The organism is Holdemania filiformis, from assembly GCF_003459085.1.
Taxonomy (GTDB): Bacteria; Bacillota_I; Bacilli_A; order Erysipelotrichales; family Erysipelotrichaceae; genus Holdemania; species Holdemania filiformis.
In genome coordinates this window covers 113,969-160,537 of the sequence record NZ_QRUP01000007.1, presented here as the reverse complement: position 1 = coordinate 160,537, position 46,569 = coordinate 113,969, and the positions used below count along the sequence as shown (strand labels likewise).

Here is a 46,569-nt window from a genome sequence, read left to right as displayed (position 1 = left end):
ACGCGACAGCTTCTTCCCGCCAAAGCAGGTAAACCGCATTTTCTGATTCGCGGTATTGAGCTGTTGCTGCGTGCGATTCAATTTAAAGATCAATTGAGAGCGTTGATTCTTTAACTGTTTCCGGGTTGGCCGCAGCACTTGTACCTCCTCAAGATAATCTTCTTGGGTTTGTTTGCCTTGTTTTGTTTTCTGCTTAAGCTGAGCTAACTGCTTATCGAGCCGTTGGATTTCTTTCTCTGTTTTCCGAATTTTCTTCTCCACGCTTTTCACTCTTGGCTTTAACGACTTTTTCCACCGTTCATGGTTTTCAAAATCCGCTTTCAACTGATGCTGAGCCTCCCATTGCGCTGCACAAGGAAAATAATCATTTGTGTGATACCGTCGTTTCAATTCTTTCTGCAGCGATTCTTCAAATGGTAAGGGAATTCCCCGGGCTTTCAGAGTCAGATAACGATAAGTAGTATGAAGGATCGAATGATACAGAAGGATATCCTGGCGAAGAGCCTGAGCTTCTTCAGGAAGCAATTCATCGTAATAGATCCGGTCAGAACACGTTATTGTTTTCATGAAGAAGACCTCGCTTTCAGAGAACGCTCATCTTTCTATTGAGTTAATTATACAATTCATCCTTCTTCATTTCAACGCATTTGAGTTTGTTTCATTCTTTTCAATGAAACGTGGAAATTTGTCGACTGGCAAAACGAACTCGATCCCCTTCAAGTGTACTCAGCGCGGTTTCTTCGATCCAATGGAAATCGACATTGCGGAAGAAGTCTGCGACTTGGTTACCGTAAACGGTATTCTATGTTTTTCCGCTTATTGTATCCGTTGTGATTCTCTGATGCTTCCGGAAGATGTTCTCCAGAAAATTTCAAAAGCAGAATAAGCCTTTGTTCCTTCTATATTCTTTTCAGTGTGCGATGGAATTCCTCTTATTTTGTTGTTTATAACCCAAAAGAACATTATTGCTCTTTTGGGTTATTTTTGTTCTCTGCCCTCATCATTGCACTTTCCTAATAGAAGGAAAATTAAGCTGACACTTAATTCTTTTTTTAGGGCACTTTTTTTTCAAAGAAATTTGTTTGAATGTCAAATTCCTTTTTTTCCTCTGACGCATTGAAATTCTTAGAATATGAAAAAACGCCGCGGTTCTCCACGGTGCTTCAGCAGTATTTTAGAATGGATCAGCCCAGGCTTTCAGCGCATCGGCCCTAATTGGAGAATCTCTGCCAGAAGAAAGTGTGTCTGCCTCGTTAGTCATTCATCAAGTATTTTTAGAATCTTGGCACATTATTCTCTGGATAGAAGCTTTTCCCTCAACTTGCACCTCTGAGTAAAATGTTATTTAACACCCCATTGTCCCGTTTTTCGGCTGACAATACGTTCGATAATCCCTTTTTCTCTCAGTTCCTTTATTACTCGTCTTATCTGTCTGTCAGAACGGTTTAGTTTTTGAGAAAGTTGCGCCTGTGTTATATGAGGATTTTCTCTTATTACTGATAATACCATTTCCTCTAACAGGACATTTAATGGGTCATTTATTAGGACATTTTGATCATTTAAAACATTCTGCTGTCTTAAAGACACGAACTTTACCATTATATCTTCTAAATGAAGTGTATATTCCGGTACTGGAACACCATGTTCCTTACAAACCTCACATATTTTTTCTATCCCGCGTCCCCAGGTTTCCACATATCCCGCCCGGAAAAATCCATTAGCGATATTGGGATTATACGGTTGCGACCGATGCCGCTCCATTAAAGTTTCCACAGTCCATCCAACAGGGAAAGACACAGTCATTACTAATATAGACCGCATCCAATAAAACGCAATTTTGAGATTCAATTTTGAAAAAACACCGCGGTTCTCCACGGTGCTTCAGCAGTATTTTAGAATGAATCAGCCCAGGCTTTCAGCGCATCAGCCCCAATCGAGGAAGCGAAGCGCCGGCCTTCGTAAAGAACCGCGCCGGAACAGGAGCCCCGGAGTTCCGCGTTGGTATTGCCCATCCCGCTGGAACCGGAGGTCGCAAAAGGAATCACCTTTTTGCCGGTCAGATCATATTGTTCCAAAAAAGTATTGATGATCGTCGGCGCGACATACCACCAGATCGGGAATCCGACGAAGATTGTGTCATAGTCCTCCATCTTTTCCACCTTGTTTTTCACTTGAGGCCGGAAGGTTTTATCCTGCATTTCCACAGAACTGCGGGACTGCGGATCGTTCCAATTTAAATCGGCATCGGTATAGGGCGTAACCGGCTCAATCTGAAACAAATCGGCGTTGATTGCGGTAGCCAGGGTTTTGGCGACTTTCCCGGTTACTCCGCTGGCTGAAAAATAAGCGACTATTTTTTTACTCATTCCATTATTCTCCTTTTACTCCAAATAGGTCACGGTCTCGGCAAGCGGCTTGCGCTGACTGTGCGCCGGCAGTGCCTTAAAGCCTTCTGCCGCATACCCCAGATCGAGAATCATCAGCACTTCTTCATTCTCCGGCAGATTCAACAGCCTGGCCATTTCTTCCGGATTGAAGAAATTGACCCAGCAGCTGTCGACACCCGCGTTTTCCGCCGCCAGCAGCATGTGCGTCGCAACGATCGTCGCATCCTCGACGCCGGAATCGCGCTGTCCGCCCGGATAGGTAAACACGTTGTTCTTATCGAAGGCAACCACGATGACCGTGGACGCGTTATAACGGCATGGCGTGACCTGATCCAGTTTTTCCAGTATAGCCTCGGACTGGATGACGTAAATTCTCTGTTCCTGCAGATTCTTCGCTGTCGGAGCCAGCCTTCCGGCTTCTAAGATTGCTTCCAGCTTTGCCTTTTCCACAGGCTGGCCGTCGAATTTCTTACATGAGTAACGATTTTGTACAACTTGAGTGAATTCCATTTTTCATGCCTCCTTCCGTCTGTTCGTTCCGGTATTTTATGATTTCTCCGTCGAACCGCTTTGCGAGTCGATTCAAAAAGAAAAAATACCGAAGACGCTCAGATTTATCCTGATTCATCTTCAGTATAGTTCCAGATTTTACAAATGTAAAATGCTTATCTTCTCTGGTTTGCGATTCATTTTCCGCATACCGGATAAAGTGGCTGGCTTCCTTCCTGAAAAATTCAGCCGCCTGCCTGTGCCCGGTTTCGGATATTGCCGAAAGAAGGCTGTCCGGTTTTTGGTTCACCGCAGCGCGATTGTGATTTCATTATTATCCGATGTTGCTTCGCTGAGCATCGCCTCCAAATACTGACCGAAAAACAAGTCTTTTCCACTGTTTTGCCACAACTGCCAGGCTGGATCCTGTCGAATCCGCTCCGCGTTTTGCGCCAGCGTTCCATCAAAGATTTCATCATTCATCGCTACTGCCAGCTCAACCATCGCCGCCTTTTCCTGCGGACTCAGTTCCAGCGTCTCAAGCGCCCTTTGCGTCTGCCGTCGGGTTATCTGATCAAAACAAAGCTTCGCCTGACTTTGCAAGTCAGGATCAGCCAGCGATTCGATTTGATAATGCAGCGTGCGGTCTTCGTCCAGCGTGATCACACCGTAGTGCAGCGGTGTGACGGACAGCGAGGACGTCGCGATATCCGTGAGCCCATCCTGCTTCTGAATGTGCTGAATGTGCATGTGTCCGCTGAAATTCACGCGCACATCATAAGTGCTGAGCAGCGCTCGGACGGATTCGGCTCCCCGCGCAGTGAATCCAGAGGAAAACATCGCCGTGTGATCGGCCAGGTTCTGATGGCTGAGGGAGAATACAATTTGTTGATCAGCCTGCGCTTTTTCCAGCTGTGTCACGATCCAGCGCCGCGTTTCTTCGCTCACGGCGCCCGGGTCTTCCGGACGATTGGCGTCGATCAGCAGGAGCTGAACGTCTTCCGCTAACGGGACAAGGCAGCTCAGTGATTGAGGATCGCAGCTCAGCGCCGGATGACGGCTCAGATTCTGATAGATCGCGGCAAACTCCGCAGCGCTGACCGATTCGGTGGACCGGGCCTGAGCCTGACTGAAGGAAGCAGCCGAGGGGTTATTCAGATCATGATTGCCGGGAATTACCCACACGTCGATGCCGGCTTCCGTCAGAACCTGCAGCTTCTGCGCCAGCCGCTGATGACTAAGCTTTTCGCCGTTGAAAGTCAGATCGCCGCTCAGCAGGACGGCCTGCGGTTTCCTCTGCAGCATTTCCTGAACGAACTGATCGGCGAGGGCTTCGCTCTCTTCCGTCAGCTTGCCGTCGCTTTGCTCAATCAAACGTTGAAAGCGTTCGCCCTGATCATGCAGCTCAGGCGCTAAATAATGCAGATCCGTAGCGACGACGAGCGTCAGCGGCTCATTCTTCTTCGGCAGTGTACTCGCTTTGGCACACCCGCTTAACAACAGGGCGCTGACGGCGATCCCGATTTTCCATTTTCCCGTCATGGTCTTTCTCCTCTGCCGTTTCACTCGGTCCGGATTCCTGTCCGGGTGATCCAGCCGTTTTGCAGCCGGGCGTTCACTCGCTCGCCGGCAAACTCCACCGTGACGTTCAACGTCTGCGTTAACCGGACATGAACCTGATCCACTAACGCTTCCCGCGGCCGGATCGTCAGTCCCTTCGCCGTGCTTTCCACCGTGCAGTGAAACGCATCCCGCCGGCCGTCTTCCTCATGAACATAAGCACGGGTTAAAATGACTTCCTCCACGCATTTAAAAATCTCATGCACGTCGTTGTCGCAGCAGCCGCCCTGATCCGTCGTCACGTCCGGCCAGCTGCCGAGATAGCCGAACACCGCGGTATCTTTGGGCGCATGATACCAGCCGCTGATCATTCCGACGCGCTCCTCCGCGATCGTCCGCGCCTGAAACTTTCCGCGGCCGGGGTTTTCCGGATCCGGAACGAAGGTCATGACCTCGCGGTGCGGATCGGGCACAAACGCCCAGTTCAGCGTCTTGTTTTCCACATCCAGCAGACTGACGCAGCTCATCAGCGTATTCATCGCGTCGATCAGATATTCGCGCCGGCCGCTCAGCAGGTACAGATCCATCATGCCGTACACCTTCCAGGCGCTCCAGCCATGCGGAGAATTAATCATGTTGCCCATCGTCAGCACGTCGTACTGCGCCTCCCAGAACCGCAGCGTCGTCCCGCTGCAGCGGCTGTCCGCCACGACGGTCCGTTCCAGACAGCGGTGCTTGCGAACTAAGCATTCCGCCGCTTCGATATACGGCCGGCGGTCTTCCGGCTCCAGCATTTTCGCCAGCATCGTCAGCTGCGCGACGGAACATGTCAGCATCCCGTCCTCCAGCGTGGCCTGGCCTTCGGTTTCAATGTTATCGCGATGCAGCGCCAGCTCGTCAACCGCCCGCTTCGCCGTCTCAAAGTGCCGCTGGGCGCGCGCCTGCCAGGAAGCTTCCGGCTGCCGGCGTTCTTCCAGAACCAATTCAAGCAGGCTTTTCGCAATATAAATAACGCTTGTGTAGTGCTTTCCTTTGCCGTTGCAGAAAGCGCCGTCTTCCCGCTGACTGTGTTCGATCAGCCAGTCAGCCAGCTTCGCGCCCAGCTCCAGCGGTTCCGTGCTGTGCAGCGCGGCGCCGAGATCCGCCATCAAACCGATCATGCAGGCGGTGTTCTGAATTCGGCCGGGATGCACCGTCGGGCAGCCTTGTTCAACGTCGAAGCCCAGCGGCACCAGTTCGCGGACCTTCTCAAGATACGCCGCACGGTCAAAATCCAGATCATGAAGGATCGCCGCCGCGCCGGTAAACAAACCATACCAGCTTTCGCAATGCGTTCCCATTTTCTGCGGCTGACTCAGCGACTGACGCGCCGCTTCTTCTATAATCGTCCGCCATGGATGGATAAACTGCACCCAGGCTTCGCTCTGATGCTTCCCGTTCGAGACTGTCAGACGAAGTTCACGGGGCTGATCCGATTCCAGCCGCACTGTATACACGCCCGGCTTTTTCAGCAGACAAGGCACCGGCCGGCCTTCAGCCATCAGCGTCGGTTCGGTCCGGGACAACAGTTTAAATTCCAGCGCACTTCCGCATTCCGCGCTCCAGCGCTCACCCGCAAAAACCGGTACGCCCTTTTCCGCCAGCCACGATGGCACAGTTTGTTCCGGAGCCAGCTCCGCGATTTCAATCCGCCACCGGCGTGTTTCCCACGGCTTAAGCGGCTGCGATTGAGGATGCCGGTCCGGCAGCTTCCCGCTTTGCAGAAAGTCCAGACAGAACGTCATGATCCGATGTCCGCCGTCCGCGAAAAACCGGTTGTAGTCAAGATGCCAGCTGGCGATCGGGTCCGGGCTGTAAATCCCAAGCCGCCGGCCTAAAGGACTGGACAAAAAGCCCCAGAAATACGTTTTCTCACACCGCAACAGCGTCGGTGCGAACACCGTGTCCCATTGCGGATAGCTTTCCATGGCGCAGTCCAGCCCGATGCGCAGCCCCAGCTGATCCAGCGGCATTGTCTGCGAGCTTTGATTCTCCGCTTCCGCTTCGATGATCAGACTATCCCCTTCCGTCTGGAAACGATAGCGCAGCTCCACGCCGAAGAAGGCTTCCTTAAACCAGCCTTCCCGATAACGCGGCGCCGTTGACGTGCGCAGCTCTTCCCCTAACCGGCATTGCCAGGCCGGCCCGCCATAGTCATCCTGCCGGAAAGACACCGCTTCCTCATTAAATACACAATGTTTTATTTTTCCTGTTTCCGTCCATTCTAATTTCATTGGTTCCGCTCCTTTAAAAATGACCGCGAATTCACGCTGGATTCCGCGATCTTCCTGATGTTAGTTTCTATCAGATCTCCACAAGATTCAAGCTCTTTTGATTCCTCTTTTCGATTTTCGTCCGTTCTGACGCAAAAAGGCCGGTTCACCGACCTTCTTTCCTCCGTTATGAATGATCCTTTGTCCCTTACAGGGCATGGAAGACAGGCTGCATCTGATCAAACGTACAGAAGCTGTCGAAACCCAGCGATTTCAGAAGTTCCTTCGCTTCGCTGATCCCGGCTCCCAGATGTTCTGGTTTGTGACTGTCGCTGCCGATCGTCACAATCCGGCCGCCGCATTCCCGGTAACATTTCAAAATCTCGATGGAGGGCATTGTTTCCGTCAATCCGTAGCGCTTCGCCGACGTATTAATTTCAATCCCCTTCCCCTCCGCGACGACCACCTTCAAAATCTTCTCAATCCACGGTCTGACCCGCTCAAACGGATAAATTCCCGCAGGATCGTAGCGCTTGATCAAATCCAGATGTCCCAGTACGCTGTAATGCTTATATTTCTGAACGACCTCCAGCAATTCCTGATAGTAGCGTTCATTGTATTCCTGCTGCGATTTTCCGCGCTGGAAATCCTGCGTCCAGAATTCCTGATTTTCCACCTGGTGGATCGACAGAAGAATAAAATCCCAGGAATACCGCTTGAACAAGGCCTCAAACTGGTCGATCGTATGAACCTGAACACCAAACTCCAACCCGGTTTTGAGCGTGATCTGGCCGCCGTATTTCTGCTTCATCCGATCAATTTCGCGGATGTAGCGCGGCGTGTCGACATTCGCCAGCGGATCCTGCCCCCGATACACAATCGGCTTGCCGCTGTCCCAGTCTTCCTTAATTCCATAATCGACATGATCGGTAAAACAAAGCTCGTCCATTTTCATCCGGATTGCATCCTGAACAACACATTCCATCGGATAAACGGAATCGTCGCTGAATTCGGTATGGACATGATAATCCGCAAACATCGTGTTCCCCTCCTTGACTGATATCTCCAATCTATCCATAATTATAGAGTGAATTTTTTATCTTTTCTATTCTTATCCTGCGTATTTCTATAACAATCCTGCGAGGTGAATGATGAAAACACAAGTGGAGCTTAACGCTGACGCATCGGAAAAAATCCGCTACAACGATCCGGCCTATCCGATTTATCATTGTCCGGGCCGGCTCTCCGATTATCCCAATTATACCGCGCTGAATCATTGGCATGAGGATCTGGAGTTCATCGTCGTGCATTCGGGATCGATGAGCTACAATGTCAACGGCGAGATTTTAACGTTAAACAGCGGCGAGGGGCTCATCGTCAACGCCCGTCAGATGCACTATGGATTTTCCCCCGACCGAACAGAATGTACGTTTCTATGTCTGCTTCTGCATCCACAGCTGCTTTGTCCGCTGCCTTCATTCAAACGGAATCTTATTGATCCGCTGATCGAAAACACTGCGGCCCCCTTCGTTTTTTTGCGGCCGGAAATTCCGTGGCAGAAAGAAATCCGTGATCATATTCTGGCGATTGAAGCCGGAGCTGACACCCGTTCTGCCCCGCTTCAGGCCTTGTCCAGGATGGCTGCGATCGGAGCGCTGCTGGTAGAAAACCTTCCTCCTGCGGTTGTAACCGATGTAGAAAATCCGGATCTGCGTTGTTTAAAAGTCATGGTCGGAACCATTCATCTGCACTTTGCCCAAAAGTTAACGTTGGCTCAAATCGCCGCCAGCGGAGCGGTCGGACAAAGTAAATGCTGCAAATTGTTCATGCGCTTTCTGAATCAGACGCCGATGGCCTACGTCAATCAATACCGCCTTTATCAAAGCCTAGAGCTGCTGCGGGACACCGCCATGTCCGTAATGGAGATCGCGCTGGCCGTCGGCTTTGGCAGCGCCAGTTACTACGCGGAGACTTTCCGCAAAAACTTTGACCAAAGTCCGACGCAATACCGGAAGGAACATAACATGCTTCAGGATGCTTGAAATTCATGAGGTTCCAGCGTTTGATGAGCGTTAAAAATTGAGATCAAGTGATGTTAAATAGAACATCGCGAATATCCACGCTCAGACAGATTGATCTTTCCGCAATTTCTTCCGGCGCATAGACTTCACCGAGATTTAGGCAGGCATACATGGCCTGGGGATTTTGCGCCGTCCTCTGCCAGAAAGGGTATTTCATAATCCCTGGGAGGCTATGTTTATTGCTCACAATGAATAAAAATCCATAGAATCCATTCTCCTACATTTCTCATAGAAAAAAGGGAGCTATCTTCTCACAGACTCCCCACTTATACGTCTAAATTATAAATATAAGCCCTTATTTACAACCTATGTATTTCGTTTTCCAGATTTCTAATCAAATTCATAACCGTTTCAAAAGAAGGAATCTCACCATAAAGCATATTTTTCATAGCAGTATAATCCTCGCGCAGCGTTTCCATTCGGTATGCCGGAGGAAGCAGATTTAAAGTAGCAGGCACAGCCTCAAAATACCGAGCCCAGCCACGGGGATAGAACTTCATTTTGAAATCCACGACTCTTTGCAGCAAATCCAAACGTGAAAATGCTTTTGTCTTCACCGATGTTTGCGCCATGCAATACAAATCATAATAATGTCTGGAATACCGCCGGGGCATCGCCAAATGTTCCGGGCGATTCGCCTCGTGATGTAGGATTGTAGCTTTTTCCCAAAAGGTACGCTCCGGCGCGACTGTCAGCACAGATATATCTTTTTTCTTGAATAATTGCGGGTACTGTTCCGCCGCATAGGGCACGATATTTACCAGAACAGGCCGGAGTCCACGCAGCTAAAGCGCCAATCTCCAATCGAATCACCTGCAAGGTAGAAACGTCTGTAAACAAGTTTGGGTATGCGAAAATGACCGTTTGCTTATCTTCCTCGTCTATGTAAAGATTGACAGGCATACTCAACTCAATGGATAGACCTTCCTTAACCTGTGGGCAGAAAGTTTCCGCCAGAAAAACTTCAGCCCTCCTGTTTGCCTCTTTGTTGAAAGCATCTTGTTTGGTATTGGAGCGTGTTTCCCATGGCTCATTTTTATCAAACCCCAAAATACGCCAATCTAAAATCTGGTCAATATCCTCGGAAAAGCGGCTAATAAGATGATATCCTTTTGACAGACTGGTCCCGCCTTTAAATGTAATGGCCGACTTCCATGGGGAACGACGGAACAGATAGTCTAGAGTTAAGCAAACCCAAAAATCTTTTTCAATGATAGCGTCATGGAATCCTATTTTTGCCGCAGTATTATGAAATAATTCACGCCGGTCGTCTGCCGGCAATTTGGCAATCTCAATCATCCCCCCAGCTCTCCTTTACAAATTTCTTTTAGCCTAGTGTAAATCCAGTCCGTTACCTCGGTTCCTTCCCTCAACATGACCTTTTTTTCTTCCGGGTTCAATCTCCTGGAGAGGATGCGTATAGTTTTATCATCCACATTTTCCTTCCTCAATGTTTTTAAAGCCTGAACCACCAGAATTGTCATCGGGGAAAGCCCTGTGATTTCCTTATTTGTTCGGTGCTTAAATTCAATCGTTATCTTATCCCATTGATACGTTTTGTACGGTCCATCGCTGATATAAGACCAGACAGCGGTTACCTGCGTAGACAGTCCCAGCCTATTTAAAGCCGTGTCACCGCAAGGGGCAATTGTCCAATGATAGCATCTGGCAAGGGCTTGGGCAACCGCATCTGGATCCGCAGCCACATATTCCTTTAGGAGATTGCTGTATTTGGGTTTTTCAAACACTCCCCGGATAATGCGGCGCAGAATCCCATCACGAATTAAACGGTTTATACTCTGTTTGATGGTATTGGAATCCGCAATATCTGCGAAATCCGAATTGACAAACACAGTCCCAGCTGGAGTCTGCGCAATTCTGGCGCGCATTTTTTCTATATATCCATTGTTCATATGCCAGTCTCCTTTATGTAACCAATATTATATCTTATTAGTTACATCAACACAATAAATCTCCTCCTAATTCCATTCTAACCACATTCTACTCATTCTAACCAATTCATTGACAAGAATGGTTAGAATGAGTAGAAAGGAGTGAAAATGCATAGGAATTATCAAAAGACTTACATTTTATTGACTTTATAATACCCTCAGCGCTTCTCCAATATCACCCTGAATACAGATGGATCGTTCCACTATCTCACGAGGCGCCGCCACATCCTTCAGATTCAGACAAGCATAAACCGCATTCGGATTTTGCGCCGTCATCTGCCAGAAAGGGTATTTTATAATCCCCGGCGTATTCAGTCCCACTCCAAGCTCCAAAAACAATATTTTCTTGTGCGCATGCCGCCGGAGAAAATCGCCATAGCGCCGAGCCGCCGCATGCCAGCCTGGATCCTCGACAAAGGTAGCGTCAATCCGCAGATTCATGCTCATCGGTTTTCCGCAGCGGGGACAGCGGGGAATCAGCCGGGAGGGGATCTGAAGATTGGATTGCGACCGAACCATTTCATGCACAATCGCTTCATTGTCATAGGTTTTCTGGTGACACGGCACGCTGCATTGCCACAGTCCGTAATCGCCCTGCATGTAGAACAAGCGGTGATGATCGAATCCCGCCCGCTGGAACTGATGATCGACATTGGTCGTGATCACGAAGTAATCCTTCCCCTGAACGAGTTCCAGCAGCCGTTCATACACCGGATAGCGGGCGGGACTGTACCGGTTCAGCTCAATATACCGGCTCCAATAGGCCCAGTATTCCTCCAGTGTATCAAACGGGTAAAATCCGCCGGAATACATATCTTGAAATCCATACGCATCCGCGAAATCCTGGAAATGTTCATAAAACCGCGGACCAGACATCGAGAAGCCGGCGCTGATGGAGAGGCCGGCCCCCGCGCCGATCACGACGGCCTGCGCCTCCTTCAATGCTTTCCGCAAAGCCGCAATGGCCCCTTCCTGGGACTTGTCTTGTTTCTCTTGCATTGTCAATTCCTGCCTTTCGGATTGATAGAATAAAAGGAACTCTGTTTCAACCTGTTCCGGTTTCCCATAACAAACCAGATCACGGATCAGTCGCCGGAGTGTCCCAGCAGTGAGCGGTAAAGCTGAGCATCCTGATCGCGGAATACGTTAAATATAACCTTGAATGGATAGCCGCTACGGGCCAGAAATGTCCGGACTGTACGAATCGCTATCGGCGCCGCCGTCTGCGGAGGAAAGTGATACTCCCCTGTCGAGATGCAGCAAAAGACCAGCGTTTTCAGCTGATAATCAGCCGCTTTCTGCAAACACGCGGTATAACAGGAAGCCAGCTGTTCGCAATGCCGGGGTTTCAGGACACCCTGAATTTGCGGACCGACAGTATGCAAAACCCACGAAGCCGGCAGATTAAAACCCGACGTGATTTTAGCCTGACCGACTGGCTCCGGCATTTTCTGTTTTTCCATCAAGGTCTGGCAAGCCTGCCGCAGCTGGATCCCGGCCGCCGAGTGAATCGCGTTGTCAATACAGCCATGATTAGGAATAAAGCAGCCTAACAGCGCGTTGTTCGCGGCGTTGACGATCGCGTCCGCCTTAATTTTGGTGATGTCACCCTGCCACAGACTGATGCCCGGCTCCAGCTCAGGCAATTCGGTTGCATCGGGTATGACAGAAGAATTCAGCTCTGTTTGTAAATAATCGTCCTGAATCCGTAGCCATTCCGGATCCGCCGGCCAGGGCGGACGAACGTTCATCAGGCCGCGCAGCAAGCGTTGGCACTGGGGAAATTGATCGGGAATTTTTATTTGATCTTCCCATCTCTGTTCACGCAGAAGCTGACGGATCAGCCAGACGCAGCGCTCTTCCTGATTCATGGCTCGTGCACCACAGCCTGTCTAGGGCAATGCAGCTGGCACTGTCCGCAATGCAGACAATGTTCCTGACAGATGTGCGCCTGTTTGCCGGTCAGCTCAATACACTGCTGCGGACAAACACTCAAACAAACGCCGCAGCCGTCGCACTTCGCTGTGATCCCATACCGCATGCCTGCCGGTTCGACTTCGCCGATCGTAAAGCGCTGGCGATAAACCGGCCGCTGATTGAGATTGAAAATCTCACCCTGCCCTTCATAAAGCTCAAACATGACCAACGCCTGCCGGGTTGTTCCTGGATAAATCCTCTGCATATAAGGATTTCGTTCAAAGGCCAGATCCAGCAATCCCGGATCCGCCGGCCGCACTTGGCCTCGCAATGATACGGAAATCCCCTCCTTTACTCCCGACAGCGCGATAAACTTCTGCGTTGTCAGCTGATCGTAAAACGCTTTGCCGCGTGCCGTCAAAAAGATTGGTTTCCCGTCTTCGATCAACATGATGTCGATCGCCCGGGTCTGCGGATGTCCGTCTTCTCCCAAAGTCGCGGCGATGGTCGAATGAATATCTTCCTGCAAGATTCTTAAAATAGCTTCCTTTTCCATAACTTCTTCCCCCTTTCTCCGCTAAAAAGCGGCCGACCTCAACGGTCTGCCGGTTTGTCGGTTAGAGCGTGGTTGCCTGTGGTGGATTACCGGAGAAATCCGCGATCACAGCGTGCGCGTTTGCCAGATAGAAGACGACGAAGATCGGATTGTCCGGCGTCTGATACTGACCTTTGACAATCGGATTTTCAAGGCACATTTCCTTAACGGCACGGTTATCCTCAAAAACAACTTTTCCATTAAGGCGAATCCAGGCATAAGCCGGACTGGCTACGCTGAGCTCAACATTGGGATTCATCAACATATCCTGATAGACTTCCTTCGTGTTGTTCGTGCAGAACCACAGCTTGCCGTCTTTTTCACCGGCAAACATGAACGGACGGCACTTCGCCTTGCCATCGCGGCCAACCGTTGCCAGATATTGAACCGGATTTTCGTTTAAAAACTGAATTACTTCCTGCATTTTCTTTTCCTCCTTCAGGTTTTCCACAAAAGGACTTGTGTTTGTCCTTTGTCAGGATTAGAATAGCATCAAAGGGATCAAAACGAAAGTAAGCACTTAATTGTGCTCTAGGTTCCAAAAAGATACCAATGAGGAAAGAAGGGAGATTATGAGCGAAGTGATCCAGGAGAAGCGACTGCCAGCCTGTCCGGTGGAAGTCACTCTGACGCTTATCAGCAACAAATGGAAGGTTCTCATTCTGCGGGATTTACTGCCCGGAGCGAAACGCTTCGGTGAATTGAAGAAATCGATCGGTACGGTGACGCAGAAGGTCCTGACAGCGCAGTTAAGAGAAATGGAAGCCTCCGGCTTACTGACGCGCACCGTGTATGCCGAAGTGCCGCCGCGGGTGGAGTATGCGCTGACTGAACTGGGGTATAGTTTAAAGCCGGTGCTCGATGCGATGCAGGCGTGGGGTTCGGATTATCAGGCGAAGCATTAGCTCAGGGATAACGATTTCACTACAGATTTCCCCACAATCTAATCTTTGCCACTCTTTTTGAACGTAAAAACGACAGGGCGTCATCTGCATCCTGTCGTTTTTAAATAGATCAAATTTTACTTTCGTTGATCAATGCTTTAAGTCCGCAGACTTACAGCGCGCTGACTACCTTGCCCGCTTTGCGGCCCCAGTGAATCGCGCCCAGTAAAGCGGTTCCCGATCCCGGATAGAATGGACCTACCCAGCCGGCAGACGCCATCCCTGCGGCGTACAGTCCCGGAATCACTTCGCCTTGGGTGTTGACGACTTCACAGTTCAGAGTAATCTTCAGACCGCCGATCGAGCCCAGGTTCATGAACCCTTCTTCAAACGCGTAATACGGTCCTTCGATGACTTCCAATCCGGTCGCGCGGTCGAGCTGACGATCCTTCCCGGATTCTGTAATATCCTTGTTCCACTGATCCAGCGTGGCTTGCAGATTTTCGCCGTCGACGTCAATCTGCGCCGCCAGTTCCTGCATCGTCGCCCCCGTGAAGGCTTTGCCGGACGCGACCATTTCATCCAGCTTTTCTTTGGTCATAACAGCATTCGGACCGCAGATGGTGTAGCAGGCATGATTCGTCTTGGTCATCTCCCGCCACAGTTCGCGCGAAGTCAAAGCATACGTCGTATCTTCGCAGGCGAAACGACGGCCGTATTTATTTACGAAGAAACATGGCATCAGCGGCGTCTGGCGGTTAATGCCAGCGCTGGTCTTGCCCGTCAGGTCGATGACCCCGCCAAAATGCGTCAGCTGTCCGCCGATCGCCGCCGCCATCCGGATTCCGTCGCCGGTGTTGGTCGGCGCCGCCGCGCAAATCGAATTGGCGTTGTCATAATACTGATTCGGACTCAGCGCCTTGCTCATTTCCTGATTGTGATCAATGCTGGATGTCGCGATGATCACGCCCTTATTCGCCTTGATCGCGATGGTTTTGCCTTCTGATAACGCTTCCGCGCCAACAACCTTGCCGTTTTCAACGATCAGCTGGGTCGCTTCCGTGTTATACATAAATTCAACGCCGCTCTTCTCCGCCGCATCATGAACCGCCGTGAACATCCCGGAAGCGCCGACGGCTGTTCCATGAATCCGGTCGGCATAATTGCTCTCATCCGCCATCGGCACATGAGCGGAACCGGTGACGTTGGTGAATTCCAGCCCCAGACTTTCCAGCCATTCGATATGGCCCGCCGAACCAGCTGTCATGTCCTTAACCAGTTCCTCGTCCAGCGTGCCTTCGCCCTCTTCCAGGTAATACTGCGCATGTTTTTCCGCCGTATCCTCCTGATAGCTCGTCAATTTTTTCTGAGCCGCGGTGCCGGAAGCCTGGATAATCCCGCCGGAACGGATCGACGTGCCGCCGAAGCTTTCCGCTTTTTCCAGAATCAGTGCTTTCGCGCCGGCCTGGGTCGCTTCATAACCTGCGCACATACCCGCGCCGCCGGCGCCTAAGATCAGAACGTCAGTTTCCTTATCCCAAGTCCGCTGTTCTCCACCGCCTTGGTTTTCAGCTTTCGGCGCTTCATTGGTCGCGCATCCGGCTAACAATCCGCCAACAGCCAGTGTGGCCGCGGACGCTGCCATGCCTTTGATGAAATTTCTTCTTGAACACTCTTTCAAATTCTTTCCCTCCTTGAAAACAGATATCGTTCATCCATTCACAAGAAAAGTATAAACTGATGAACGATTCATCAGTCAAGCATTTTCAGAGGAATATCAACATAGACGTCGAAATATTCGTCGACCTGATTGTACTTACTGATCAACAGATAAATGACGAACTCCCGCTGCAGCCGCACACCCTGTTCTTCCATCGTCTGATATAAACTTTGCAAGGACGCCTGCAGCTGTATTTCAAACTCCGTTCCCCCGACGCGAAACGCGCAGAGGCAGCGCTGTTCCGCCGGATAAAAAATAGCCTGTTCCGGCAATGGGAGCTGAAATTCTTTGACCCACGCTTCTTTCAGCACCAGTCCCTGCGCCGACTGCGGCCGCAGCGTCACTTTGAAGTCCTGATCGCAGACTGCCGTGAACTCATTGCTGGGCAGCTGCTTATACAACGCCTTCAGCACTGGATCCTCCAGCGCTTCCCGTTTGATAAAATAATAAGGCTCCGTCATCAGCAGCACTGGATGATCACGATAGCTTTCATAGAATCGAAGCAGGTTCATGAAATTTTCCAGAAAGCGCTGCTTCAGCTGCAGCAGGCGGATCTGATCGTCAATCGTCTGCATTTCATTCTGGCAATATTGGAGCTTTTCCTCATTGTCCCACTGTCGTGTCAGCGCTTTAATCTCGTTCATGGAAAAGCCAAGACCACGGTAATGCCGGATATAGGAAAGCGCCACGAAATCCTGAAACGAGTAGGTATGATATTGATTGTCCAGCATATCCGGATTGAGCAGACCGGTGCGGACATAATGGTTCAAGCTTGTTCGATCAATTTCAAAAGCCCGGGATAACTGACCGGTTTTAAACATAGGCTTCACCTCTCGCCTATCATTTTACCATTATTTATGAAGGATAGTTGAATTCTTTTTTATTGAGTATGGAGAGGCAAGAAGGAATGAGTATTCGCTATAATTTATTTTGTTTCTGCGCAATAAGCCGATCAATATCCTCAAAAGCATTTTCAATTCGTTCAATGTGATATCTCTCAATCATCTCAAAAATAAAATCTGTCAATTCTAACGTATCCCATAATTTGAGGACTTCATCCGCCGTCGTATGCTTGTATGCTGCGTAACTTTCAAGCAACAGGATAAAAAATTCCATTTCTTTGTTCATTTTAATCTCTCCTTAAATATAGAGAATTGCGAGGATTACCCGTAATCTGTTCAGCTTCCCACATATCGAAAATTCCTAAAGGACTAAAATCCCACATTTCGAGTTCGACATTCGTCAGCATTTTATAAGTCTCTGAATACAAGAAACGTCTAAGTGCCGAAAGTGGTTCGACTCCATACTTATCCACAATCATCTGGGAAACCTTCTCATTATAAAAGGTTAAGATGAAAATCATCTCGTCTTTCACAGCTCGATCACCTCACTTAAACTTAATGCCTGAAGTGCCTTATCACTCTTAAAGGCAAACTGATCTTTTAATTTTTGCGGCAACAAGCGCTTTACCGTTTCCGCTTCATCATAAATTCCTGATCAATATAACTTAATAACAGGCATTGTTCGATCATTGGCTACAGGTCCAATAACAAGATCAGATTGATCCACAAAGTCTTTATCATTTCTGTTTTTTGATACAAATTTTAACCATTCAGCTCTCGGCTTATCAAATCTAATTACATTTAATGAGGATAACATGCTTTCATTAAGATTATAAACAGTGATGACAGGTGTTCCTGCCCCGCGTCTTTTCATTGTAAGAAAAGCCCATCTTTCTGCTTGATCATAACTTGAAGTAAGATAAAAACCTGTTCCAAAATCAAGCCTTCGGTCTGATTGAAGAATTCTTGGATCTTTTACTGCAACATTGCTTCCATGATACAATTTCATGCAGAATCTCCTTTCCGCTTATATTTACGCTCTTTTTGTCATGTTTTAGTTCGTAAATTTTTCTTTTAACGGCAATGACTACCAACATTATATCAAGTCTGATTTAGGCTTGCTGCCGAATTATTTTTTATTCTTTGTCTATCCTTCTTTTTATGATATCTATTCTATCAGTAAGATTCGAACAACTCAATCCCTCGCTTAGTTTCATCGTACAATTTGACAAGCGATAAAACATCATATCCTGTTTCTATAGACAAAACAGAAAAAAGGAATCGCCTTTGAATCAGCCATTCCTCTTGTGTTTCTATTTCTTACTCGTTGCGGTTCTTCATGTGCGGGAACAACAGCACTTCGCGGATTGATTCCTGGCCTGTCAGCAGCATCACGAAGCGGTCGATTCCAATGCCGATGCCGCCGGTCGGCGGTAAGCCGTATTCCAGCGCTTCGACATAGTCGATATCCATTTCGCTGGCTTCCGCGTCGCCCATTTCCTTCAACTTCAGCTGTTCCTCAAAACGCTGACGCTGATCGATCGGATCGTTCAGCTCGCTGAACGCGTTGGAATATTCTGTGCCGTAGATCAACAGCTCAAAGCGATCTGTGAACCGCGGATCCTTTGCATTCTTCCGGGCCAGCGGCGAAATCTCTACCGGATGTCCATAGACAAACGTCGGCTGCGTGATCTTTTCCTCGCAGAACTGTTCAAAGAACAGGTTGATGATATGACCGACTGTGCGTTCATGCGGCTGGACTTCAACACCATGTTCCTTTGCCAAAGCCAGCGCTTCCTCAACGCTCATGGCTTTCCAGAAATCAACGCCCGTGACTTCCTTTACCGCGTCGACCATGTGCCAGCGTTTATACGGAGCTTTCAGGGAAATCTGCTTGTCGCCCAGCGTGAAGTCAGTCTTGCCGAAGACTTCCATCGCAACGCTTTCAAACAGACCTTCGTTCAGCGCCATCATCCCTTCGATATCGCTGTAAGCCACATACGCTTCCACGGTTGTAAATTCCGGATTGTGCTTCGGATCCATGCCTTCGTTGCGGAACAGGCGGCCGATTTCATAAACCCCTTCCAGTCCGCCGACGATCAGGCGCTTTAACGGCAGCTCCGTCGCAATCCGCAGATAGAAATCCATATCCAGTGTGTTGTGATGAGTCACGAACGGTCTTGCCGCGGCGCCGCCTAAAATCGGCTGCAGCACTGGGGTTTCGACTTCCATCAAACCCTGACCATCCAGATAATGCTGAACAGCGCGGATAATTTTCGGACGCAGCATCGCGATCTTGCGGCTGTCTTCATTCATGATCAAATCAACATATCGTCTTCTGAAACGTTCCTCAACATCCTGCAGGCCGTGGAATTTTTCCGGCAGCGGCCGCAGCGCCTTGGTCAGATGCTCCAGTTTTTCCGCCTTCACTGACAGTTCTCCGGTGTTGGTCTTGCAGACATAGCCTTCGATCCCGACGATATCACCCAGATCGGCAGCTTTAAACAGTTCATAAATTTCTTCTCCAACCACACCTTTGTTGACGACGACCTGAATCTGGCCGTCGCGGTCCTGCAAGTGCATAAAGCCCAGTTTCCCCATCCGGCGCTTGGTCATGATGCGGCCGGCAATGGCACACGGAATCTTTTTTTCTTCCAGTTCTTCCTGGCTTACTTCGCCATATTCTTCCCGCAGCTGTGCGGAGCGATGCGTGCGCGCAAACGCATGGCCAAACGGATCGATGCCTTTGGCCCGAAGATCCTCCATCTTTTGACGGCGAACCAGTTCTTGTTCTGATAACTTCTGTTCCATTTTCTTTTCCTCCTTTTTGCTAATAAAAAAACTCTCAAATCCGATAGGGACGAGAGTTGTCATCGTGGTACCACCCTAATTCATGATTAAATCGCTTTAATCATCTTAGTGACTGATCGTATCAGTCTGCCCGTAACGCAGGTCTGCGTTGACGCTCCCAGCCTTTATTCGTCCGGATTCTGCATATCCCTTTTCACCAGCCGGGACTCTCTCGCTGCAGCGTTTCCGGATTACTCCTCTGTTCCTCGCGCAAATAATCGTTTAGATTATAGCATTTTCAAATTGTTTGTCAACGGGGGAAATGTCATTTCAGGGCTTAATGAACGCGTTTTACAAATTTTCCCGGAAGGAAAACCAGAGCGGATTGAATCTGCGTTTAGCTTATTCTTCATTGGATCGCAGCTTAATTGACGGGGATAACCTCAAGCCAGATTAAAACAGCTTGATGTTCACATCTTGTAAATAGAAGGCATTCTCCCAGCCCGGATAATCAACATGAAGATAAGTGAAGATTGGAACATCCTGTTCTTCCAGCAGTTCTATCACCGGTTCCATAATATCTGTATAATAAGGAAGATAATAACTGTATTTATCATCGTGTGTGCGATAGTCCATTTGAATGGCACCCACCGCGTCTTTCAATCCTTGGCGGCGATACCGCTTATCCGTTTCCACCTGAGCCTGAATCAGGATTTCTTTATCCTCCTTACTTAAGCTTGCGGTATTCTCCACCTTAAAGTATTTATAATAGCTTCCGACTTTGCCAAGACCATCATAATGATTGATAAAGAAGACGTCTTCGACGGTTGTATGACGGGTCATGCCCCAGCCGCCGCTGACCCGCCATGACCAAAAAATTCCCTGAACCACCAGAAACTCAACGGTCAGTACCAGCAGCATCATTTTGTTAAACTGAATCTTCGAGTAAGAAAGGAAACGAATCAACAAGTAGAGGACAGCCGCCAGAATTACGGAAAGCAGACATTGCTGCGGCCTGACCGCCGTCAACGATCCCCAAATCATCACACCAGCCGCGGAAATGAGCGGCATCAGCTTGAATAACGAACTTTGCATTAACGTTTTATGCTCGTTCTCTGCTGAATTTTTAGTCACTTGATAGACTGCAGGCAACGCCACGGCCAGATAAATACCGTCAACAAGCAGACAGCTTCCTAATGAAGGAAATGTAGAGTCGCAAATCAACCCTTTCGCCGCAAGAGTAAACAAACCCGGAAGACATCCGAAATCATGCAGCAGTGTAAAGAATTCCTTGAGTTGATAACGATATGTGACCGTTCCCCGCATAATATCCACAGACGCCGAAACGATAAAGACCGGAGCCAGCGTCCAGACGGTGATCGTCAGCAGTGCCTGAAATGATTTGCGGCTGCGCAGAAATACCCAGGCGCAAAAACAAAGATAGATCAACATCGCCAAAATCAGCTGTACCGTTCCATTCCAGATTGAGATCAAAGTGGCGCAGCGGCCAAGCATAAGAATGCCCATGACCAGCCAGGCGATCAGATAAGGAATCAGGAAGATGAGAATGCCGGCCGTCAACCGTGTTAAAATCAAACTTCTTTTCGTCAGTGGCAGTTGATAATCATGAATTTTTTCTTCCCGCTTCATCGTAAAGCCCAGCTGGCGCTGGACCAGAATGACGATGAGCAGCAGCAGATAGATGAAATAAAAGTTAAACAGAAGACTGGCCTCGTCCATCATCGTTGGAAAATTGACATAGACGAACGGCATGATCAACAAATCCAGAAGCAGCAGACAGAGAAACAATTTAAAATCTTTCTTTAACATGGATGTTAATAATTTCTTATGGATCATTGCAGTTCCTCCCGCTTTTCCAGCTGCGCCAGGAATACTTCTTCCAGCGTACAATCAAAGATTTCAAGAATGACCGGCTTCTGCTTCCGCAGCTTCGCTTCCACCTCGTCATGACTGCCGCGCAGAATCGCCTGCGCCATCCGGGAATGAATTTCCAGCTTCAGCACCTCAAAATCCTGAAACATCGTGGGATCGATCGGATGATCAAACGCCAGATGGACTTTAACCAGCTCCTGCTGCGTTTGAAACATGGAGTTCTGATGCAGAATCCGCTTCTCGTCCAACAGTGCGTATTCATCGCAGAAATTCTCCAGATCGCTCAGCCGGTGCGAGGTTAATATCGAGGCCATACCTTCCTCAACGGTCTGCGCCGCCAGCTGTCCTTGAAGCAGCCGTCGGGCAAACGGATCCAAGCCGTCAAACACCTCGTCGATCAAAAGCAGTTCCGGGTGCGCAGCCAGCCCTGCCGCCATCAAAACCTGCCGTTTCATTCCCTTGCTGAAAGCGGAGAAAGGCTGTTTCGGATTAAGCTTTAACTGGCTTAACAGATCGTAGAACAACTCCGATTCCAGGGCCGGATAAAATAAGGAAAGATATTCGATCAGTTCCCGGGCATTTTCCGTCTGCGCAAAAACGGGTTCATCCTGAACCAGGAAAATCTTTTGTTTAACCTCCGGATGATCGAGCACCGGCTGTTCTTTCCATGTAATTGTTCCTTCATCGACGGGAATCGCGCCGCTGATACAATGCAGCAGCGTGGATTTCCCCGCTCCGTTGATTCCGATCAGCCCCAGGATCGAACCGGACGCCAATTCTAAGCTGCAATGTTCCAATACTGTTTGTTCGTCGTACACCTTCCGGCAATTTTCCATCCTTAACATGGTTTACCCCTGCTTTCCTTCATAAACTTCCCGGACAATTTTCTGCGCGTCATCCTCAGAGATTCCGGTTTCCTGACAACGGATTACCGCCTTGCGGAATTCTTCTTTTTGCCTCTGATATAAAATGGAATGCACATTCTGATCGCTGACAAAAAAACCTTTTTTAGGTTCTGTGACCAGAATGCCTTCGTCTTCCAGCTCCTGATAGGTTTTCACCACTGTATTGGGATTGATCCCCAACTCCCGCGCCAAAATCCGCACCGAGGGCATCCGGTCCTGCGGCTGCAGAACCCCAAGACTGACATACCGGATAATTTGTTCCTTCAGCTGTTCATATATGGGCTGACGGCTGTGCTGATCTATTGTAAACATGTCATTCTCCTGTTCGTTCCTTGATTTGACGCTGCAGTGTTTCAATCGCGGCATTTAAAACGGTATCCTCACCGTTTAATAAATCTTCCGGCGTTGTCCACAATTCAATGTCCGGCTCTGCACCGCGATTCCAAATACTTTTTTTATTTGGACCATAACAATTCATAATTGACAAGGTATACTTGCTTCCATCTGAAAGAGAGACATCATAAATATTTCCTGTCGCTCCATGGGTTGTCAGACCCATCAGTGTAAAATTATCCATAGCTTTCGCCATAACAGAAAAAGTATCTGCCGCCGATCCAGCATATGGCGAAGTAAGAATAACGACAGGTTTATCCATTGTAAAAGGTTTCTTAGGAAATTCCCGATGATCCTCAAGCTCTTCGATATGGCTCAGATAATCATCGATTTCTTCATCTATCCCATAATACTCATGTTTTACCATGCGCTGAGCAGATTCATCAAGTTCTCCTCCACTATAGAAGAGAGAATCATCATTATCTCCATACGGAATCCAGGAAGAATGAAATTCAGATTCAAATCGGAAAGTTCTTGGTAAAGGCTGATCTGTAAAAGAATTTAAAACAATATCCCCATTATATGAATTTCCACCACCATTGCGACGAATATCAATAATTACCCCTGAATACGGTTCTAGCAGGGGCATGACTTGTTCATAATAGAGGTCTTCACTGTCTCCCATAAAAGATGTTATTTCTAAATACACAAGATCTTCGTTAAGTTCACATACAAAATAAGGACTGGATTTAAGCAGATGTTTCTTATCTGAAAGTGACAGTGTTTTTAACTGATTTACATAAACAGAACTCGAGGTTTCATAACTGACTTTTGAATCAACAATTTCACCTTGCGGGGTTAACCATTTTAATGTAATCTCTTTTCCTTTTTCATCTCTTAAAAACTGGTCTACTGTTTCGATTTCATGGGCGGGTTCCGTCAGCACCGGTACATACTTTTCAAAATTCTCCAGAATGTAATCGAGTGCCGGCTGATTTTCTACTTCAAGGAGTTCGCTGCCTAAAGGAACTTCATAATCCCGGCTGGCAGCTTTGAGAAACAGCCTGCCATCAAGATCTTCCAGGTCAAAAGGCAGGTAGGCTTTGTTCAGCTGATATTCTGAAGCGGGAATAAAGCTGGTATGTCCATCATGAAGCAAGGCAACAAATTCCCGCATGGCGTCAACATATTCATCATCCGTTTTCGCGTTCATCACCCGCGGTAAGAATTCCTGATATTTCTCATCCCAGTCAAAATCCTCCGGCATCTGATTCCAATATCCGTAATAATACTGCGCTGTTGACCAGACTTCGGATAAAGCTGCAACTCTCAGTTCAACTGATTTAGTACATTGATCTTGTACCGGCTCTTCAACATGCTGCGTTTTTTCAGAACAGCCTGCCAACAACAGGATCACGATCAAGGTCGAAATTAATTTTTTCATTTTCATCCTGCCTTATGATTTAATTGCTTTCTTTTTGTAAGATTTCCTCTAATGTTATAATTGCGGTGTTAAGGACGGTATCTTTACGATTTTTCAAATCTTCGAGCGTCTGCCAGACTTCGATATCGGGTGCAATACCATGATTCCATATACAATATCCTTCAGGGCTATACACATTATCTACCGATAAACTATAATAACTGCCATCAGGAAGTTTAACTCTATATTTATTCCCGGTTGCGCCATGAGTGGTTAACCCCATTAATGTAAAGTTATCCATAATCTTGGCTTTTGCCGCAAAGGTATCGGCCGCAGAACCAGTTTGATCTGAGGTTAAAACAATAACGGGCATGGTCAGCACTCTCGGTACATCCATTGTAAACCAATTATCCGCCTGACTTAACACATATTCAGATAACTCTCCCTCGACGCCATATAAGGCGTGTTTCATCATTTTCTCAGCAGCTTCCTTCATCTGATCATTAGTCTGAAAAGCAGGATTATCCGAGGCATAGGGAACCATCGAAGAATAGAAAACGGAATTAAATCCAAAATTAGGCGGCACACCCTCAGTTGACAAAGACTGCAGGATAATATCACCATAACGAGAATTTCCACCGCCATTTTGTCTTACATCGAGAATACATGCATGATAATTTTCAAGCTGCGGCATAATGATATCAGTAAACGTATCATCCATACCTCCGCCGGAAAATGAACGAATTTCTATATAAAGAATATCATCATTGACTGGCGCAACAGTATAGATTTGTGAATTATATAATATTTTGTCAAAATTCATATTTACTGAAAGTTCTTCAGTGATCGCGTTATTTTGCTTACTATACTCCAGCTGGATTTCCTGTATGGATTTGTCTTCTTTTTTAAATTGAAGAGTAATTTCTTTACCGACTTCATCATTTCTGAATTGATCCATCGTTTCGCGTGTATGCGCCGGTTCGGTCAGAACTGGTACAAATTTACCATAATTAGTCAAGATATAATCCAACGCTGGTTCTTGATTAACACTGACTAATTCACTGCCAAGCTCAATGTCTACTTTTTCATTTTTCCCCATTAAATAGATTTTTCCATCAAGGTATTCCAAGCGGATGGGCAAACTCCCTTTATTGGATTGATAACCCTGAAACGGAATGTACTTCGTATGTCCATCATGAAGTAAAGCAGTGAACTCACGCATCAAATCGACGTATTCATCATCAGTCTTGGCTGCCATAACACGCGGCAGAAATTGATCAAACGCAGCATCCCAGTCTACAATTTCAGACAGTGATTCCCAATATCCATAGTAATTTTTAGCTGTAGACCAGACTTCGGCCAAAGTTCGCACACGCAAATCTTCTTTGATTGTGCATTGTTCTACAACTTTTTCTCCCTGCGGCACATCCATTTCCGTTGCACACCCGCAAAGCATGAAGACTGCTGTCAATATCGCAAACAATTTCTTTCCCATTCCGATCATCCCCCAAGATCGCAAAGCGATCTGTACTATTTATAATAATACAGTATAACAATCTTTTCCGTTTGTCAATTTCGAAAGAAAAAAACCACTCCTTATCTTCAGGAATGGCTTTTGTTCTTGATTCATTTACTCTGCCAGATACAGCCTATCGAAATTGCCGCTGATCAACGCTTCCTCATAAAGCTTTAGCATCGTCTCGAATTCAGCATAGGTTGTCATCTGATTGATCCGATCTTTCATCCGATTGGAGTAGGGAATTCCCTGGATGTACCAGCAAGCGTGCCCGCGCATTTCCTTCATCCCAATCCGTTCGCCTTTTAATGTACACAAACGACGGGCGTGTTCCAGCGCAATCTCAAATTTTTCATGATCGCTGACGGGCTCAACAGACCCTTCCCCAGAGAACGCGCAGACCAGATCGCGGATCAGCCACGGATTACCCAATACACCCCGGCCGATCATCACCGCATCGACCTGGGTTTCCTGGATTCTCGCCACGGCGTCTTCCACACTGCGAAGATCGCCGTTGCCTATCACGGGAATGGAAACGGCTTCCTTGACCTTTTTGATCCAGCTCCAATCGGCCTTGCCCTCATACAGCTGACTACGCGTCCGCCCATGAACCGCCAGCGCGCTGACGCCGGCTGCTTCCAATCCCCGCGCCATTTCCAGCACGTTGATCGACGAGCTGTCCCAGCCCAGACGGATCTTGGCTGTCACCGGTTTTTCCACCGCTGCCACAATTTTACGCACCAGCTGATAGGTCGCTTCCGGATCCTTCATCATCGCGCTGCCGGAACCGGAATTGACAACTTTCGGTACCGGACATCCCATATTGATGTCGATCACGTCGCAGTTGGTTTTATCCAGCACCTGCGCTGCCTGAATCATCGACGCCTCTTCATGACCGAACAGCTGCATCGCGATCGGATGTTCATCCGGAGCCAGCTGTGTCATCTCCATCGTCTTTTTATTGGAATAACAGATCGCTTTATCGCTGATCATTTCCGTATAGATCAGACCCGCGCCGAATTCATGCGCGATCGTCCGGAACGCCGCGTTGGAAATTCCGGCCATCGGCGCGATGACAACCGGATTGGCAATTTCAAGATTTTTTATTTTCCACATGCCGCTTTGAACTCCAGGATGCTGCGGAGATCCTCTTCGGTAAACTGCACTTTATTGTTGCAGTATTCGCATTTCACTTCGCAGCCGTGGTCTTCTTTCAGCATCTTTTCCAACTCCGCGCGGTCCAGCGTTGTCAGCGCCGCTTTAAAGCGTTGCTTGCTGCAGTCGCAATGCCACTGGATCGGTTTTTCTTCGAGAATTTCCAGATTGTCAAACAACATCGCCGCTAGTGCCCGGGCGTCATGACCTTCCTTCACCAGCTCCGAAACCGGACGCAGCTTCGCGACCGCGGCTTCCGCCAGCTTGATATCATCTTCCGTAGCCTCCGGCATCATCTGGATCAGAATTCCGCCCGACGCCATCACCGAGTTATCCGTATCAACCAGTACGCCCAGCGATACCGCGGAAGGCGTCTGTTCCGAAATTGTAAAGTAATACGCGAAGTCCTCGCCGATCTCGCCGCTGACCAGCGCAACCTGACCGGTGAAGTCGTTCTTCATATTCATCCGTTTGATGACCTTTAAATAGCCATCCTTGCCGACCGCCATTCCGACTGCCAGCTTGCCGGTATCGTTATATTTCAGATAAATTTCCGGATCGCCGACAAATCCGCGCACATCGCCGTTCGCCCAGCCGTCGGCCATGATCGTTCCGATAGGACCGCCGCCGTTGATCTGAACGGTCACCTTTTCTTTTTCTGTCTTTAACATGCTGCCCAAGATCGCAGTGATCGTCAGCACCCGGCCTAACGCCGCCGCACTGGTCGGCCACAGATCATGCTGCTTCCGCGCCTGTTCCGCCAGCTGCGTGGAGGTGCAGGTCAGCACCCGAATATGCCCGTTCGCACTAATCGCGTGAATTAATGTATCCTTCATTGAAAAAACCTCTTTTCTATCCTGTTTTTTTGCACCCTAAGTTTATTATTAAACCGGGCGCTTGTCAAACACCCTGACCTGTCTGAAGGTAAGAACAACGCAAATCTTTATTGGAAGCCTTTGTTTCTCCTTTCGCGTTTAAAAGTTCACGGACTTCTTCGGCCTTCATTTCCAGATACAGCTTCGCTGAATAATCCAGGGAACGTGGAAAATTGGCATTTTTTTTAATTTTTGCCAAAATATCACGTCAGCGGATGTTCTTCATAGGATATCAGAATGATCGATCCTCTGCAAATTCTTTCCTATTTATATAAAAAGAAAAGACAGAACAATCATCTGTGATCATTCTGTCTTCTTTCTTCAGATAAAGCTGAATTACTGTGCGGAAGCCTGGTTCAGGCAGTCCGTGACCGCATCCAGGATTCTGCCGCTGGACAGCGTGCAGCCCGAGATCGTGTCGACGTTGACGGAGTTTTCCGTAACGATCGCCGCTGGCAGATCGCTGATTGCCTTGTCGGCAACACCCGCTGTTTCATGCTGTTCAACGATTTCAACCGCGCTGATTTTGCCGTCCGCGATTGTCGTCTTGACTGTCATCTGACCTTCCTGGCCTTCGACCGTCGCCGTGTATTCGCCGTCTTTCAGCGTCTTGCTCATATCGAAGCGATCCGCGGACGCCGTTTCCTTCTCAAACAAGGAAGCGTCGAACAGGTTGGATACCGCTTTCACCGTATAGCCTTCCGCTAAGGTGTCCGTCATTGCAGTACGGCCCGCAATCCGTCCGAAGGTGATCGGACCCATGACGCCGGTGCCGCCGGAAACGAACTTGCCCCAGATGCCGCCGGTGCATTCGCCTGCTGCGTACAGACCCGGAATGACGTTGCCGCTTTCATCCAGTACATGCGTCTGCGTGTCGATCGAAACGCCGCCCAGCGTCATAACGACCAACGCTTTTAACGGAATTGCATAGAACTTGTCGCCTTCGATCTTGTTGACCGCTAAGCTGTAAGCCGATGGTGTCGCATCAAAGCTGCGTCCGAATTCATCTTCAGCTTCGCCGTCGACGGCTTTGTTGTAAGTTTCAACCGTGGCCTTCAGCGCCTCCGCCGGAACGTTGATCAGCGCTGCCAGTTCGTCCAGCGTCGCCGCCGACTTCACCAGGTTCTTCGCGCGTCCGGTTTCCGGATTGAAATACAGCTGGTACATCATATCGCCGCCGGCTGCAGAAAGATCCGCAATGATCTTATCGGTGAAGATATCATACTGAACCGCGCCCGGCTGTTCTTCCAGAGCGACTTCACGCACATCGACGCGCGCTTCCTGTTCGTTGACAAACCGCTTGCCTTCCTGGTTGACGCAGATACCACCTGCCTTCCAGGTGTAAGTAGAACCGATCGTTCCGCTCTGCGGGCCGGTCTGCACGCCCATCGGAAATGTCGGGATATAGCTCATCGCTTTTTCATCGACGTTGGCGCCGACTTCCTGCATCATCCGCAGGCCTTCGCCCATCGAGGTTGTGGAGCTGAGGTAATCCGCACCATGTTCCGCGTATTTGCCCATCAGCTTGAAGTTTCCGGAATAGCCGCCGGTCGCCATCACGACGCCCTTGTTGGCGGTATATTTAATCGTCTTACCATCTTCGGTAACCGCTTCAACGCTTAAGACCTGACCCTTGTCGTTCGCCAGCAGCTTCACGCCGTCGGTGTTGAAATCAATTGTGACGTTGTCCAGTGTCTTGATGTACTGATCGAGCACCTCATGCGCGGCGCTGGAATAATGTTCCTTGTCGTCCGCCTTTGGTTTGTAGGTCCGCTGTACGGAATATAACTGGTGTTCCGGTGCGAAGACCGCTTTGCCGCCGGTCGCTTTGTCTAACGAGAATTCGTTGTCGGCTAACCCGTGCTCCAGCATCCATTCAAACATATCCGTATCTTCGTTCACGAACGCTTCGACCAGCTCGCGGTTGCCCAGCTGAGCACCGTTTTTCATAATGTCTTCCACAAAGGAAGCTTTCGTGTCTTCGATGCCGGCTTCCTTCTGCAGCGAGGTTTCTGCTGCGGACATTGATCCGGACGTCAGATTCAGATTCCCGCCGGTACGGTTGCTCTTTTCAATAATGATGACGTTCTGTGCGCCGTTGTCTGTGGCCGCGATCGCAGCGGATAACCCCGCTCCGCCTGCGCCTACGACGATGACGTCGGCTGTTTTTTCTTCATCATACGCCGTGGCCGGCGCTGACGGTTGTTGTTCCGCAGGCTTGTTGTTGGACGTTGAGCATCCGCTCATCGCGGAAACCATCAACAAGAAGGCTGAACATAAGGCTACTGTTTTCTTCATTTCTTTCCTTCCCTTCTGTCACCATTCTACCATTTAAGAATGTTTTCACAATATCAAATTCACTCATGTTTTTAAGAATTTCAGAACCTTCATTTTTGCGTTATAAAAATCTATGCTATACTTAATTCAACAGAAACCGGGGTGATTGTGGAATGAATTCGATCTATACACCGATTCGGAAAGATCCTTTTTCCAAGATTGAAGAAGAATTTGATTATGAAATTCTTAAAATAGGAAAGTTTACGAAGAAACCGCCGTTGATCAATCATAGTATTTTCATGAATCATTTTAAGATTTTATTCTTCCTGCAGGGCTGCTGCCGGGTGATCGTCGAAGATCAAGAATACCGGGTAGGTCCGGGCGATCTGCTGGTCGTGCCGATCAACGCCTTCTATACGGTCAGCTCCGAAGGTGAGGAAACGATCGAGTTCTTCTTCCTGCATTTCACCGTTCAGCCGGTGCATAAAATCGCGCGGTTTATCGAATCGCTCGAGCTGACGCAGATTCTGGTACTGCACGATACGATCAACGAAGTGCTGGTGCATCAGCTGCAGCACACGATTAAAATGGTCAACGAGCAGCAGCCGGGTTATTATCTGGAAGCGGTGCTGCTTCTGCAAAGCCTGATGCTGCGGCTGCGGATCCTGCGGCAGGAGGGCAATCATCAGCAGTCCGCTTCGCCGCATGTCCGCTCCAGCGAGGAAACGGTGTTCAACCAATGCGTCCGCTATCTGCAGGAGCATCTGAATGAAAATATCACCGTCGACAAGCTGTGCGAAATCGCGCATGTCTCGCAGAGTTATTTATACCGCTGTTTCAAAAAGCTCGTCCAGCAGTCGCCCAGCCAGTTTATCCTGCAATTTAAGCTGCAGAAAAGTCAGGAATTATTGAAAACGACGGACGACTCGATCACTGCGATTGCGGACGCAACCGGCTTCTCCTCGATCTATTTATTCTGCAGCACCTTTAAAGCCGCGCTGGGACTGACGCCGACGCAGTTCAGAAAACATTTTAAAAATCAGGGTTCCGGCTTTTAAGCCGCGAAACCCTGATTTTTTATTTACTGATAAAGGATGAAGTCGAAAACTAAAAGTCGTCTTCCATCGTTGTGGCAAGCTGATCCCTGTGAATATAGCCCGCGACATTTTTTGTGTCATTGATCGTTTCTGACAAAACTTTTTCCCAGGGCTGCCCTTTGTTTAATTTCATGCACAAATCTATGAACATCGATAAATTACCACCATACATCAATTCCAAACGTTCATTAGAAAACATCATCCGCAAACTAAGGTTGAATGGCGTGCCTCCAAACAAATCGGTAAAAATCAGAATTTCAGAGGCGTCTTTAAAACGTTCGATCATCGCCTTCATTTGCTTTTCTAAAATTAAGGCCGAGCTTTCCTCATCAAAGTCAATACTCCAAACATGTTCTTGTTTTCCAAGGATTAAGTCCAAGGCACTGGTCAACCCACTGTCGAAATGACCATGCCCGATCACAATAATCTCTGTCATCGGCTTTTATCCTCGCTGATTTTCTTTATCATCTCTGTAACTTCCTGTTCAGGTTCGCTTGGGATCATCCTTGATATCAAATGAATCCCTCTTTCAGCTAATTGATTAAACGCATTAAAGTCAGAGGGATCTGCATAGACAGTTTTACAAATCGGAATTGAATTCTCTTTTTGAGATAGATTTCCGATCGTAATACGATGAAAAACATAGCCGTAATTGTAAAGAGATAACAATGGCTGAGGCGAACGTGAAAGGATTAGAACTTTATCTTTCTTGTCAAGATTACGGTTTAATTTATCCGCTGCTGTTTTACTATCCAATATAGACAAACCGACATTGGGCGGACAGCCGATTTTCAAAGCTGTTTTCCGGATCGGATCATTACCGATTTCTTCGTCAACAATTAAAATTCGTGTGATGCTGAAATAAGGAATCCAGAATCCGCAGACCTGTCCATGGATCAGCCGATCATCAATTCGTATCTCCTCTATACTCAATTCATCATCTTCTTTCAATAATCAATATTCCACGACGCCATAATATCTCCGTGTTTTCTGACTTCTTCCGGTTTTGGCCTGCATTGCCGGCGTCAAGCTTTCAACCAAGCAAAGATTTAAAATCACCGGTGTAAAATAAGTTCTGAACCGCGGATCAATTCCCGGCAGATCATATTCTTTCGTATCGATGACTGTCAGTTTTTCATTGGCATATTGTTTCAAAAAGTTTTCCGCTCTTTCATCTAAGGAACGAGCTTTATCCTCGCCTTTAAGCAGGATGACGCATGTATCATTATCCACAATTTCCAAACACCCGTGAAAGAACTCCGCAGCATTGCGGTGTATAAATAATTCGTCCTTAGGTAAGTTTTATTATTTGACCACCACGGTAATTCCAAAAAACTAGGATTATGTTATAATAACTACGTGTTAAACGTGAAGAAGAAAACGAGTGCAATAGGAGAGATTTTTATGTATAGCTTAAAACTTGATTTTTCATCCTGTGAGGAACAGTTGGTGAAAGAACTTCAAGCAATTTCGAATGATCAAATTAGTGTACTCAAATCCGATGGATTATTTGGCAACACAGAAATTATTGTTGCTATTATCGCAGCCACTCCCGTTATCCTTACACAGGTGGCGAAAGTAATTCAAACATATCTTGAGAAAAATAAGTCCAAATCTTTTACACTTAAGATAAATGAAGAAGAAATGTCTTTTACTGGCTATACAACAGAGGAGATAGATATAATTCTCCAGAAGTATGGCAAACAAAATAATCGATGAATATTGAAGAATTATTTGAGCTCTTATATTCTAAAAAGCAAATTCTGAATCAATCCAGAAGTATAAAGAATGTTCAATATTCAGAAGAAAGAGCAAAGCAGATCAATTCCCTGATGAATAAACAGATATTCGGTCAACAGTTTATTAATAGTCTTAATTCAAGAACTCCATATGCCGAAATTGAGTGCTGTTATCAATTCATTATGCAAACCATTCTTGATCGGATTTCTCTTTTTTCAGAATTGAGAGATAGAAGCTATCATGTTATCATCACTGGTGGAATTGACTTACGTAACGAAGTGACAGGAAGTGATGTCATAATTGTCTTAGAATGGCCTCTCATCAAATATTTGGATTTGCTAAACAGTAATGCACTCAAATCAAAATCATTTGAACATTACAGAGAAAATACTAAACTGGTGCTTCGATGTTATAAGCAAAAATATCTTGACCATATGGACATCAATTTGTTTTCTTTCATTTTTCCGACATCTACATTTACTGATGTCCAGTATCAGCTTAATATGGTTTTGCAACAAGTACAGACTGTTTTTATCCTCTGCCACGAATTGGGTCATCTTTTAAATCCAAATTTAACAGGTTTATCAGCCGAGATAGCTGCAGATGCTGTTGCGTTTAAATCGGTGATGATTTACTGTCGTGATAATCAACGACTCATTCCATTTATAGTAATAGGAATTATGCTATTGTTTTCTTATTTGACAATACTCGATGTTGCTATAAAGAATGACAAATCAAGTAAGAGCAAAACAAGAGACGCATGGTTAGACCGCTACGAAGCAATTATGGATTTCATAGAAAAAATTGAACTTTCTGAAAATGATATTGCGTTGGTATCAGGCTATGATGAGATATGTACTGTTATAGACGAGCTTTGTTTACATGATATAGAAGATGCACCGATCTAGTATGCGCATTTGATAATGTTCAAAATGCATTTAGAAAATTAGTAGCCAATAAAGGGTAGATGAGATGACAATAACACAGAATGAGTTACCAGAAGCACTATTTGCAGGAATAAAGTGCTTTGGCACGCCATTAGAAATCGAAAGTATATATCCTCTATATGAAACACTACTTGATGTATTTATGATTGAAGGAATACAAGTAGACGCACCCCAATTAGTCATATACAGCAGCTATAAAAAGGAAGTAGTGACCAGGCATCTGATGAATAAATCGAACCAAATTGACCAGTCCTATCTTATGTTTGATACACATTTATTGGATGTTTTTGGTGAATTTACTGAATGTTTTTTATCAACACACCACCCAGAATTTCAGGTTCAAAAGCTTTTTTATCGACTGCTTGCCGAGGATATGTATGTTCACGGCAGACTTCACGAAGCGCTACATTACTCCTATATGTACAGAACAGCTAAGAGTCAAGTTGTATTTTCTGAAGAGCGAACAAAGTCAATGGCAAGGCATCTGCTAGTTCAGGAGGCCTTTACGCTTTGTCATGAGCTGAGTCATTGGTTTTTGTTTCGCAGTAATGCAGCAGAACGAAGTCGCCAGATAGAATATAAACGTGACCTCTGGACGAAATATTTTGATGATTTAATTGAAAAAAGGATACACACAGGTGATGCCAAAGGAATGATATTGCTTAAAGAAATGCAGCAATACATACAGACCGACGATTTAATCGTAGAAGAGGTTGCCTGTGATACCTTTGCTTCAATTTGCTTGACAGAGTATTTTAATAATATGAATGGCTATTCAAAATCTGATATTGCAGTCAGCGCCTTTCTAGGTATACAAAACTTACAAATGCTATCCTTTTTGAAACGTGATGTAGGAGCTACAAAAAAAAATGGAGCAGCTTGGCTTACCTTTAATATGACGTTGCGGATGAAATTATACAAACACCATCTGTCTGTATATTTCAATAACTATGACAAAGAGTTTGTTCGAGTTTTTAATGATGAAATTGTAAATGCAAAGGAACAATATGATGATCGGGTGCTTTCTCCATTCATTGACGCGATGAATCAAGTACAATGTGAACTCATGCTGCTCAACAAACTTCCTAAGATAACGATATTAGATGATATGTACGATATGATGAATCAGTTAGTTCGTGCTTTATTGGAGCAAGAGGAGTCGGCGAAATGAAAACTATATTCCTATAGCAACGCCATCACCGTAAACGTAAGCGTAAGCCGTCTAAGGCAAAAGCTGGGCGATGGAAACTGTATTAAAATGTCAGAGGCGTAGGTTACTGTTTCATAGACTCCACGCAAAAAAAAGAATAATGTGTATTAATTGGGGCCCTATCAATACAGCTAGGCTTGTCTCAACTAGGATCAGTCGGCCATGGGAGGTAAAATGAAAAATAAAGAAACTGACGATCTAAGTTTGTAAATAGCTTATTAGACCGCCAGCCTTTTTGTTTTCTTTGGATGAAACAAAACCGAATGATATCCTTTTGAACTTTTTGTCAAGCAGCCATAAGGGGATAGATCATTGTATTGCCCTAGAACTAAGCGATGTGTAGTCCCCGGACTGGTTCAGGTTGACTTCAGTTATCTGCCGTTTTTCATTGCGCACATGCCCCAGTGTTCTCGGGTTGCTCATCTGACTTTTAATCGCGAAACAAGATCTTTTCGCTGACCGCTCAGATCCGATCAGCACACTACTCTCGCCATTAAAGCTGCTTCAGCACATTCTCCGTCAACAAGCTTTCCGCTACCTCGGGGGAATGCCGCACCGTGATCGTAATCTTCCGTTCCAGCAGCCGCCGGCAGATCGCGATGTCCTCGCTGGTCAGCGCCGTCCTCTCGTTCAGTACCTTCCCGTTCGGCCGCATCCGCAAACCTCCCAGATTCAGCGTTTTCAGTTCGCGAAAATGTTCCAGCACCTGATTGGCGTCGAACAGACTGCCGACGATGATCAGCACGTTGTCCGGCGATTCCAGCTGCCTGCGCACGATTTCAAAGCCAGCTTCCACCTCCGCGATCTGTAAGCGCACCTCGCGCGGCTTCGCCAGCCCCAGAATCATCTTCGTAAATTCATCGTTCGCCGCCTCGTCGTTCAGGACAAGAATCATATCCAGATTGTAATAGCTGGTCCAGTAGAACGCCACCTGCCCATGAAGCAGGCGATCGTCCACGCTGACCTGCCGGATCATTCAGACCGCGCTCCCATCATGGCGTTGACGTAAACCATCTGATCCTTCGCTGCGTTTACAATCTCCTCGATCTGCGCTCCGTCGCTCACCTCGGAAAACAACATTTCCAATAACAACGAAATATTCGCTCCGCTGATCAGATAGAAATCCCGCGTCTGCAGCTGCCGCATCGCTTCCAGATTGACGCTGCCCCCGACCAGATCTGTGACAACGCACAGCGGCTCCGCCGGATCCCGCCGGTCCAGATACGCCTGCAGCTGTTGTTCAAAATCGTTATTGTACGGAAGCAGATCCACGTTGTTCAGATCATCCTTGAAAAATTTCAGCGTGTTGAGCACGCCCTGGGCATAGTCGCCATGTCCGGCAATCAAATATCGCATGTGCCCGCTCCTTTCTAATTTTTGCTTAACACTTCAATCAAATCCTCATACTCCGTGATTTTCCCCGAGAAGGGTTCGCGCGGATCGTTGATCATCTCGCTGATGAAATCATAGCCCAGCCGCAGCGAATCCAGATCGCCGTTGATGTTGACGAAGATGACTGCCTGCGCCCACAGCTTGTTCCAGATAATCGGTTTTTTCAGAAAACCAATATAAATGAAGCTTTCCGGCAGAGGCTTTAGCGTATGCAGGAAGACGACGCCTTTGGTCGTTTCATGCGACAGGATATGCTCCGCTTCCCAAAACATCGCCAGAATCTCTTTCCAGTTGTCAAACGCTTTAGCCACCTCGCGGAACACCTCGTCGCGCACGCTTCCCTTAAGACTGCCGTTGAAATAGCGCGGGGAGAAATAGCGCGCCAGCTTGCGGAACGACAGACGGTTGTGCTTGATCGACTGCTGGATCTGTTCGCCATACGACAGCCGGCCGTCCATATAAATCGACGGCACCGGATAGGTTGCCTGCAGCGGCACCGTGCTGAGGATCAGTTCCGCCTGATGCAGATCATGATTTTCCAGGTCGCCGACGTCGCAGATCTCGATCATGTTCGCCAGCGCCGCGTGGTTTTCGTTGATCTCGTTGATCAGCGTGATCGTTTCCGGCCGGCCCCGTCCGCAGACAACTAAGATCTTGGCGCCGTGCGGCCGGCTCTCCGTGGAGAACAACAGATTGGTATACAACACGAGATAGGCGAATTCGTTTTTATTCATCCGGACGTTGAAATTCTGTTCCAGAATATCGCTGATCATCATCGTGATATGGGTGGAAAACAAATATTTGTTCAGGAAATCATAGATCATCGGATTGCGCATGACCAGACCGCTGCGCAGCCTTGCGACCATCGCCGGGATGTGCATCCGCAGATATTCCTCGTAGCGGTCCTTATTGATCGCGATCACGCCGAAGCGCTTCTGCAGCATCCGGTAAATATCATACAGCGTTTTCTCCACCTGTTCGATTTCCTCACTGGTGATTTCATCCAGTTCCGTGATGTGCTTGGACTTGAAATGCAGCGCGAAGTAGAGAATCTCCTCCTGCGGCAATAAGATTTCCAGCTTATCCTGCAGCCGCCGCACCAAATCCTGCGCCGCGGGCCATTCCCGGGCGACGCTCGAGCGAAGCTCCCCGAGGTTTTCGTCCTCAATTTTCACGTAATTGTAGAATTTCCACCGGCGGATTGCGATGATAATATGAATCACGAAATTCTGCAGCGACTGATCGGACATGTGAATGCCGTATTTTTCCATAATTTCTTCCAACAACCCGCGCACAAACCGGATTTCATCCTGATTGGTGCTGGAAACAAACATCGCATTGTCGGCGGCGAAATAGCCGGTCGAAACGTTGGCGTGAAAGAAATACTCGGCGATGCACAGCCGTTTGGCAATTTCCTCTCCGACTAACAATATTCCATAATTCGGCCGGGAAATCAGCTCCAGATTGTAGTCCTTGAAGATTTCCCGCACTTCCTTCAGATCGGCGGTCAGCGTGGAACGGCTGATATACAGCTCGTCGACTAAATCCTCGATCGTCAGATAGTAATCCACCGTCAACAGCTTCTTCACGATGTAATTGACGCGTTCGTAACGGTATTTCGGCACGGTCTGCGCGGTTCGCAGCTCACGCCGCTTCAGCTCTGTCAGAAATTGATTATAGAGAAATTCATCGCCCACCGACAGCTGGTAACCAACCCCGGTCCGGGCCAGAATCGCCGCGTCGTAGTCCTTGAGGATCGCGTTCAGCTCGCCGATGTCTTTTTTGACCGTGCGTGCCGACACCTTGACCTTTTCCGCCAGCTGGGCGCTGGTCAGCGGCTGGGAGGCTTCCCCCAGCGCGATCAGAATCTGTTCCAGGCGGTCGCTGATGTATTCCATCCGCTTCCCCTCCTCTCTCAAAAGAATGCAGGGTTGCCCCTGCATGATGCGCTACTGCAGCTTATAATCCTTGAAGTACGTCTTCTTCCCATCCGGAATCAAGCGCAGCTCAACCTCAAAGCCGTCGCTGACCAGCTTATTGCACAGCTCGATATCCTTCTGTGATACCGCGATCGCGCCAATCAGGTTTTCCTTCGTTTCGGCATTCTTGCGGATTCCGCCCAGATTCAGCGAACCGATTTCCGGAATGCTGGTGAGGATGTCGGCAGCATCGGGGATGTTGTTGGTGATGACCATGACGTTGGTGCTGCTTTTTAAGTGAGTGCGGATCAGCGCCTTCGCTTTCTCCACGCTTTCGCAGACCAGCTTCGTTCCCCGCGGCTTGGCGATGTCCAGCGTCATCTTCTGGAAATCATCCTTGGCGATCGCGTCGTTGGCGAGGATGATCATGTTGATCGACAGCTGCTTCGTCCAGGAAAATCCGACCGCACCGTGGATCAGACGGTCGTCAACACGCAGTAATTTTATCATTCGCTTGTTCCTCCTTGTTTTTTACAAGCCGACTTCGTTGCCGGTTTTCGGTGCTTTGGAGCCCATGATGTCGTTCATCCGTTTGCGGGCTTCGTCCAGCGGATTGACCCATTTGTCGCGGCCCATCGCGGAGATCACCTGGAATGGGATGACATTGAACAGGACGCTGAAATGTTCGTCGAGGTGATGATTGATCGTCAGCACTTTCGGATCGTCGATCTTGCGGTTGGTGATCAGATAGACGCGGGAGGTCAGCTCGTGGACGCTTTCGTACATTTTGACCGCGCGGTCGCTCGGCTGTCCCAGCGAATCGACGATGATCACCGTGCGCTCAGCGTTGGTTTCAATCGACGGTCCGTGCAGGAATTCCTCCATCTCATAAGCAGTCGCGGCATGACCGGTCGTCTCCGCGATCTTCAACGCCCCTTCCAGCGCGACGGCGTGATTCGGGCCATATCCCAGAATCTGCACGCGCTTGAGGTCGGTCAGCTCCGCTTCGTTGGCGGCGTACCAGACTTTCGCTTTCTCTACCGTCTGATCCATCGTGTCGCAGGCCTGCTTCAGTTGTTCATAATATCCGGCGGCTTCCTCCGCGCTGATCAGGCCCTTGGCCTTGCCCGCTTCAATCGCGAACAACATGTAGTATAAGCCGAGCGTGACTACGCCCTTGGTGACAAAACCGATCTTTTCAATCCCCATGCCCCAGTTCAGGCACAGATCGCAATGCTCCTTCATGACGCTCTCGACATTGCCGGTCAGGCCGATCGCCGTCAGGCCATGATCGCGGGCTTTCTGCAGAGCGTCGTTGGTGTTGGTCGAACGGCCGCTCTGCCCCGCGCCGAAGACAAACGTCTTTTCATCAAAGATCGTTTCATAATGATTAAAGGTAAACGAAGTGACGACTTCCGTTCTGACCTTGAGGACCTTTTCGACAAAGTATTTCGCCAGACAGGAGCCGTTGTAGGAAGACCCGGAGGCGATGATCAGGATCCGGTTGTACTCCTTTTTCGTATACAGATCGACGGCCGGCTGCACCAGCTGTGAAGCTTGTTCGATATTGCGGCGGCACTGCGCCGCGCTTTCTTCAATATAACCCATCATCGTTTCCATTTCGACAATTCCTCCTTATGTTTTTCATGGAAAAGAGGAAGCAAGGCCCTTCGCAAAAGCCTTGTTCCCCTCCTTGTGCAATGCGGTCTGTCTGCCCTGCCGCTTTAGAACGCGCTAAACTTAATCCAAGCCGGATGCTTCAGTCCACGGACAGGAAGACATAAGCAATTTGAAGACTACGATTAGAGAATGCCGATGACGTTGCAGACGATGCCCAGAATGAACATGCCGATCATGATGTGCAGCATGTTGACCTGCTTCTTTAACAGCCAGGCGGTCGCCCAGGTAATGCACAGCGGCAGCAGGCCCGGCAGAATTTCGTCAAACAGCGACTGCAGCGCTAACGGTTCCATCTGACCAAACTGAATGACTAACGGCGTCGAAACCGAGACCATCGACATTGTCATCGCGCCGATCACCATCAGGCCCAGGATGCCGAAGCACAGCGTCAGCTTGTCCATGATGTTGGACTTGTAGATCTTGTTGATAAACTTGCTTCCGAAATCATACGACTTCCACATCAGATACCAGCGGGCCAGGAAATGCGGTGCGTTGTAGAGCAGAATGAAGACGAACGGCGCCAGCACGTTGCCCTGTAAGCCTAACTGCGCCGCGACACCGGCCGCGATGACGCGGAAGGTGCCCTGGAACAGCGAATCGCCGATGCCGGCCAGCGGTCCCATCAGCGCCGCTTTGACAGCGTTGACCGAAGCCGGAGCCAGATCCGGATTGCTCGAGATTTCTTCTTCCATCGCGCAGGAGATACCGAAGATCAGCGTCGATACCTGCGGCGTCGTGTTGAAGAATTCATAGTGACGGCTGAGCGCCATCGCCAGATCCTTCTTATCCGGATAGAGTTCTTTTAACGCCGGAATCATCGCGTAGCAATAACCCGAGCCCTGATAGTTCTGATAGTTGAACGAAGCTTCCAGCGTATGCGCACGCCAGTACACGCCCATTAACGCCTTGCGACTCAGACGCTTGGTTTCGCGTTTTTCGTCCGTGACTTCCTCTTCCGCCGCTTCCTTGTCCTCCGACTTGATGAAGAAGAAAGCGATCACCGCGAAAGCTGCGCCCAGAATCGCGACGCCCGTATTGGTCATGCCCAGGAAAGCTGACAGCACGAAGCCGATGAAGTAGAACGCGCCGATTTCGCGGGTCCAGATCATGTTCAGCAGCATCGCGAAGCCCAGCGCCGGCAGGATCGACGTGCCGACTTTTAAGCCGTTGTAGATCCATTCCGGGATGAAATCGACGACCGCCTGAACTGCGCCGGTGCCTAAATAGATGGACGCGAAGACCAGAATCATCATGATCAGGCTGAACAGCCACCAGGTCAGCCAGTGATACCGTTCCACCTTCTTGTAATCGCCGATTTCGCAGGCTTTCTGCATCTCAACGATCCAGTACTGCATGACGACGCGGATGAACGTTTTCAGCATATTGAACAGAATGCCGGTCGGAATTGCGATGGTCAGCGCGAACGCCGCGTCCTGACCGGACAGAATCGCCAGTCCGCCGCCGACGATCGTCGCGATGGAAACATCCATGGATACCGAAATACCGATGTTCATGACGCCGATGAAGGCCAGCTCCAGCGTGGCGCCGATCAGAATTCCGGCTTGCAGATCCCCCAGAACCAAGCCGACCAGCGGACCGAGAACGATCGGTTTGGTCAGCATCATGTAACCGTTGATCATATCGGTTCTCGACACGAGATAGATCAACGACAGAAGCAGTGCGTTTAGTAACATAAGTGTTTACCCCTTTCTTAACCTTGGATTGTGTTGCGGTAGGCCTGTCGGTTTGTTTTCAGCTCTCGCTTCCTTTCTTTTGAATGATTGAATTAACATAACAGATCCGGTTCTGCGCTTCGCTGACGCAGCGCTGCAGATCAGCGGCCAGATCGTCTGTTTCTTCCAGTTTCAGCACGTTGAGAATCAATTCGAGATTGACCCCGGTGAGGAGGTGGCAGTTGGGTTTCAGCAGGCTGCGCATCATGTATTGATTCACGCTGCCGCCCAGCAGGTCGGTCATAATAATCCAGGTTTCCGCTTCATGCCCCGCCATGATCTTCTGCATGTGGGTTTCCAAGGGAACCTCGTCGGTATAGGCGCACAGGGCTGTCACATCCGGATTTTCACCAGCCAGCCGGCGCACCGCGCTGGCCAGTCCGGCGGCGTATTCGCCATGACTCGCGATCAGATATTTCACATTATTCCTCTTTCCATTCGTCCTTTTCAATGCCATTATAGAAAGCTTTGTAATCATTAACTACTCAATTAATTTCACTAATTCTAGTGCAGCGCATCAGCCGGGCTGCCTTCCAGCAGCGCCGGGATTTCCGCCAAATCGTCAAACAAGGCGTGGGCCGGGGATTGATCAAATCCATACCGCTCGTCGCGCTTGGCCAGCACGCGCATGCCGGCGCGGACCGCGGCCTGAATGCCGTAGGTGGAATCTTCAATCACGGTGCATTGCTGGGGCTTGGCGTAAAGCTGGGCGGCGACGTGCAGATAGATTTCCGGATTCGGCTTGCTTTCCCGGAAATCATTGCCGCTGGCGATCACTTCAAACAAGGGCAGGATCGCGAGCTCCCGGAGCACTTGTTCGATGTTGGCGCGCGGTGAGCTGGACGCCAGAGCCAGGCGCCAGCCAGTGTTTTTCAGCTGATTCAGCGTTTGATGTACGTGAGGATTCGCCAGCTCGCGGTAATCGATCCGCTGCCCCTGATGGTACGCCCGGTAATCGCGGCGATAGGTTTCCTCACTATCATAAAATGCTGGATCCGCCTGTTTTAGAATCGAAAATGTTTTGCGGCTGCTTTCCCCGACAAGCCGATCGAGCACTGCACGGGGAAATGCATAACCCCGGCTGATCAGAAAATCCTCAAGCCGTTTGTAATAAACCGGCTCGGTATCGACGAGCACGCCGTCCATATCAAAGATGACGATTTTCTCCATCTTCAACCTCCTTTCTGTGTTCCTGCGGATTTATTATAGGAAGATCGTGCTGTGGAACAAAAACGGAAAAAGATCACTAAGTTTAGTGCAGCGTTCCCCTGATTTCTGAGCGGCAACCTTGTATAATGGAAACAGAAGGGAGCGATACATCATGCTTTTATTTTCCCAGCCTGGACCTCACAACACCAACGCGGCCGCCGTCGAGGGCATCCGCAAAGCCAAACAGCTGAATACCGATCTCGTCTTCGCCTCATCCTCCGGCGCGACCGCCAGAATCATTATTGCGGAAGCGCGCAAACAGGGATTTCCAGGAAAACTGATCGACGTCCGTTCCGTCTCCGATGCCCAGGCTCGTGGTCTCAACCGGATGGACGCGGAAACCAAACGCGAACTGGAAGCTCAGGGCGTCGTGATCGTCACCGCCGGCCACGCGTTAAGCAGCGGGGAACGCGGACTGAGCCGTCAGTTCAGCGGGGTTTATCCACTGGAAATCATGGCCGCCACGCTGCGGACTTTAGGTCAGGGCGTCAAGGTTTGTTTTGAATGTGCGGTGATGGCGCTCGACGCCGACATGATCGAATGGGGAAAACCCGTCGTAGCTCTGGGCGGAACCGCAAGCGGAGCGGATACTGCCGTCGTGATCACGCCAGGCTATTCTGCCTCCATCCTCACGACCCGGATCCATGAGATTCTCTGCAAGCCCGCGCTGATGCCGGACTCCGGGTCTTCAGGAAGAAATTCATCAACATAGACCCAGTCTGAACACGTTATCGTTTTCATGAAGAAGGTTTTGCCTTCAGAGAACGCAAGTCAACTCCATTGAGTTAATTGTATAATTCATTCGTCTTTATTTCAACGCATTTGAGTTTATTTCGGTTTTTTCATTTTCCTCGTTCACCGTATTGGTCATTTTCAATTTCTTCTCCCTAATCCGCCTTCTTTTTCAGTGCGCACCTAAACGATGAATCCCATCACTTTAAAACTCTTTAGCGGAATATAACACTTAAAAGTCATCGTTTTATTCTTTCTTTTGAGATGCACTTTCCGAATAGAAGAAAAAGAATTCGATTAGGGCTGCGAGATTTTCGGAGTCGGAGTATCCGGACTTTCCTCAAGCGCTTCGATCCGGTTTGTCTGTGGTACAGCCGAACCGCCATTTTCAATTTCCCGCTTCGAAGCCGACATCTCTTTTTGAGAAACCTCCGGCTGGGTCAGATTGTTCAGCCACCGTTCCTTTTTCAACAAAGCCAGCGCTAACAGACATTTCAGTAAATAACTGACTTCCACCAAGAAGTAAACCGCAGTCAGCGGCAAGTCAGTTCCTCTCGTTAATCCAATCAACAAGGGAATCGGAATGATCCACATGAACAGGGAATCGATCAGAAAGATCGACCGGCTGTCCCCGCCGCTGCGGAAGACGAAATACACAAGAAAATGTCCAGTCGCCAGCGGGAATAACAGCGCCATGATCTGCATCAGCTGATCTGCCGTCCGCAGCGAAAGCGCAGAACCTGTGTAGATCAGCGGGATTGTCCACCGGCAGAGATAAATCAGTATTCCGAACGCGATGGAAAGTCCCAGCGCCAGCTTGAACACACGCCGCACAACCTCCTTGGCCTCCGCTTTCTTTCCCTGCCCCAGAACCGGACCGACCAGAATAGTCAGCACCGTGCCGGCCGCGGGAAAAAGCACCCGGAACAGCTCATAATAGGTCATCGCAATGGCATATCCGGCCGTCATCGGCGTACTGAACGACGAGTAGCCTTTAAATAACATCGCCAGCCCCAGGCCGTAGAATAACTCGTTCAATCCGATCGGAAGCATCGTCTTTCCAATCTGAATTGCCAGCGATCGCGGCATTTTCGACGTCGTCTTCCACGCCTGCACAAAGACGCACCGCGAGCGTTTCATCAGGACAATCATGGTCAGCGCTTCCGCACATCGGCACAGGAGCATCGCCAGTCCCGCCCCCAACATACCGCCAGGGATCCCCTCCAGCAAAATCAGATTCGCCAAAATCTTAACGATGACGGCGGCGCAGCTGCCCCACAGCGGAAGGCGTACCTGTCCGATCGCCCGCATCGCGTTGGCAATCGCCTGCGACAGCACGTAAGGAATCATCGACAGCGCAAGCAGCTGAAGGTAGACCGCTGCCGGGCCTTCCAGTGCCGGATCGGAAGAAAACAGCCGGACCAGCGTTTGCGGAAAGGCAAGCCCGGCCAGGATAAACGGAAACAACAGCGCGATCGAAGCCGCCAGGGAAAACCGGAACGTCTGAGTCATCCGCTGCGGCTGATCAATTCCGGCATATTGGGCGAGAAAGACAACCCCGCCCGCCAGAATGCCGTTGAGGAAACTGCTCGGCACCGTAAACAGGCGGTTGACGATCGCGGCGGATGAAACGAAGAGATCGCCGTACCGGCCGACCATCACGTTGTCGATAATCGTGATCAGGTTGAGAATCAGCTGCTGCGCGATCATCGCCAGACAGAGATTCAGAGCCTGCCGGTAAAAGTGTTTCGCTGATTCCTGATGCTTTTCCATTTGGTTCCCCTCCGCTCTGACTTTCATTCTTCCTTTAGTATAGGAAGTCCGGTCCGGCGGCAGAAGCTAAAAAAAATCACCATTTCTGGTGAAGTTTTCTTTCTCCTCTGGGCTGAATCAACGGAGATTTTAGTATTTACGGATTAGAAACGAAGGTCTTCGCACACGTTGATTCCCATGATTTCAACGGGGAAACTGGCTGCGGATCGCTTCCATCAGCGCCAGCACTTCCCGGGTCTTGGCCTGCGGATAGAGCGGACTTTCCCGCCAGCCGTTGCCAACGCAGCGGCAGACTTCCGCAATCTCCCCCGCCAGATCGGTATACTGAATCGTCGGCCGGATCGTCTGTATTCCCCGGGCATTTTCCAGAATGATTTCCTCGGCCCGGTAATAGTAAGGAATCCGCAGCGTGCCTTCTGTTCCCAGGATCACGGCTTCGCGCGGACGTTCACGATCGATCGCACCTTCGGTCAGAATGCGCGCACCGCTGTCGGTCGTCAGTTCGCATTGGAAGTGAACGTCGATGTGATCGCGCAGTTGGGCCGTCACGTTCAGAGTCGGCGTCAGGTCCGGAAACAAATCCAACACGAAATAATAAAGATAACTGCCGATGTCGTACAGCGCACCGCCCTGAAGGGGATCCAAGATATACCAGCCCGGTTTTGTCTGGCCTTTTAAATCGTAACAGTAATTGACATCGGCGCCGGTCACTTGACCGATAGCCCCGTCTTCAATCAGATTTTTGACGATCGCGCTGGTCGGGTAAAACGGCGTCTTCAGCGCTTCCATTAAGAAGCAATCCTGACGTTTCGCTTCCGCGCACAGCTGATCCCAGTCCGCGCTGGTAAATGCGGCGGGTTTCTCCACCAGGACATGTTTATGCTGCGCCAGCGCTGCCAGCGTCATCGCTTTATGCTGCGCATGCGGCAGCGCAATGTAAACGCAGTCGACCTCAGGACTAGCCAGACAGGCTTGATAGTTGTCGGCAATCCGTGCGCCCGGCACCGCCGCGGCCGCCACTTCCCGCTTGGCTGGGGTCTGAGAAGCAATCCATGTGATCTCCGCTTCTTCAACCTGGGCGCTGTCATGAACGAATCGCTGCGCGATCCCGCCATAACCTAATATTCCAAATCGCATAACTTCACACTCCTTTGACACCACTATACGCCTGCCTGGGGAAAAGAAAAAGCGAAGAATTGTGAATTTTTATAACGGATTTCTTACGGTTTTCTATTTTTTCCTGATCATGGACTGTATTGAATTTCTTATTGATGTCCAAGCCTTCTCCGCC

General features: G+C 48.8%; 46 protein-coding genes and 1 pseudogene. 7 read left to right on the top strand and 40 right to left on the bottom strand.

Features of this window, described 5'->3' with window-relative positions; translation table 11 throughout:
- The 7 genes from DWY25_RS07675 to DWY25_RS07640 form a co-directional block, all read right to left on the bottom strand.
- Positions 1–567: hypothetical protein (locus DWY25_RS07675; RefSeq protein ID WP_147336674.1), on the bottom strand; the 567-nt coding region annotated here is incomplete at its 3' end.
- A 774-nt stretch (positions 568–1,341) separates the two neighbouring features.
- Entirely contained in the window at positions 1,342–1,803 is a 462-nt protein-coding gene (locus tag DWY25_RS07665) for an ATP-binding protein (RefSeq protein WP_420809867.1), read from the bottom strand.
- An 89-nt stretch (positions 1,804–1,892) separates the two neighbouring features.
- A complete protein-coding gene (locus DWY25_RS07660) occupies positions 1,893–2,366 on the bottom strand; it encodes a flavodoxin (RefSeq protein WP_117894742.1) in 474 nt (157 codons plus the stop codon).
- Positions 2,367–2,381: 15 nt separating this feature from the next.
- On the bottom strand, positions 2,382–2,897 hold the full coding sequence (locus DWY25_RS07655) for a nitroreductase family protein (RefSeq protein WP_117894741.1): 516 nt from the start codon (positions 2,895–2,897) through the stop codon (positions 2,382–2,384).
- Positions 2,898–3,182: 285 nt separating this feature from the next.
- Complete coding sequence (locus DWY25_RS07650) at positions 3,183–4,418, bottom strand: metallophosphoesterase (RefSeq protein ID WP_117894740.1); 1,236 nt, start codon at positions 4,416–4,418, stop codon at positions 3,183–3,185.
- Between the two features lie 20 nt (positions 4,419–4,438).
- Positions 4,439–6,709 (bottom strand): hypothetical protein, encoded by a 2,271-nt coding sequence (locus tag DWY25_RS07645; protein ID WP_117894739.1) that lies wholly within the window; start codon positions 6,707–6,709, stop codon positions 4,439–4,441.
- A gap of 187 nt (positions 6,710–6,896) precedes the next feature.
- On the bottom strand, positions 6,897–7,727 hold the full coding sequence (locus DWY25_RS07640; RefSeq protein ID WP_117894738.1) for a histidinol-phosphatase HisJ family protein: 831 nt from the start codon (positions 7,725–7,727) through the stop codon (positions 6,897–6,899).
- Between the two features lie 112 nt (positions 7,728–7,839).
- Here DWY25_RS07640 and DWY25_RS07635 point away from each other — a divergent pair, with 112 nt between their 5' ends.
- A complete protein-coding gene (locus tag DWY25_RS07635; RefSeq protein WP_181981744.1) occupies positions 7,840–8,730 on the top strand; it encodes an AraC family transcriptional regulator in 891 nt (296 codons plus the stop codon).
- A 338-nt stretch (positions 8,731–9,068) separates the two neighbouring features.
- Here DWY25_RS07635 and DWY25_RS18025 read toward each other — a convergent pair whose 3' ends face one another.
- The 7 genes and pseudogenes from DWY25_RS18025 to DWY25_RS07605 form a co-directional block, all read right to left on the bottom strand.
- Positions 9,069–9,521 carry a nucleotidyl transferase AbiEii/AbiGii toxin family protein gene (locus DWY25_RS18025; protein ID WP_261795722.1) on the bottom strand — a complete coding sequence of 151 codons (453 nt, stop codon included), beginning with the start codon at positions 9,519–9,521 and terminating at the stop codon, positions 9,069–9,071.
- Between the two features lie 79 nt (positions 9,522–9,600).
- Positions 9,601–10,068 (bottom strand): annotated as a pseudogene (locus DWY25_RS18020) (nucleotidyl transferase AbiEii/AbiGii toxin family protein); the annotation flags it as partial.
- Positions 10,065–10,682, bottom strand: a complete 618-nt coding sequence (locus DWY25_RS07625) for a DUF6088 family protein (protein ID WP_117894736.1) — start codon at positions 10,680–10,682, stop codon at positions 10,065–10,067. The pseudogene DWY25_RS18020 and the gene DWY25_RS07625, both read right to left, overlap by 4 nt.
- Before the next feature lie 186 nt (positions 10,683–10,868).
- The gene (locus DWY25_RS07620; RefSeq protein WP_117894735.1) at positions 10,869–11,720 is read right to left on the bottom strand and encodes an SIR2 family NAD-dependent protein deacylase; all 852 of its coding nucleotides are present in this window, start codon (positions 11,718–11,720) and stop codon (positions 10,869–10,871) included.
- A gap of 86 nt (positions 11,721–11,806) precedes the next feature.
- Positions 11,807–12,592: a protein-ADP-ribose hydrolase gene (locus DWY25_RS07615; RefSeq protein WP_117894734.1), complete on the bottom strand. Its 786-nt coding sequence runs from the start codon at positions 12,590–12,592 to the stop codon at positions 11,807–11,809.
- Complete coding sequence (locus tag DWY25_RS07610) at positions 12,589–13,194, bottom strand: 4Fe-4S dicluster domain-containing protein (protein WP_117894733.1); 606 nt, start codon at positions 13,192–13,194, stop codon at positions 12,589–12,591. The genes DWY25_RS07615 and DWY25_RS07610 overlap by 4 nt, the downstream gene beginning before the upstream one ends.
- Before the next feature lie 61 nt (positions 13,195–13,255).
- Positions 13,256–13,657: a pyridoxamine 5'-phosphate oxidase family protein gene (locus DWY25_RS07605; RefSeq protein ID WP_039863629.1), complete on the bottom strand. Its 402-nt coding sequence runs from the start codon at positions 13,655–13,657 to the stop codon at positions 13,256–13,258.
- Positions 13,658–13,805: 148 nt separating this feature from the next.
- On the opposite strand from DWY25_RS07605, the gene DWY25_RS07600 reads away from it, so the two are divergent.
- The gene (locus DWY25_RS07600; RefSeq protein WP_117894732.1) at positions 13,806–14,138 is read left to right on the top strand and encodes a winged helix-turn-helix transcriptional regulator; all 333 of its coding nucleotides are present in this window, start codon (positions 13,806–13,808) and stop codon (positions 14,136–14,138) included.
- Positions 14,139–14,289: 151 nt separating this feature from the next.
- On the opposite strand, the gene DWY25_RS07595 is transcribed toward DWY25_RS07600, so the two are convergent.
- The 13 genes from DWY25_RS07595 to DWY25_RS07530 all read right to left on the bottom strand — a co-directional run bounded on the left by DWY25_RS07595 (position 14,290) and on the right by DWY25_RS07530 (position 29,867).
- The gene (locus DWY25_RS07595) at positions 14,290–15,798 is read right to left on the bottom strand and encodes an FAD-dependent oxidoreductase (RefSeq protein WP_117894731.1); all 1,509 of its coding nucleotides are present in this window, start codon (positions 15,796–15,798) and stop codon (positions 14,290–14,292) included.
- A 71-nt stretch (positions 15,799–15,869) separates the two neighbouring features.
- Positions 15,870–16,658 (bottom strand): MerR family transcriptional regulator, encoded by a 789-nt coding sequence (locus DWY25_RS07590; protein ID WP_117894730.1) that lies wholly within the window; start codon positions 16,656–16,658, stop codon positions 15,870–15,872.
- A gap of 97 nt (positions 16,659–16,755) precedes the next feature.
- Positions 16,756–16,965 carry a DUF3791 domain-containing protein gene (locus tag DWY25_RS07585; protein WP_117894729.1) on the bottom strand — a complete coding sequence of 70 codons (210 nt, stop codon included), beginning with the start codon at positions 16,963–16,965 and terminating at the stop codon, positions 16,756–16,758.
- A 369-nt stretch (positions 16,966–17,334) separates the two neighbouring features.
- Positions 17,335–17,688 carry a DUF3990 domain-containing protein gene (locus tag DWY25_RS07575; RefSeq protein ID WP_220412923.1) on the bottom strand — a complete coding sequence of 118 codons (354 nt, stop codon included), beginning with the start codon at positions 17,686–17,688 and terminating at the stop codon, positions 17,335–17,337.
- A 311-nt stretch (positions 17,689–17,999) separates the two neighbouring features.
- A complete protein-coding gene (gene lysS, locus DWY25_RS07570; protein ID WP_117894727.1) occupies positions 18,000–19,490 on the bottom strand; it encodes a lysine--tRNA ligase in 1,491 nt (496 codons plus the stop codon).
- A 432-nt stretch (positions 19,491–19,922) separates the two neighbouring features.
- Positions 19,923–21,326, bottom strand: coding sequence for a hypothetical protein (locus DWY25_RS07565; protein WP_117894726.1), 1,404 nt, complete (start codon positions 21,324–21,326; stop codon positions 19,923–19,925).
- Positions 21,323–22,207 carry an ATP-binding cassette domain-containing protein gene (locus DWY25_RS07560; RefSeq protein WP_117894725.1) on the bottom strand — a complete coding sequence of 295 codons (885 nt, stop codon included), beginning with the start codon at positions 22,205–22,207 and terminating at the stop codon, positions 21,323–21,325. The genes DWY25_RS07565 and DWY25_RS07560 overlap by 4 nt, the downstream gene beginning before the upstream one ends.
- Before the next feature lie 3 nt (positions 22,208–22,210).
- Positions 22,211–22,579 carry a GntR family transcriptional regulator gene (locus tag DWY25_RS07555; RefSeq protein WP_181981743.1) on the bottom strand — a complete coding sequence of 123 codons (369 nt, stop codon included), beginning with the start codon at positions 22,577–22,579 and terminating at the stop codon, positions 22,211–22,213.
- 1 nt (position 22,580) lies between these two features.
- Positions 22,581–24,044 (bottom strand): S41 family peptidase, encoded by a 1,464-nt coding sequence (locus DWY25_RS07550; protein WP_181981742.1) that lies wholly within the window; start codon positions 24,042–24,044, stop codon positions 22,581–22,583.
- A 19-nt stretch (positions 24,045–24,063) separates the two neighbouring features.
- Complete coding sequence (locus tag DWY25_RS07545; RefSeq protein WP_181981741.1) at positions 24,064–25,518, bottom strand: S41 family peptidase; 1,455 nt, start codon at positions 25,516–25,518, stop codon at positions 24,064–24,066.
- Between the two features lie 135 nt (positions 25,519–25,653).
- Positions 25,654–26,655, bottom strand: a complete 1,002-nt coding sequence (gene dusB, locus DWY25_RS07540; protein ID WP_117894721.1) for a tRNA dihydrouridine synthase DusB — start codon at positions 26,653–26,655, stop codon at positions 25,654–25,656.
- Positions 26,643–27,530 (bottom strand): Hsp33 family molecular chaperone HslO, encoded by an 888-nt coding sequence (gene hslO / locus DWY25_RS07535; protein WP_117894720.1) that lies wholly within the window; start codon positions 27,528–27,530, stop codon positions 26,643–26,645. The genes dusB and hslO overlap by 13 nt, the downstream gene beginning before the upstream one ends.
- Before the next feature lie 375 nt (positions 27,531–27,905).
- Positions 27,906–29,867, bottom strand: coding sequence for an FAD-dependent oxidoreductase (locus tag DWY25_RS07530; RefSeq protein ID WP_117894719.1), 1,962 nt, complete (start codon positions 29,865–29,867; stop codon positions 27,906–27,908).
- Positions 29,868–30,019: 152 nt separating this feature from the next.
- Between DWY25_RS07530 and DWY25_RS07525 the strand changes: the two genes are divergently transcribed.
- Positions 30,020–30,904, top strand: a complete 885-nt coding sequence (locus DWY25_RS07525) for an AraC family transcriptional regulator (RefSeq protein WP_117894718.1) — start codon at positions 30,020–30,022, stop codon at positions 30,902–30,904.
- A gap of 49 nt (positions 30,905–30,953) precedes the next feature.
- Here the strand turns inward: DWY25_RS07525 and DWY25_RS07520 are convergent, their stop codons facing one another.
- From DWY25_RS07520 to DWY25_RS07510, 3 genes are read right to left on the bottom strand one after another with little or no spacing between them, the layout of a single operon-like run.
- Positions 30,954–31,379: a PTS sugar transporter subunit IIA gene (locus DWY25_RS07520; protein ID WP_117894717.1), complete on the bottom strand. Its 426-nt coding sequence runs from the start codon at positions 31,377–31,379 to the stop codon at positions 30,954–30,956.
- Positions 31,376–31,894 carry a PTS sugar transporter subunit IIB gene (locus tag DWY25_RS07515; protein ID WP_220412922.1) on the bottom strand — a complete coding sequence of 173 codons (519 nt, stop codon included), beginning with the start codon at positions 31,892–31,894 and terminating at the stop codon, positions 31,376–31,378. The genes DWY25_RS07520 and DWY25_RS07515 overlap by 4 nt, the downstream gene beginning before the upstream one ends.
- 3 nt (positions 31,895–31,897) lie before the next feature.
- Positions 31,898–32,176, bottom strand: coding sequence for a hypothetical protein (locus DWY25_RS07510; RefSeq protein ID WP_147336673.1), 279 nt, complete (start codon positions 32,174–32,176; stop codon positions 31,898–31,900).
- 171 nt (positions 32,177–32,347) lie between these two features.
- Here DWY25_RS07510 and DWY25_RS07505 point away from each other — a divergent pair, with 171 nt between their 5' ends.
- The 3 genes from DWY25_RS07505 (at position 32,348) to DWY25_RS07495 (ending at position 34,801) form a co-directional block, all read left to right on the top strand.
- Positions 32,348–32,662, top strand: a complete 315-nt coding sequence (locus DWY25_RS07505) for a hypothetical protein (RefSeq protein ID WP_117894714.1) — start codon at positions 32,348–32,350, stop codon at positions 32,660–32,662.
- Entirely contained in the window at positions 32,659–33,591 is a 933-nt protein-coding gene (locus DWY25_RS07500; RefSeq protein ID WP_117894713.1) for a hypothetical protein, read from the top strand. Before DWY25_RS07505 ends, DWY25_RS07500 begins: the two co-directional genes overlap by 4 nt.
- Before the next feature lie 64 nt (positions 33,592–33,655).
- Positions 33,656–34,801 carry a hypothetical protein gene (locus DWY25_RS07495; protein ID WP_117894712.1) on the top strand — a complete coding sequence of 382 codons (1,146 nt, stop codon included), beginning with the start codon at positions 33,656–33,658 and terminating at the stop codon, positions 34,799–34,801.
- A 532-nt stretch (positions 34,802–35,333) separates the two neighbouring features.
- Here DWY25_RS07495 and DWY25_RS07490 read toward each other — a convergent pair.
- From DWY25_RS07490 to DWY25_RS07455, 8 genes are all read right to left on the bottom strand, one after another.
- Entirely contained in the window at positions 35,334–35,816 is a 483-nt protein-coding gene (locus tag DWY25_RS07490) for a PTS sugar transporter subunit IIB (RefSeq protein ID WP_117894711.1), read from the bottom strand.
- Positions 35,813–36,196 carry a PTS sugar transporter subunit IIA gene (locus DWY25_RS07485; RefSeq protein ID WP_117894710.1) on the bottom strand — a complete coding sequence of 128 codons (384 nt, stop codon included), beginning with the start codon at positions 36,194–36,196 and terminating at the stop codon, positions 35,813–35,815. The genes DWY25_RS07490 and DWY25_RS07485 overlap by 4 nt, the downstream gene beginning before the upstream one ends.
- 14 nt (positions 36,197–36,210) lie before the next feature.
- Positions 36,211–38,130 carry a BglG family transcription antiterminator gene (locus DWY25_RS07480; protein ID WP_181981740.1) on the bottom strand — a complete coding sequence of 640 codons (1,920 nt, stop codon included), beginning with the start codon at positions 38,128–38,130 and terminating at the stop codon, positions 36,211–36,213.
- A gap of 51 nt (positions 38,131–38,181) precedes the next feature.
- Entirely contained in the window at positions 38,182–38,661 is a 480-nt protein-coding gene (locus tag DWY25_RS07475) for a PTS sugar transporter subunit IIB (protein WP_006057890.1), read from the bottom strand.
- Between the two features lie 21 nt (positions 38,662–38,682).
- On the bottom strand, positions 38,683–39,771 hold the full coding sequence (locus tag DWY25_RS07470) for an SIS domain-containing protein (protein WP_006057891.1): 1,089 nt from the start codon (positions 39,769–39,771) through the stop codon (positions 38,683–38,685).
- Positions 39,772–39,953: 182 nt separating this feature from the next.
- The gene (locus DWY25_RS07465; protein ID WP_117894708.1) at positions 39,954–41,525 is read right to left on the bottom strand and encodes a PTS system mannose/fructose/sorbose family transporter subunit IID; all 1,572 of its coding nucleotides are present in this window, start codon (positions 41,523–41,525) and stop codon (positions 39,954–39,956) included.
- A 58-nt stretch (positions 41,526–41,583) separates the two neighbouring features.
- A complete protein-coding gene (locus tag DWY25_RS07460; protein WP_181981739.1) occupies positions 41,584–41,985 on the bottom strand; it encodes a PTS sugar transporter subunit IIA in 402 nt (133 codons plus the stop codon).
- Positions 41,986–42,068: 83 nt separating this feature from the next.
- Positions 42,069–42,734 carry an HAD family hydrolase gene (locus tag DWY25_RS07455; protein WP_117894706.1) on the bottom strand — a complete coding sequence of 222 codons (666 nt, stop codon included), beginning with the start codon at positions 42,732–42,734 and terminating at the stop codon, positions 42,069–42,071.
- A gap of 151 nt (positions 42,735–42,885) precedes the next feature.
- On the opposite strand from DWY25_RS07455, the gene DWY25_RS07450 reads away from it, so the two are divergent.
- Positions 42,886–43,485, top strand: coding sequence for a pyruvate kinase alpha/beta domain-containing protein (locus DWY25_RS07450; protein WP_117894705.1), 600 nt, complete (start codon positions 42,886–42,888; stop codon positions 43,483–43,485).
- 317 nt (positions 43,486–43,802) lie between these two features.
- Here DWY25_RS07450 and DWY25_RS07445 read toward each other — a convergent pair whose 3' ends face one another.
- Both DWY25_RS07445 and DWY25_RS07440 read right to left on the bottom strand, forming a co-directional pair.
- Positions 43,803–45,278: an MATE family efflux transporter gene (locus DWY25_RS07445; protein WP_181981738.1), complete on the bottom strand. Its 1,476-nt coding sequence runs from the start codon at positions 45,276–45,278 to the stop codon at positions 43,803–43,805.
- A gap of 183 nt (positions 45,279–45,461) precedes the next feature.
- Entirely contained in the window at positions 45,462–46,415 is a 954-nt protein-coding gene (locus tag DWY25_RS07440; RefSeq protein ID WP_117894703.1) for a Gfo/Idh/MocA family protein, read from the bottom strand.
- Positions 46,416–46,569 lie beyond the last annotated feature (154 nt).

Excerpts from the sequence above, each read along its gene's own strand:
- DWY25_RS07500 (WP_117894713.1), top strand. The coding sequence starts at position 32,659 with ATGAATATTGAAGAATTATTTGAGCTCTTATATTCTAAAAAGCAAATT.
- dusB (WP_117894721.1), bottom strand. The coding sequence starts at position 26,655 with ATGTGGAAAATAAAAAATCTTGAAATTGCCAATCCGGTTGTCATCGCG.
- DWY25_RS07480 (WP_181981740.1), bottom strand. The coding sequence starts at position 38,130 with ATGGAATACATCAGCGACCGCCTGGAACAGATTCTGATCGCGCTGGGG.
- DWY25_RS07605 (WP_039863629.1), bottom strand. The coding sequence starts at position 13,657 with ATGCAGGAAGTAATTCAGTTTTTAAACGAAAATCCGGTTCAATATCTG.
- DWY25_RS07665 (WP_420809867.1), bottom strand. The coding sequence starts at position 1,803 with ATGACTGTGTCTTTCCCTGTTGGATGGACTGTGGAAACTTTAATGGAG.
- DWY25_RS07640 (WP_117894738.1), bottom strand. The coding sequence starts at position 7,727 with ATGTTTGCGGATTATCATGTCCATACCGAATTCAGCGACGATTCCGTT.
- DWY25_RS07560 (WP_117894725.1), bottom strand. The coding sequence starts at position 22,207 with ATGTTAAGGATGGAAAATTGCCGGAAGGTGTACGACGAACAAACAGTA.
- DWY25_RS07495 (WP_117894712.1), top strand. The coding sequence starts at position 33,656 with ATGACAATAACACAGAATGAGTTACCAGAAGCACTATTTGCAGGAATA.
- DWY25_RS07565 (WP_117894726.1), bottom strand. The coding sequence starts at position 21,326 with ATGATCCATAAGAAATTATTAACATCCATGTTAAAGAAAGATTTTAAA.
- hslO (WP_117894720.1), bottom strand. The coding sequence starts at position 27,530 with ATGAAGGATACATTAATTCACGCGATTAGTGCGAACGGGCATATTCGG.
- DWY25_RS07470 (WP_006057891.1), bottom strand. The coding sequence starts at position 39,771 with ATGGAAACGATGATGGGTTATATTGAAGAAAGCGCGGCGCAGTGCCGC.
- DWY25_RS07485 (WP_117894710.1), bottom strand. The coding sequence starts at position 36,196 with ATGCGATATTTGATTGCCGGACATGGCGACTATGCCCAGGGCGTGCTC.
- DWY25_RS07625 (WP_117894736.1), bottom strand. The coding sequence starts at position 10,682 with ATGAACAATGGATATATAGAAAAAATGCGCGCCAGAATTGCGCAGACT.
- DWY25_RS07645 (WP_117894739.1), bottom strand. The coding sequence starts at position 6,709 with ATGAAATTAGAATGGACGGAAACAGGAAAAATAAAACATTGTGTATTT.
- DWY25_RS07475 (WP_006057890.1), bottom strand. The coding sequence starts at position 38,661 with ATGATAAAATTACTGCGTGTTGACGACCGTCTGATCCACGGTGCGGTC.
- DWY25_RS07575 (WP_220412923.1), bottom strand. The coding sequence starts at position 17,688 with ATGAAATTGTATCATGGAAGCAATGTTGCAGTAAAAGATCCAAGAATT.
- DWY25_RS07620 (WP_117894735.1), bottom strand. The coding sequence starts at position 11,720 with ATGCAAGAGAAACAAGACAAGTCCCAGGAAGGGGCCATTGCGGCTTTG.
- DWY25_RS07505 (WP_117894714.1), top strand. The coding sequence starts at position 32,348 with ATGTATAGCTTAAAACTTGATTTTTCATCCTGTGAGGAACAGTTGGTG.
- DWY25_RS07660 (WP_117894742.1), bottom strand. The coding sequence starts at position 2,366 with ATGAGTAAAAAAATAGTCGCTTATTTTTCAGCCAGCGGAGTAACCGGG.
- DWY25_RS07615 (WP_117894734.1), bottom strand. The coding sequence starts at position 12,592 with ATGAATCAGGAAGAGCGCTGCGTCTGGCTGATCCGTCAGCTTCTGCGT.
- DWY25_RS07455 (WP_117894706.1), bottom strand. The coding sequence starts at position 42,734 with ATGGAGAAAATCGTCATCTTTGATATGGACGGCGTGCTCGTCGATACC.
- DWY25_RS07650 (WP_117894740.1), bottom strand. The coding sequence starts at position 4,418 with ATGACGGGAAAATGGAAAATCGGGATCGCCGTCAGCGCCCTGTTGTTA.
- DWY25_RS07525 (WP_117894718.1), top strand. The coding sequence starts at position 30,020 with ATGAATTCGATCTATACACCGATTCGGAAAGATCCTTTTTCCAAGATT.
- DWY25_RS07520 (WP_117894717.1), bottom strand. The coding sequence starts at position 31,379 with ATGACAGAGATTATTGTGATCGGGCATGGTCATTTCGACAGTGGGTTG.
- DWY25_RS07530 (WP_117894719.1), bottom strand. The coding sequence starts at position 29,867 with ATGAAGAAAACAGTAGCCTTATGTTCAGCCTTCTTGTTGATGGTTTCC.
- DWY25_RS07545 (WP_181981741.1), bottom strand. The coding sequence starts at position 25,518 with ATGGGAAAGAAATTGTTTGCGATATTGACAGCAGTCTTCATGCTTTGC.
- DWY25_RS07445 (WP_181981738.1), bottom strand. The coding sequence starts at position 45,278 with ATGGAAAAGCATCAGGAATCAGCGAAACACTTTTACCGGCAGGCTCTG.
- DWY25_RS07440 (WP_117894703.1), bottom strand. The coding sequence starts at position 46,415 with ATGCGATTTGGAATATTAGGTTATGGCGGGATCGCGCAGCGATTCGTT.
- DWY25_RS07550 (WP_181981742.1), bottom strand. The coding sequence starts at position 24,044 with ATGAAAAAATTAATTTCGACCTTGATCGTGATCCTGTTGTTGGCAGGC.
- DWY25_RS07450 (WP_117894705.1), top strand. The coding sequence starts at position 42,886 with ATGCTTTTATTTTCCCAGCCTGGACCTCACAACACCAACGCGGCCGCC.
- DWY25_RS07490 (WP_117894711.1), bottom strand. The coding sequence starts at position 35,816 with ATGATCCGGCAGGTCAGCGTGGACGATCGCCTGCTTCATGGGCAGGTG.
- DWY25_RS07555 (WP_181981743.1), bottom strand. The coding sequence starts at position 22,579 with ATGTTTACAATAGATCAGCACAGCCGTCAGCCCATATATGAACAGCTG.
- DWY25_RS07655 (WP_117894741.1), bottom strand. The coding sequence starts at position 2,897 with ATGGAATTCACTCAAGTTGTACAAAATCGTTACTCATGTAAGAAATTC.
- DWY25_RS07585 (WP_117894729.1), bottom strand. The coding sequence starts at position 16,965 with ATGAACAAAGAAATGGAATTTTTTATCCTGTTGCTTGAAAGTTACGCA.
- DWY25_RS07590 (WP_117894730.1), bottom strand. The coding sequence starts at position 16,658 with ATGTTTAAAACCGGTCAGTTATCCCGGGCTTTTGAAATTGATCGAACA.
- DWY25_RS07600 (WP_117894732.1), top strand. The coding sequence starts at position 13,806 with ATGAGCGAAGTGATCCAGGAGAAGCGACTGCCAGCCTGTCCGGTGGAA.
- lysS (WP_117894727.1), bottom strand. The coding sequence starts at position 19,490 with ATGGAACAGAAGTTATCAGAACAAGAACTGGTTCGCCGTCAAAAGATG.
- DWY25_RS07610 (WP_117894733.1), bottom strand. The coding sequence starts at position 13,194 with ATGGAAAAGGAAGCTATTTTAAGAATCTTGCAGGAAGATATTCATTCG.
- DWY25_RS07465 (WP_117894708.1), bottom strand. The coding sequence starts at position 41,525 with ATGTTACTAAACGCACTGCTTCTGTCGTTGATCTATCTCGTGTCGAGA.
- DWY25_RS07635 (WP_181981744.1), top strand. The coding sequence starts at position 7,840 with ATGAAAACACAAGTGGAGCTTAACGCTGACGCATCGGAAAAAATCCGC.